The following is a 57,671-nucleotide window of genomic DNA, read 5'->3' on the forward strand; positions in this document are numbered from 1 at the left end:
ATTTTCAGAATCATCATGTCCAAATAATAAAATTGCTTTTTCTGATTTTATATCTTCTAAAGGATCTCTTAAGTCTGGATAATGAAACAATCCACAACCAAAAAGTTCTGGGTCATAATCACTATGAGCAATCATATCTAAATTGATGTTTAAATTAATGTTAGATTTATCGCTATAATTTTTAAGAAAATATTCAGCACCTAAAGAACCAATTTCTTCTGCATCTACAGCAGCAAAAATTAAATTATGTTTTGTAGGTCTTGTTTTAAAATATTCTGCAATGGTAAATAAAGCTGCTGTACCTGAAGCATTATCATCTGCACCATTATAAATTTTGCCATCTCTAATGCCTAAATGATCGTAATGTGCAGTAATTACAATACTTTTTTCAGATTGTCCTTTAAGCATGCCTACTATATTTGCACCAAAAGCAGTTGTATCTGGAACATTAGAATAATCTTGATTAGGTTTTTCTATAGGAAAAACATCTTGTCTGTCCTTACCTTTAAAAGTATGCGAAAATTCTTGAAATAAGTTATTATTGATAACAGGTTGAAGACCAGTCTCTTTAAATCTTTCTAAAATAAGTGTTTGGGCTTTCTTACTTCCTGGTTTTGAAAAAGCTCTCCCTTCATAAGAATCATCAGATAATGTTTTTACAGTTTCTAATAGCCTTTCACTATCAATTTCAATTAGTTTTGGTTTGCTGCAGCTCCCTAAAAGCATAAGGAATACAACAACTGAAAATAATTTTGTTTTCATTGTTGGTTTTGGTTGAAATAAATTAGGGAATAATATACTTGCAAATATAATAAAAGACCATTAATAATAATGGTCTTTTTTTTTAAACAATCAATTAAATTTATATTTTTTAGAAACAATAGCTGTTTTCTGCTTTCATCTTTTCTGCTATTAAATTTCTTAATGCTACTACATTAGGATAATTCGCGTATTTAGTAAATCGTTTTAATCCCATTAATAACATTCTTTGTTCATCACCCTCAGCAAAAGAAATAATACCTTCTTTACCATTTTTTGCAACAATTTCTACAGCATTGTATAAATAAAGTTTAGCCATTGCAATTTGTCCTTCTTGAGCATCCTCTCCAAAACGTTTTGCGTTTTTCTCTGCTCTCAATAGAGTAGATTCTGCCATATATACTTCATTTAAAATATTTGCTGCAGCCATTAATAATTGTTGATGCTCCTCTAGATCTGGACCAAATTTCTGAATTGCAGAACCTGCTACCATCAAAAAGACTTTTTTCATTTTGGCAATCATCTCTTTTTCTTCAGCAAATAATTCTGAATAATCTGGTGTATCAAAAGAAGGAATGCCCATTAATTCATTTCCAACCTCTGTTGCTGGTCCTAATAAATCTACATGACCTTTCATTGCTTTCTTTACTAACATTCCAACAGCTAACATTCTGTTAATTTCGTTGGTTCCTTCGTAAATACGTGCAATTCTTGCATCTCTCCAAGCAGCTTCCATTGGTGTTTCTTCAGAAAAGCCCATTCCTCCAAAAATTTGAATTCCTTCATCTGCACAAGCTTGTACATCTTCAGAAACTGTAACTTTTAAAATAGAACATTCAATAGCATATTCTTCAACTCCTTTTAACTCTGCTTCTTGATGCGTGTTTCCAGCAGCCAATCTCATTTCAATTCTGTCTTCAATATCTTTTGCAGCTCTGTAACTTGCAGATTCTCCAGCATACGTATTGGTTGCCATTTCTGCTAATTTTGCTTTAATAGCACCAAAATCTGCAATAGGCGTTTTAAATTGTTTACGTTCTGTAGCATATTTTAAAGCCGTTGTTAATACTCTTCTTTGCGAATCTAAACAAGCAGCAGCTAATTTAATACGTCCAACATTTAAAGCATTTACAGCAATTTTAAATCCACCACCTCTAGAAGATAACATATTTTCTGCAGGAACAATCGTATCATTATAAAATACTTGTCTTGTAGAGGAAGCTCTAATTCCTAATTTATGTTCTTCTTCTCCTAAGGTAATTCCATTTGGATTTGCAGCATCATACTCAACTATAAAACTAGTAATATTTTTATCATTTTCAATACGAGCAAAAACGATCATAACATTACAGAAGCCTGCATTTGAGATCCACATTTTTTGTCCGTTAATTTTGTATGATTTTCCATCAGCAGAAAGCTCTGCTGTAGTTTTTCCTGAATTGGCATCAGAGCCTGCACCTGGTTCTGTTAAACAATAAGCACCCATCCATTCGCCTGTAGCTAATTTTGGTACGTATTTTTGTTTTTGTTCTTCTGTTCCATATAAAGTTATTGGCATTGTACCAATTCCTGTATGCGCACCAAAAGCAGTACTTAAAGAACCATTTCCACTAGAAATGTACTCACAGGTAATCATAGTTGATACAAAACCCATTCCCATTCCTCCATATTCTTCAGGAACAGCCACTCCTAAAAAGCCCAATTCACCAGCTTTTTTCATTACTTCTTCTGTTAAAGCATAATCTTTTGCTTCAAAACGATCTCTGTGTGCAATAATTTCACGTTCTGTAAATTCCTTTACAGCTTCTTTCATCATTACTTGCTCTTCAGAAAAATCTTCAGGAGTAAATACATCTTCACACTTTGTTTCTTTTACTAGGAATTGTCCTCCTCTTAGTAATTCTTTATTTGTAGTTTCAGCACTCATAACTTTATGTTTTTTTATTGTATTTAATTTTAATTAAGGAATTCAAAAATCCCTGCAGCTCCTTGTCCAGTTCCTACACACATAGTCACCATTCCGTATTTTCCTTGCATGTTACGCTTGCGCATTTCATCAAAAAGTTGAACAGATAATTTTGCTCCAGTACAACCTAAAGGATGTCCTAAGGCAATTGCACCACCATTTACATTGATGATATCTGCATCTAATCCTAACTCACGAATAACAGCTAATGATTGAGAAGCGAAAGCTTCATTCAATTCAATTAAACTAATATCTTCTTGCTTTAAACCTGCTTGTTTTAATGCTTTTGGAATTGCAGCAACTGGTCCTATTCCCATAATTCTTGGAGGAACTCCAGCAGCAGCATAGCTTACCATTCTTGCAATTGGTTTAATGTTTAATTCCTTCACCATATCTTCACTCATCACCATCACAAAAGCAGCACCATCACTTGTTTGCGATGAATTCCCAGCAGTTACAGATCCGTTTGTTGCAAAAACAGGACGTAAACGCTCTAAACCAGCAAGGTTAGATCCTTTTCTAGGTCCTTCATCTTTATTTACGGTATATTTTCTTGTCGCTTTTTTCCCTTTTTCATCAACATACGTTTCTTCAACTTCAATAGGAACTATTTGGTCTTGAAAACGATTTTCTTCTTGCGCTTTTAATGCTTTTAGGTGAGAATTTAATGCAAATTCATCTTGATCTTTTCTAGAAACATTAAATTGATCTGCAACAGCTTCTGCTGTATTTCCCATTCCCCAATAATAATCTGCATGCCCAGCTGCAACTGTATCATAATTCAATTCTGGTTTAAAACCTGTCATTGGCACTGAACTCATGCTTTCTGCTCCACCAGCAATAATACAGTCTGCCATTCCAGATTGTATTTTTGCAACTGCCATACCAATAGTTTCTAATCCTGAAGAACAGAAACGATTTACGGTAACTCCAGGAACTTCTTCAATTTTTAATCCCATTAAAGAAATTAAACGTGCCATGTTTAAGCCTTGAGAACCTTCTGGCATTGCATTTCCTACAATAACATCATCAATTCTTGTTTTATCGAATTCAGGTAAATTTTTCATTAAATGCTGAATCGTTTCAGCAGCCAATTCATCTGCTCTTTTAAACCTAAAAGCGCCTTTTTTTGACTTTGTTACTGCTGTTCTATATCCTTGTACTATATATGCTGTTTTCATAATCCTATCCCTAACCCTTTCCAAAGGAAAGGGAATTTGTTCGGGTTATTTTTTTAAGTTTTAGACTTCATTTTATATTTTTCCATTTTTAAAGTCTTCCCTTTGGGAAGATTTAGATGGGATTTAGTTACGTAATGGTTTTCCTGTTTTTAACATGTGTTGAATACGCTCTAAAGTTTTTCTTTCTGTACATAAACTTAAAAAAGCTTCTCTTTCTAAATCTAAAAGATACTGCTCAGAAACTTGTGTTGGTTCAGATAAATCTCCACCAGCCATTACATAGGCTAATTTGTTTGCAATTTTTTGATCATGTTCAGAAATAAATCGACTTGCTTGCATAGAATCTGTTGCTACCATAAACGCACCTAAAGCTTGTTTTCCTAAAACTAAAACATCATTTCTTGAAGCTGGTTGCGTATAACCTGCTTCTGCCATTAATACAGCATGTTTTTTAGCTTCTGCAATTTGTCTATCTTTATTTACAACTACAACATCTTTTCCTTTTTGAAGTAATCCTAAATCGAATGCTTCATAAGCAGAAGTTGCTACTTTTGCCATACCAATTGTTAAAAAATATTCTTGAAGAACATTCAACTGAACATCTCCTTTTCTAAAAGTATCTTGAGCTCTTAAAGCCATTTCTTTAGAACCACCTCCACCAGGAATTACACCAACTCCAAATTCTACAAGGCCCATATACGTTTCTGCTGCTGCAACTACTTTATCTGCATGTAAAGAAATTTCACAACCACCACCTAAAGCCATTCCATGTGGAGCAGAAATAGTTGGAATTGCAGAATAACGCATACGCATCATTGTGTCTTGAAAATATTTGATAGCCATATTCAACTCATCATATTCTTGCTCTGCAGCCATCATAAAAATCATTCCAATATTAGCACCTACAGAAAAGTTGGCAGCTTGATTACCAACAATTAATCCTTGGTAATTTTTCTCAGCTAAATCTATTGATTTGTTGATGGCTGCTAAAACATCACCACCAATCGTGTTCATCTTAGATTGGAATTCTAAATTTAAGATTCCATCACCTAAATCATGAATTACTGCACCAGAGTTTTTCCAAACTTGGTTAGATTTTCTAATATTGTCTAAAATGATAAATGAATCTTGACCTGGTTTTTTAGTTTGTGTTTTTGTAACGATGTCGTAATAATGAGTAGTTCCTTCTTTTACTGTGTAAAATGAGTCGTTATTATTTAGCAACATTTCTTCTACCCAAGGAGCAATTGTATGTCCTTCAGCTTTCATAATCTCAACTCCTTTGGCAACACCAATTGCATCCCATATTTGGAATGGTCCATGTTCCCAGCCAAAACCTGCTCTTAAACCATCATCAATTCTGTATAATTCGTCAGAAATTTCTGGAATTCTATTTTGTACGTATGCAAACATTGCAGCAAACGATTTTCTATAAAATTCACCAGCTTTATCTTTTCCTGCAACTAAAACTTTGAATCTGTCAGCAACATTATCAATAGTTTTTGTTAATTCTAACGTTGCAAATTTTGCTGATTTCTTTTCTCTATATTCTAAAGTATCTAAATCTAATGTTAAGATATTTCTCTTACCATTCGCATCTTTTGTCATTTTGTAAAAACCTTTGCCAGTTTTACTACCTAACATTTTGTGCTCCATCATATGGTTTACAAAATCAGGAATTACAAATTGCGCTCTCATTTCATCTTCTGGGCAATTGTCTTTTACACCATTTGCTGTGTGTACTAAAGTATCTAAACCAACAACATCAATAGTTCTGAATGTTGCAGATTTTGGACGACCAATAACAGGTCCCGTTAATTTATCTACTTCTTCAACCGTTAATCCCATTTCTTTTACAACGTGGAATAAACTCATAATGCCGAAAATACCAATTCTGTTTCCAATAAATGCAGGAGTATCTTTTGCTAAAACAGAAGTTTTACCTAAAAATTTATCACCATACATCATTAAGAAATCTGTAACTTCTTGTTTACAATTTGGTCCAGGAACAACTTCAAAAAGCTTTAAATATCTTGGTGGATTAAAAAAGTGTGTTACTGCAAAATGTTGCTGAAAATCTTCACTTCTCCCTTCGTTCATAAATTTGATAGGAATTCCAGAAGTATTTGAAGTAATTAGCGTTCCTGGCTTTCTAAATTTCTCAATTTTTTCGAAAACTGACTTTTTAATATCCAAACGTTCTACAACAACTTCCATCACCCAATCTACATCTTTAATTAAATGTAAATCATCATCAATATTACCTATGGTAATTCTTTCTGCAAATTTTGTACTATATATAGGAGAAGGTTTCGATTTTAAAGAAGCTGCTAAAGCATCATTTACTAAACGATTACGAACAACTTTGTCTTCCATTGTAAGTCCCATTGCTTTTTCTTTGTCTGTTAATTCTCTTGGAACAATGTCCAACAAAAGAACTTCTACACCAATATTTGCAAAGTGACATGCAATACCAGATCCCATAATTCCAGAACCTATAATTGCTACTTTTTTAATTCTTCTTGTCATTTTTTTTATTATTTGATTCATGATTTTTAAAAACTTAAAAGCAATCTCTTGAGTAAGTTTTAGGTCATTTTATGATTAGTTTTACTTTTTATTTATCTTGATTAACAGTTTCAAAAATTTTCTTTTCTGCAATTAATTTATTGATTGTCGTCATCACTTTAAAAAAAGAATTCAACTCATCTTCTGAAACATATTCTCTGACAACATTGTTAAATTGATACACATGATTTTTAGAAAATTTTCGCATTTCTAAACCATAGTCTGTTAATTTAATAATAACACTTCTACCATCATCAGGATTTTTTTCTCTAGAAATTGCTCCTTTTTCCTCCATCGATTTTAAAATTCTTGAAAGACTTGTTGGTTCCATTCCCATTAAAGGCCCTAAAGCTGTACTTGGTGTTCCTTTTTCTTTGTCAATAGTTAGCAAAACAAAAGCCATAGACATTGTGCTGTTATGGTTTGCTGCCTGCTCATTATACATCTTTGCAACAGCTTGCCAAGTTGCTCTTAATTGATGATCGATTGAAATATTCTTATCCATTGTGTCAAAGATATAAAAATTTACTATGCACGCATAGTAAATTTAAAAAAAGTTATGCATGCATAGTAAATTTTAACAAATATTTTAAATGTAACAATTTCAGTCTTTTGGTTACTAATTAAAATATGTAAGTTTGTAAGAGTTCTAATTTTATCAATAAAACCAATTTTAACCAATGAGTAATTTACTAGAAATTAATAATATAGTGAAGAATTATGGAGATTTTAGAGCATTAAATGATGTCTCTATCCATATTCCTAAAGGAAGTGTTTATGGTTTGTTAGGGCCAAATGGTGCAGGTAAAACTTCGTTAATCAGAATTATCAACCAAATAACAATGGCAGATACTGGATCTGTTTATTTAGATGGAGAAATTTTATCTCCAAAACACACAGCAGATATTGGTTATTTGCCAGAAGAACGTGGTTTATATAAATCGATGAAAGTGGGTGAGCAAGCCTTGTATTTAGCTCAATTAAAAGGTTTAAGCAAAACTGAAGCTAAAAAACGCTTAAAATATTGGTTTGAGAAATTCGATATTATGGCTTGGTGGAATAAGAAAATAGAAGAACTATCTAAAGGAATGGCGCAAAAAGTACAGTTTATAGTAACTGTAATGCACAATCCTAAATTGTTAATTTTTGATGAGCCTTTTTCTGGTTTCGACCCTATAAATGCACAATTAATTGCCAAAGAAATTTTGCAGTTAAGAGATGAAGGAGCAACCATAATATTCTCAACACACAGAATGGAATCTGTGGAAGAAATGTGTGATGAAATTGCTTTAATTGATAAATCTAATAAAATTTTAGATGGGAAACTGAATGACATCAAAAGAGAATTCAGAACTAATACGTTTCAAGTTGGGTTGCATACTGCAAATCCAAAAGAAGTAGAAACTGCTTTAAAACAACATTTTGATGTTTTACCAGCAGATTTTAAATTGTTAGGCAAAGAGTTAACTTTAAACGTAAAGTTAAAAAGCACAAATACAGCCAACGAATTATTGTCTTTTTTAACCAATAGAGGGGAAGTGCAGCATTTTGTGGAATTGATACCAAGTGCAAACGATATTTTTATTCAAGCAATAAATAAAAACATGTAAGAAAATGAGCAAGTTAAAACTAATTATACACAGAGAGTTTATTGCAAAAGTGCGAAACAAATCATTTATAATGATGACTTTTTTAAGTCCGTTATTAATGGTTGGTGTTGGTTTTTTAGTTTTTTTTCTGATGAAAAAGAACGACGAAAAAGTTAAGAAAATCGTTTATGTAGATAATTCTACTTTGTTTACTAAAGACGATTTTAAAGATACAAAAACCGTGCATTATGAAGATTTTACAAATTTAGGAATCGAGCAAACAAAGCAAAAAGTAGAAGATGGCGATTATTATGGAGCCTTATTTATCCCTAAAAAAGATAGTTTAGAGATTTTAGCAAATTCTATTGAGTTTTATTCTAAAGAATCTCCATCAATGTCCATTATCAATTCTTTAGAAAGTAAAATTGAACGAAAAATAGGAAACGAAAAGCTGAATTATTTTGGCATTGATTTAGAGAAAATAAACGCATCTAAGATTCAATCTGAAATTAAAATGTACAATTTTTCTGGTGAAGAATCATCAAAAATGAAAAATTGGATTAAAATTTTAGTCGGTGCAATTGCAGGTTATTTACTAATGATGTTTGTTATGATTTACGGAACCTCAGTAATGAGAAGCGTTATCGAAGAAAAAACAAGTAGAATTATAGAAATTATTGTATCCTCTGTAAAACCCTTTCAATTAATGTTGGGTAAAATTATTGGAAATGGTTCTGCAGGTTTATTGCAATTTTTAATATGGGGAATTCTGTTATTTTTAATTTCTACAGGTTTAACAGCCTTTTTTGGACTTGATATGACAGAGATGCAAACCGCTAATTTATCTGAAGAGCAATTAGAAGCTGCAAAACAAGCAGCAGATCCAAACAAAATGCAATTGTTAGTGCAAGAGGTTTTAGATTTACCAATCTTAAAAATGTTTGTATTATTTATATTTTACTTTTTAGGAGGTTTTATGTTATATAGTTCTCTTTTTGCTGCTATTGGTGCAGCTGTGGATAATGAAACAGATACACAACAATTTATGTTGCCAATTATGTTGCCATTAATTTTAGCAGTTTATGTTGGTTTTGCAACGGTTACCAACGATCCTCATGGACCAATTGCTGTTGCATTTTCATACATTCCACTTACAAGTCCAATAGTAATGTTAATGAGAGTGCCATTTGGCGTTACTTGGTTAGAATTGGCAATATCTATGCTTTTATTAGTAGTTACTTTCTTATTTATGGTATGGTTAGCAGCAAAAATATACAGAGTTGGTATTTTAATGTATGGCAAAAAACCAACCTATAAAGATTTATACAAATGGTTAAAATATAAAGGATAAATGCAAGAAACTTTAGAGAAAGTAAAAGAGACTATTGTAGAAGAAACAACCTCTATTTTAGATTATAAATTTATTTTTAGCGATCAAATAAGTATTACAGTTAAAGGGTTAATATTTATTGTTGTAGCGCTTGTTATTACTTCTTTTATATTAAAGTTGGTAAGAAGGTTTACCACTAGAAAAATGTCGTTAAATGATAAACAGAAGTTTGTAACCGTTTTTGGTTATATACGCTGGTTTGTGTTTCTCATTATTTTCTTGATAGCTATGCACACTTCTGGTGTGAATGTTACAGCTGTTTTTGCAGCATCAGCAGCCTTGTTAATTGGTGTTGGTTTGGCGTTACAAACACTTTTTCAAGATATAATTTCTGGAATTTTCATTTTGGTAGATCAGTCTGTGCATGCAGGAGATATTATTGAATTGGAAGGGAAAATTGGTAGAGTTTTAGATATTCGTTTGCGAACTACAAGAGCAGTTACTATTGATAATCGAGTTTTGGTAATTCCAAATCATTTATATTTAACCAATATTTTATTTAATTGGACAGAAAATGGTACAGAAACTCGTGAATATGTAGATGTTGGAGTTGCTTATGGAAGTAATGTGGAATTGGTTAGAGAAATTTTAATTGACATTGCAGAGAAACAGGACAAAATTTTAAAAATTCCTGCACCTGGAGTTTTATTTACAGATTTTGCAGATAGTTCTTTAAATTTTAGATTAGCTTTTTCTTTAAATGATAGCTTTGAGGCAAGATTTATAAAAAGCGATTTACGTTTTGCAATTGATAAAGCCTTTAGAGAACATAATGTTACCATACCTTTTCCACAAAGAGATGTGCATGTTTTTACCAATGCAAAACCTGGAATTCAATTCGAAAAGATAGAGCATACAGCTAAGTAATAATTAAATTATTAAAGATGAAAAAGCTTATTTTGTTTGTATTTTTATTGATGAGTTTTTTGTCTAATGCACAATTAACAGATTTGGCAAGATTGGAATATTCGTTTATTCCTAAAAATAAGTCAGATGATCAATATACAAGAATTAGAGCTTTAGTTAATTATCCTGTAGAGGTAAAAGAGGATACTTATTTTCTAATTGGTGCTGAGTATAATAACATTTTTTTAAATTTAAATGATACGTATCCCTTTGATACTAGTTCTTTAGAAAATATAACTGTAATTGATTTAAACTTAGCTTATACGCATAAATTAAATGAAATTTGGCGAGTTGCTTATAAAGTTACTCCAAGACTAGCATCTACTTTAACTGAAAAAATTACTAGCAAAGATTTGTTTTTAAATGGAGGTGTTTTTTTTATAAAAGATAGAACAAAATTAACCACTATTAGAAAACCCTACAGACTTATTTTAGGGTTAACATACAACACAACAGCAGGTATTCCATTTCCTTTACCATTAATTAGCTATTTTAGTCAAATTAACGAAAACTGGTCGTACACAGTAGGTGTTCCAAAAATGAATGTAAAATATAGGTTTGATGAAAAGAAAAATTTACAAGCTTTTGTGGGATTAGATGGTTATTATGCACATCTACAAAGACCCACTTCAATTCAAGGAAATCAAGTAGATAATATTTCTTTATCGGTTGTAGTTGCTGGTTTAGGATACGAGTATTTGTTAACTAAATATCTAGTTTTATACACATATGCTGGGTATACTTTAAGGTTAAACAACGTATTAAGAAATGAAGAAAGAGAAAATGTATTTACATTAGATGATGTAAATTCATTTTATTTAAGAACAGGAATTAAATTCAGATTATAATGTCAAAAATATTAATAATAGAAGACGAAGCAGCAATTAGGAGAGTTTTAAAGAAAATTATTTCAGAAGAAAACGACTCTTATAATGTTGATGAAGCAGAAGATGGTTTACTGGGTATAGAAATGATTAAAGACAACGATTATGATTTAGTTTTATGTGATATTAAAATGCCAAAAATGGATGGTGTTGAGGTGTTAGAAAAAGCTAAAAAGATAAAACCAGAAATACCAATTGTCATGATTTCTGGCCATGGAGATTTAGATACAGCAGTAAATACAATGCGTTTAGGAGCTTTTGATTATATTTCTAAGCCACCAGACTTAAACCGACTTTTAAATACGGTTAGAAATGCTTTGGATAAAAAAGTATTGATTGTAGAAAACAAAAGATTAAAGAAAAAAGTCAGTAAAAATTACGAAATGATTGGTAAGAGTCAGGAAATCAATCATATTAAAGAAATTATAGAAAAAGTTGCAGCTACAGATGCACGAGTATTAATTACAGGTTCTAATGGAACAGGTAAAGAGTTGGTTGCTCATTGGTTGCATGAAAAATCAGACAGGTCTAAAGCATCTATGATTGAAGTGAATTGTGCTGCAATTCCATCAGAATTGATAGAAAGCGAACTTTTTGGTCATGTAAAAGGTTCTTTTACAGGTGCAAATAAAGACAGAGCTGGGAAGTTTGAAGCGGCTAATGGAGGTACTATTTTTTTAGATGAAATTGGTGATATGAGCCTTTCTGCACAAGCAAAAGTTTTACGTGCTTTGCAAGAAAGCAGAATATCTAGAGTTGGTTCTGATAAAGACATAAAGGTAAATGTAAGAGTTGTAGCAGCAACGAATAAAGATTTAAAAACGGAAATTGCTGAAGGACGCTTTAGAGAGGATTTGTACCACAGGTTAGCTGTTATTTTAATTAAAGTACCTGCTTTAAATGACAGAAGAGAAGATATTCCTTTATTGGTAGATTATTTTACTTCTAAAATTTCAGAAGAACAAGGAGTTCCTAAGAAAATGTTTTCTAATGATGCCATCAACTTATTAAAAGAATACGATTGGACTGGGAATATTAGAGAGTTAAGAAACGTTATAGAGCGCTTAATGATTTTAGGAGAAAAAGAAGTGTCTGCAAATGATATTAAATTATTTGCTAGCAAATAATTACAAAGTTTTATAAAACTAAAAAAGGAGATTCTCACGAATCTCCTTTTTTTTATCAATCTAAAAAACGATTTATTTCAAATCAAACCTGTCTAAATTCATTACTTTAGTCCAAGCTTTTATAAAATCGTTTACAAATCTTTCTTCACCATCATTTGCTCCATAAACTTCACAAACTGCTCTTAATTCTGTGTTAGATCCAAAAATTAAATCTGCACGTGTTCCAGCAAATTTCATAGCATTTGTTTTTCTATCTCTACCAATAAATTCTTTTTCATCAGAATTTGTCGCTTTCCAAGTGATTGAAAAATCAAGGATATTTTTAAAGAAATCGTTCGTTAAACTTCCTTTTTTATCTGTAAAAACCCCATGATTTGAATCATCATAATTAACACCAAGAACACGCAAACCGCCAACTAAAACCGTCATTTCTGGTATGGATAAAGTTAATAAATTAGCTCTATCAACTAATAAATGCTCAGCAGATAATTTTAAATCTTTTCTTGAATAATTTCTAAAACCATCAGCCAAAGGCTCTAAATATGTAAAACCTTCTACATCTGTTTGTTCTTGAGATGCATCTCCTCTTCCGTACGTAAAATCGATGTCTATTGAATGGCCAGCTTTTTTAGCAGCTTCCTTAATACCAACATTTCCTGCTAAAACAATCAAATCTGCTATCGAGATTTCTCCTTTAAAATCATGTTGAATTTTTTTAAAAACATTTAAAACTTTCGATAATTCTTTAGGATTGTTAACCTCCCAGTTTTTTTGTGGTTCTAAACGAATTCTTGCGCCATTTGCGCCACCTCTTTTATCTGAACCTCTATAAGTTGATGCAGAAGCCCAAGCAGTAGAAATCATTTGTGAGTTTGTTAAACCAGAATCTAAAATCATTTCTTTTAAAGTATCAATATCAGCATTGCTTAAAGTATAGTTTACTTTAGGCACAGGATCTTGCCATAATAATTCTTCACTAGGTACTTCAGGACCTAAATATCTGTCAATTGGTCCCATATCTCTGTGCGTTAATTTGTACCAAGCTCTAGCAAAAGCATCTTCGAAGGCTTTATGATCTTCATGAAATCTTTTTGATATTTTTAAATAAGCAGGATCTACTTTCAAGGCAATATCTGCAGTGGTCATCATTAATGCTTGTTTACCATTTGGATTGTCTGCAGTTGGTGCCATTTTAGCTTTTGAGGCTGCAGTTGGTGTCCATTGATGTGCACCAGCAGGACTTTTTGTTAATTCCCAATCGTAATTTAAAAGCACATCAAAATAATCAGCATCCCACTTTGTTGGGTTTGGAGTCCAAGCACCTTCAATTCCACTTGTAATTGCATCTTGTAAAACGCCAGACTTATAAGAATTTTTCCAACCAGTACTCATTTCTTCAATCGATGCTCCATGAGGAGATGCACTTACATATTTATTTGGATCTGCAGCTCCATGAGCTTTACCAAAGGTATGTCCTCCAGCAACTAAAGCAACAGTTTCTTCATCATTCATAGCCATTCTTCCAAAAGTTTCTCTTACATTTTTTGCAGAACCCAAAGGATCAGGATTTCCATTTGGTCCTTCAGGATTCACGTAAATCCAACCCATCATAACAGCAGCCAAAGGTTGTTCTAAATCTCCATCTTTATAACGTGCTTCGTTATTTCCCCATTCAGTTTCACTTCCCCAGTAAATATCTTGTTCAGGTTCCCAAGTATCTTCTCGTCCACCTGCAAAACCAAAAGTTGGGAATCCCATAGATTCTAATGCACAGTTTCCAGCCAAAATCATTAAATCTGCCCAAGAAACTTTATGACCATATTTTTGTTTAATTGGCCATAACAACAAACGAGCTTTGTCTAAATTTCCATTATCTGGCCAACTGTTTAAAGGTGCAAAACGTTGATTTCCAGAAGCAGCTCCTCCTCGTCCATCACCAACTCTATACGTTCCTGCACTGTGCCAAGCTAAACGAATCATAAAACCTCCATAATGACCATAATCTGCTGGCCACCAATCTTGTGAATCTGTCATTACATCTAAAACATCTTGTTTAAGTGCCGAAAAATCTACACTATTAAAAGCATCAGCATACTTAAAATCATCACCTAGAGGATTTGATTTTGGTGCATTTTGGCGTAAGATATTTAATCGTAATTCGTTTGGCCACCAATCTCTATTGCTAGTTCCATGACCTGCTGTTGTCTTTTGATTTCCACTTAAAAAAGGGCACTGACTTGCATCAGAATTGTTAATATCAAAAGCTTTTCCGTTATTATTGTCCATAAGTATATCGTTTTTTTGTTTTGGTCATTCAAATTTACAAAAAAATATTGAATTAGTTTTATCTATGTTGTTTATTTTTAAATCAATAAAACTTATGGTAAGTGTTTTTATTTTTTAAAATAATTAAATCTTATTAAGGTATAATTAAAATAACTCAAAGCTATTCTTTTTAGCTTCTTAAGTTAAATACATTTGTACTTGAAAATAATAAATTAACAATAATTAAATATTAAAACATGGCAACAGCAGTTGGTAAAAAATTTCCAGATTTAAACGTAGACGCAATGAATGAAATGGGTGATACATTTAAATTAAATGTATTAGAAGAAGCAGTAAATAACAAAAAGAAAGTTTTGTTGTTCTGGTATCCAAAAGATTTTACATTTGTTTGTCCAACAGAATTACACGCTTTTCAAGCAGCTTTAGGTGAGTTTGAAAAAAGAAATACAGTAGTTATTGGTGCTTCTTGTGATACTCCAGAAGTTCATTTTGCTTGGTTAAGTACTTCTAAAGATAATGGAGGAATTGAAGGTGTTACATACCCAATTTTAGCAGATACAAACAGAAACTTATCATCAATTTTAGGTATCTTAGATATTACAAACGAAACTTTTGATGAAGCTTCTCAAACAATTCAAGTTGAGGGAGATAACGTAACATACAGAGCTACGTATTTAATTGACGAAGAAGGAACTGTTTTTCATGAAGGTGTAAATCATATGCCAGTTGGTAGAAATGTAAATGAATTTTTACGTTTAATTGATGCGTATGCACACGTTCAAAAAAATGGAGAAGTTTGTCCTGCAAACTGGGAAGAAGGTAAAGAGGCAATGCAAGCAAATGCAAAAGGAACTAAAGAATATTTAGCTTCTCACTAAAAATTAATAATTCATTAAAATCCTTCCCTTTGGGAAGGGTTTTTGATGGAAAAAACAAAATTATGGTACAAGAATTAACAGAAGATAATCTACAGATTATTATAGAAGGTAACGAAAAAGTAGTAGTACAATACTCTGCAACTTGGTGTGGAAACTGTAGAATTATGAAGCCAAAGTTTAAAAAATTGGCAACAGAATTAGACGAAATAAAATTTGTAATTGTTGATGCTGAGAAGTTTCCAGAAAGTAGAAAATTAGCAGACGTTAGTAATTTACCAACTTTTGCAACTTTTGTTGGAGGAGAAAAAAAGAATCAAACACAAACCAATAAGTTTGATGTTTTAAAAGATTTAGTGGCAGAAATCCAATAAATATTGTCATTCTGAACTTATTTCAGAATCTCATTAAAAATTTTATTATGAAATTACCAGTTATAAAACATCTTACTACTTTTATCGAAGAAAACGATCAAGATTATATTTTAGAAACTATTGAAACTTTAGAAGCTTTAACAGAAGTTCCGTCTTTAAAAGATGAAGAATTAGATGTTATTGGCGAGTTAATTTCTAATATGTATGGAGCTGTAGAAGTTGATAAAATGATTAAAGATGGCACTCCAAAAAAAGAAGCTTTAAACACATTTATGAAGCGTGTTTTAGGTTCTATTGATCAATAAATTTCAAAGAAAATAGTTTATAGAATCCCGAATTTTCGGGATTTTTTACGTTAATGAATTTTCTGAAATAACGCTTAAAAACCAAGCCGAATCTTTTATAAATTAATAGATTTGTAACAAATCTTAAAGGTAATTAAAATAAAAAATGATTCAAAAAATACAAATTACAATCTTTCTTTTATGTTGTTCATTAGTTTGTGTTGCTCAAAATAATTTTAGTGGCAAAGTAGTAAATATTGATACTGGGTTTGAATTGGAAAATGTTTTAATCATCAATCTAAAAACAAAGGATAGTATTTTTACAAACAGCCAAGGTTTTTTTAATGTTAATGGTTTTGGAGTGTATAAATTCCAAAAAATAGGTTTTGTTGAAAAAGAAATTACTATTTCAGAGAATTCATTTAGGGTGGTTCAGTTGGAAAATAATGGTTTTGTTTTAAATGAAATTATAATTAATAGCAATCATTTGCCTAAAAAATTGCAAAAAGCTACAGCAGCTATTCAAATTATCAATACAAAAGATATTGAGCGCTCTAACAATACAGATTTTGCACCCATTTTAAATAGAGTGCCAGGTGTTTTTATGCAAAGTGGCGCTTTAAACACAAACAGAATAACTATAAGAGGAGTTGGTTCTAGAAACCTTTTTGGAACATCAAAAATTAGAGCTTATTTTAAAGATATTCCTTTAACAAATGGAAGTGGAGAAACCACAATTGAAGATTTTGAACTAGCAAGTATTGCTTCTTTTGAGATTGAAAAAGGAGCAACTTCAAGCAGTTATGGAGCAGGCTTAGGAGGAACTATTCTTTTAAAGCAGCAAAATTCTTATTTTCAAGATTCCAATATTACATCCGAATTTTTAGTAGGCGATTTTGGTTTGCAAAAAGGGATTGTAAACCTGAATCTAGGTTTTAAAAATAACAGTATTAGAGCTGTCTTTAGTGATACAAAAAACGATGGTTTTAGAGATAATAACGAATATGACAGACAAACAATCACTATAAATTCGAATCATTACATCAGTGAAAAAAATGAACTAACAGTTTTGGCGAGTTTTGTTAAATTAAAAGCATTTATACCTAGTTCTTTAAATGAAGACGATTTTAGAAATAATCCATCAAAGGCAGACAATGCTTGGGGACAATCTAAAGGTTTTGAAGACGCAGATCGTGGAATTTTAGGATTGACTTGGAGTTATCAAATCAAAGACAATTTAGAGCAAATTACCAGTGTTTTTACTTCTTTCAGAGATGCTTTAGAACCAAGACCTTTTAATGTTTTGCAAGAAAATAGCTTTGCTATAGGTGCTAGAAGTAGGGTTTTAGGAACTAAAAAGGTGTTCAATAAAAATATGAACTTTACTTTTGGAGGTGAAATTTTTAGAGATAATTACACTTCAAAAACTTTTGAAAATTTATTTAGAGATTTTCCTGATGGTACAGGAAGTGTTTCTGGAGAAAAACTGTCAGATTTTAAAGAAAAACGTTTTTATTACAATCTTTTTTTAGAAACTGATTATGAACTTTCCTCAAAAACTACGTTTTCTGCGGGATTAAATTTCAATCAAACTTCGTATACTTTAGAAGATAATTTTGAGGTTTCACAAAATAATCCAGATCAATCAGGTGATTTTAAATTCAAGGCAATTCTTTCGCCTAAGTTTGGGGTGTCTCATATCATTGATAATAATCTAACTGTTTTTTCAAGCGTTAGTCATGGTTTTTCGCCAATCTCATTAGCAGAAACATTATTACCTGATGGACAAATAAACACAGATTTGAAACCAGAAACTGGCTGGAATTTTGAAATTGGAAGTAGAGGTACTCTTTTTCAAAATAGATTAAATTATGCAATTTCTTTATATCGATTAAACATTAAAAATTTAGTGGTTTCTAGAAGAACTGCGCAAGACGAATTTATTGGCATAAATGCAGGAGCTACAAAATATGATGGTTTGGAAATAAATGTAGACTATAGCATTTTTAAAAACAAAAAGTTATCTATACATCCTTTTTTATCGTACACACTCAATAATTTTAAATTTGAAGAATTTATAGATGGAGAAAACGATTTTTCTGGAAATGAATTAACAGGTGTGCCAAAACAAGTTTTAAATCTTGGTTTCGATTTTAGTTCTAAAATTGGTTTTTATGGAAATATAAATTATCAATTTGTAGATGAAATGCCAATTACAGATAGCAATAATTTGTTCTCTAATGCTTATAACGTAACCAATTTAAAAGTTGGTTTTTCAAAAAATATCAGTTCAAATTTTAATTTAAATCTCTTTTTTGGGTTGAATAATATTTTTAATGAGCAATATGCTTCACAAATCTTAATTAACGCATCTAGTTTTGGTGGTGCAGCTCCTCGTTATTATTATCCTGCAAATCCTGTAAATTATTTTTCTGGAGTTCGCTTCAATTACAATTTATAAACATTTATTATAATTTGTTTTTCAATCGTTCAACAATTTGATTTCCTCTAAAAATAGCACCTTCCATATAACCACCAAAATTTGGTGAAGTTTCTGAACCAGCAATTATAAATTTACCTTTTAAAAATTCTTGCTGATAAATAACATTTCCATTATTAAAATGTGGATTTAAAAACCTGTCATTTTCAAAATTTACAAGTGCTTCTTTATTCCAAACTTTTTCTTCATAAGAAAGATAGTTTTTTCCTTCTTCCCCAAAAAACTTGAACAACTGATTTTGCACTTTTTCCTCTCTAAATGTTTTTGTTTCGTTCGATAAACTTCCATGTAAAAAACCCATCAACGCAAAATGATTATTTTCAAAATCTGAATGATCATAGATTTCTGTAAACGGACCAACATTACTAAAACCAACTCCAGACAAACCTTTTTCTCTCCAAAAAGGAGTTTTATAAACGATTGCAAATTTTATGGAATCTTTCATCCAAGTGTGAGTATTATTTGCAATTTGTGTAATTTTTTCATCTAAAGATGGATGAAAATCTACAGTATTTACAAGTACTTGAGGTGGAATTGTAGCAATAACAACATCCGCAGAAAACTTAGTAGTTTTAGTTGTTACTTCTATTTTGTTTTTAGTTTCCTCAATTTTTATAACTTTTTGATTGATCTCAATTTCATCATCAGTAAATATTTCTGATAATTTTTCTAAAAAAGTAGTTGTTCCACCAACAATTCTATAACTAATTTCTTGGTTTTTTGGAAGCTGAAAACGTTGTGGAGCATTTAGGTTTGATTGCTCATACAAAGCATCACCAGTCATATTTTGCTCAAATAAAGAAATTTTTAATTCTTTACAAAGTTTCAACAATTCAGGGTTATATCTCCAAAGCCAAGTTGCACCCAATTCAATTTTTGTATTGTGAACAGTTTTCGTGTAAATTCTTCCTCCAATTCTGTTATTCGCTTCTAAAATCTTTATGGAGAAACCTTCTTTTTTAAGTCGATTTCCTAAATAGATTCCAGAAATTCCTGCACCAAGAATGATTATTTTTTTAGACATAATACCAAATTAATTCTTTCATTCAGTTAATGAAAATGAGGAGTTGAAATTTTTTAAGTTAGATTCTAATTGCAATTATTTTAACTAATTTCAGTTTGAGATTTGAGAAAAAAAATCACAATCGGAAGTAATGACATAAAATTGAATCAATACTATTTTACCACATAGAAACATAGTAAACATAGGCTATGTGATCTATGTTGCTATGTGTTGAAATTTTAAAAATCAATATGTTATTAAATTTTTCAATGGCAACTTTTCGAAGACTTTTTAGTTAATTAAACTTTCACTTCGACAAGCTCAGTGTGACTTTGTTAATTTACACTGCTTTAACGTCAAACTATATTTAGATTACTATAAAATTTTACAATGACATTTTTTAATGATGAGTCAATTCTTCGATAATTTTTGCATGTTTTGGAAATTTTTTTGATAATTCAGCGCAACTTGGCAACACAAAATCTCTAAAATCGAAACCAGGAGAAACTGTGCAACCTACAAAAGAAAAAGAATCTTTTTCCAAAACTTCTGCTCCAAAATAATGATTTGCAGGCACTGTAAATTGTGGAATTTCGCCATTTGCAAAATCATTTCCAATCAGCACAAAAGAATACATTCCTTCAGGAGAAATTAAATGTAATTTTAAGGTTGTGCCTGTGTAGAAATGCCAAATTTCATCTTGACTAATTTTGTGAAACGCAGAGAATTTATCTGCAGTTAGTAGAAAATAAATGCTTGTGCAATAGTTTCTGTTTCCTTCGAAATCTTCTCCTAAATCTTTGGATAATATTTCACCTTTGCTTCTGTAAGTTTCTTTAAAATAACCACCTTCAGGATGTGCTGCTAAATTAAAATGCTGTATAATGTCTTGTGAATTCATGATGTAAAACTTTTTGTATTCATGATAAAAGTAGCCATATCTTTTCCCCAAATCTGATACGTTAATTTTGAAGGATGTACACCATCACTAAAAAAAGCAGATATATCACCTTCTAAATTGTAGCGTTTTCTCCAAGTTTCTAAGTCTACAATTTCTTTGTTGTAATGAACATTTTCCATGTTTTTCGTTTTCCTATACAATCTTTTTCCTAAAATTTCTACCAAATTTCCAATTACAAACTTAATTGTGCCTGTAAAAGCAGGGAACTCTTTTATAGGAGGCATATTTGTAAAATAAATAGGTGTTTTTGGGAACTTTCTCTTTAAATCTCGAATTAATAGGTTAATTTGAAAAATCCAAACATCAGGAGAATTCAATTTAAAAGCATCATTTCCACCCAAACCAATTACAATAATATCTGCTGTTGAGTCTACAATTTTTGGGAGCAATCTTTTACGCACTAATTTCGCTGTATAACCACTTTTAGCGTACACTTTCCATAAAATAGAATGGTTTGTTTCTGCTGATATTTCTTTAGCAAGTGCTCCAATAAATCCATTTTCATGAAAATCTACACCAATGCCAGCAATGGTACTTTCGCCAATGGCTAGTATTTTTAATGTTTCCTCAGAGTCGGTTTTTATATATCCTTTAGGATTTCTTGCCTCAGGAAGTTTGGGTACGTTTTTACGAATTTTTTTGCCTTGCAAAAACATGATAGGTAACAAAGGTGCAGAAATAATAGCGCCTACATAATATTTTAAACTCATGATTCTTGGTCTTTCTGTTCGTTTGCTTTTAAAATAATAGCCTTCAAACGCTCTTTGGTTTGTTGTTTTTCTAACTTTACTTTATTGATTTTTTGATTCATCAATCTAGTATGTTTTGCTTTGTTAACGGTGTTTTTCGCTTTTCCTTTCTTAGACATGTAATGTATTCTTAAAGTGCTAAAATAAGCAATAGTTTTTTCAAATTCAGTAATTTTAAATTTGGTAATTTTTATATTATCATTAAAAGAAAAACAATTATAGTAAGAGCTAATTGTCGAATTTTTAAAAAGTATCTTTTTTTTATGGTCTTATAACTTTCAATTTTTAAAAGATTTTTTTGTGAAAATATTATCACTTTAATCAATAAAAGCCAAGCCAAAACCAATGTTAAATCCACGATTTTTTCTATCTTTAAACTTTAATAAGATGGATGATGAATTTAGACGACTATAAAGTTTCTGAACAAATAAAATTAGCAGAATTATCAACAAAAGAAGTTGTAGATGATGCCAAAAAGAAACTGAAAAAAATAAGAAGAAAAATAAGTGACATACAAGATACCATGTATGCAGAAGGTAAATATGGTGTGTTAATTTGTTTGCAAGGAATGGATACTTCTGGCAAAGACAGTTTAATTCGTGAAGTTTTTAAAGACGTAAACGCAAGAGGTGTGCAAGTGCATAGTTTTAAAGTACCAACAGAGTTGGAGTTAAAACATGATTTTATGTGGAGGCATTATGTTGCTTTGCCACCAAAAGGGAAAATGGGTGTTTTTAATAGAACTCATTACGAAAATGTGTTGGTTACAAGAGTGCATCCATCATACATTTTTAGTGAAAATATACCTGCTGTGAATTCTTTAGAGGATATTGATGATGCTTTTTTTCATGATAGAATGGAACGAATAAATGATTTTGAAAACCATTTAGCTAAAAACGGAACCATTGTTTTGAAGTTTTATTTAAACTTATCTAAAGACGAACAAAAAAACAGATTGTTAAGAAGGTTAAACATTCAAGAAAAAAATTGGAAGTTTTCGAAAGCCGATTTAAAAGAACGCAAATTGTGGGATACATATCAATTTTGTTATGAAGATTTGCTAAACAGAACCTCTAAAGAAAATGCACCTTGGTTTGTGATTCCTGCAGATGATAAACCCACTGCTCGTTTACTTTTAGCAGAGATATTATTAAAAGAATTACAAAAGTACAATTTTAAAGAACCCAGTTTGCCTGATGATATTCAAGCACAAGTGGAAGAATTTAAAGCACAATTAAATAACGAATAAACTAAATAATGTTCAAAGTTTTGAATTCAAAATTCAAAGTTGAACTTGAGAATTATGAGTAATTAGAGAAAGTAATTCATTATATATTAACAAAATAAATAGAAGTTCAAAAAAGTAATGAGTACTCAAAATTGGACTTTAAACCTTAAATTTTAAAATTTGAATCTTAAACTAACAAAGCCCATCGTATTTTTCGATTTAGAAACAACAGGCGTAAATATTGCGAAAGATAGAATTGTAGAAATCTCTATTTTAAAAGTGTTTCCTAATGGAAATAAAGAAAGTAAAACTTGGTTGGTAAATCCTGAAGTGGAAATACCAGCAGAATCTACAGCAGTGCATGGAATTACCAATGAAAAAGTTGCTGGCGAACCAACTTTTAAAGAATTAGCAAGTAAAATTAACGAGATGATTTCTGGTTGTGATTTGGCTGGTTTTAATTCAAATAGATTCGATATTCCTTTATTGGCAGAAGAATTAATGCGAGTTGGAATCGATTTTGACATGAATGGAAGAAAAGCGATAGATGTGCAAGTAATTTTTCATAAAAAGGAGCAAAGAACTTTAGGAGCTGGCTACCAATTTTATTGTGGCAAAGAATTAGAAGGTGCTCATGGAGCAGAAGCAGATACCAATGCAACCTACGAAATTTTGTTGGCTCAAGTTGATAAATATGGAGATATTGGAAATACAGTTGAAGCTTTAAGCGAATATTCTACTCATGGAGAAAGAGCCGATTTTGCTGGTTTTATTTTAATGAATGATGAAAAGCAAGAAATTTTTTCGTTCGGAAAATATAGAGGTAGAACAGTAGAAGAGGTTTTTATCGAAAATCCTGGGTATAATAATTGGATTCAGAATGCAGATTTTCCTTTGTACACAAAAAAGGTTTTAAAACAAATAAAAGAAAGAATGGATGCACCAAAAGAAACGATGTCTGATGCAGATAAGTTAGCAGCTTTGCAGCAGAAATTTAATCTTAGATAATATGAAATGTCACTTCGAGTGATTTTGATTTTTTTATCGAAATTGTATCGAAAAGTTTTTAAATTTTTAAAATTACAAATGAAAAAGCTACTTTTCTTTTTATTCATCTCTACACAAGTATTTTCTCAAAATATAAATTTTGAAGGAAAATTAGTAGATGTAAAAACACAAGAACCAGTTGTGTATGCAAATATTAGCTTTTTAAAATCGGATAAAGGAATTTCATCAAATGAAGATGGAACTTTCTTAATGAATTTAGATAAAAAATATTTAGAATCTAAAGTGCATATTTCTTGTTTAAATTATAAAGATACTATTGTTGTTGCCAAAGATTTATATCAAAAAACGTTGTTTTTAAATCCTATTTCAGAAGTTTTAAATGAAATAGTATTAATGAAAAAAATCGATAAAAGTGTAACTTTAGATGAAGTAAAAAAGAAAGTTGAGGCAATACATTCATCAGGAATGAGAATGATTGCTAAATATTTTCCGAATTCTAAAAAGAATAGTTGTTGCAATTATATTTCTACTATAGAAATTCACTTTTCGAAAAGACATTCTAAACAATCTAAATTTAGATTTAGAATTTTTGATAAAGACGAAAAAACAGGGAACCCTAAAAACGATTTGTTAAAAATAAATTTACCATTAACCTTAAAACCTGGCGATTTAAAATTGACCGTTAATTTAGAAGATTACAATATAGAAATGCCAGAAAATGGATTATTTATTGCGTTTGAAAAATTATTTATTCCTTTTAACGAGTATGGTCAGAATGAAAATGTAAAAAATAGTAAGTTTTTGTATTCACCAGTTATAGGTTTTACAAAATATCCTAAAAAGAAAGAAAATGATTTGTATTTTTATGTAGAGGGAAAATGGCAAAAATGGGCATTAGCTGAAGTGAAACATTACAGTAAATATGCACCTGCAATTTCTTTAAAATTAACAAATTAAAAGGTGAAGCTTTTACGCAAATCCGCAATTAAACAAATACATACTTAAACAGTTATACAAAATACAATGTTTACAGATTATAAAAAATTACCAGATAATTCGCGAGTTTGGATTTATCAATCTAACAGAGAATTTACCAATAAAGAAATCGATTTTATTTCTACAAAAGCAGAAATGTTTATCAATAGTTGGACAAGGCATGGAGATAATTTAAAAGGCTCTTTTACAATTAAATACAATCAGTTTTTGGTGCTGGCAGTAGATGAGAGTTTTAACAATGTTTCTGGCTGTTCCATAGATAGTTCTGTGCGTTTTGTGCAAGAAATTGAAAAGGAGTTAGGAGTTGATTTAATGGATAAAATGAACATTACTTTTAAAGATAATGAGCATATTAATCTTGTAACGTTAGCTGATTTTCAAAAATTTGCAAAAGAGCAGAAAATAACCTCAGAAACTATTGTTTTTAATAATTTGGTAAATACGAAAGTAGATTTTGAAAACCATTGGGAAGTTCCTGCAAACCAAAGTTGGCACAAACGCTTTTTGGTATAACAATTGATTTAATTAGCAAAAATCTCTATTAATAAGTTATAAAAAAGATTTTTACTTTTTACAATAATTTAGTACAGTTTTGTCATTTCGACTTTTTGGGAGAAATCTCATAAAGAGGTTGAGAAAAAGATGAGCAAGTTTATGAGATTTCTCCTAAAGTCGAAATGACATTCGTTTTTAAAAAAATACAATGAAAAAAGAAATAATATTGCTATTAATTTTAATCGCTTTTGGCTACACTATAAAAGCGCAAACCATAGATCCTTTAGTAACTAAAGATGCTGAAGCTCAAGAAATTTGGGTAGATAGTATTCTAAGTAACATGACTATTGATGAAAAAATCGGTCAGTTATTCATGGTGCAAGCGTATTCTAATTTGGATATAAAACATGAATATTTTATTACTCAAATGATTGAAAAATATCATGTTGGTAATTTAATATTTATGCAAGGAACTCCAGAAAAACAAGCAGCATTAAACAACCATTATCAATCTCTTTCTAAAATTCCTTTAATGATTGGTTTTGATGGGGAATGGGGTTTGGACATGCGTTTGCAAAACACCTACAAATTTCCATGGAACATGACTTTGGGTGCTATTCAAAATGATTCTTTGGTAAAACAGTTTGGAGAACATTTAGGAAAACACTGTAAAAGATTAGGAATCCATATAAATTTTGCACCTGTTGTAGATATTAATACAAACCCAGCAAATCCAATAATTGGGAATCGTTCTTTTGGAGAAAGTAAAGAAAATGTAACGCAAAAAGCAATTGCGTTTACACAAGGAATGCAAAAATATGGAGTAATGGCAAATGCGAAACATTTTCCAGGTCATGGAGATACTGCAACAGATTCTCACCATACGTTACCAGTTTTAAATTTCGATAAAGCAAGATTAGATTCCATTGAGTTGTATCCTTACAGAAGAGTTTTTGATGCAGGAATTGGAAGTGTTATGACAGCACATTTAAACATACCAAGTTTAGAACCAAATACAGATTTGCCAACATCATTATCAAAAAATGTAGTGACCAATTTGTTGCAAAATGAGTTAGGTTTTAATGGTTTAATTATTACTGATGGTTTAAATATGAAAGGCGCAGCCAATTATGCAACTCCAGCAGAAATTGATGTGGCAGCCATAAAAGCTGGTAATGACATGTTGCTAATTCCACAAGATATTCCTGCAAGTGTACGTCTTTTAAAACAAGCAATAACCTTAAAAACATTAAGTGAAGAAAAATTAGATTTTTCTGTAAAAAAGATTCTAAAAGCGAAGTATTGGATGGGTTTAAACAACTACAAACCTGTTGTTTTAGAAAATTTACAAGAAGATTTAAACACAATCGATGATGAACTTTTGCATAGAAAACTTGTTAAAAGTTCGATAACTTTAGTAAAAGATGCAAAGAAAAGTATTCCGTTTGCAAATTTGGAATATAAAAAAGTAGCTTATGTAAAATTAGGTGATGATTCTGGAGAGCATTTTGTAAACATGTTAAAGAATTATACCAAAGTTGATGTGATTGCTGACAACAATCTAGATGGTTTGATGGCAAAACTAAAACCTTATAGTCAAGTAATTATTGGGTTTCATAAATCGAACAACCATCCTTGGAAAAGTTATAAGTTTGAAAATAAAGAATTGGTTTGGTTGCAAGAAATAGCAAGACAAAAAGAAGTTGTTTTAGATGTTTTTACAAGTCCATATAGTTTGTTACAGCTAAAGAGTTTTACAAATATCGAAGCGATTATTGTGTCATATCAAAATAGTAAATTAGCACAAGAACTTTCTGCACAAGCAATTTTTGGAGGATATATTTTACAAGGAAAATTACCAGTTTCTATTGGTAAAGAGTTTAAAGTGGGACATGGAATTGACACCTACAGTTTAAGCAGATTGGAATATACAATACCTGAAGAAGTAGATATGTCATCAAAAAAATTAGCAGCAATTGATTCAATTTCTAAGATAGTTTTAAAGGAAAAAATGACTCCAGGGTTTCAGGTTTTGGTGGCAAGAAAAGGGAAAGTAGTTTACAATAAAAGTTTTGGCTATCACACAGCAGATCAAAAAATTGCTGTAAAAAATTCTGACATCTACGATTTAGCTTCTTTAACTAAAATTTTGGCGTCATTACCTATGATTATGAAAGCCTCCGAAGATCAAAAAATTCCTTTAACTGCAAGTTTAAAAGATATTTTGCCAAGTTTTGCAGAAACTAATAAAGCAACAATTTCTGTAAAAGAAATTTTATCTCATTATGGAAGATTAAAAGCGTGGATTCCTTTTTATATAAAAACACAAGATAGCATTACTCACAAAAACTCTGGCACATATTATAAATCGCAAAGTAGTAGCGATTATAATGTAAAAGTTGCCGAAAATTTATACATTAGAAAATCTTATAAAGACAGTATTTATAAATACATTAAGGAAATTGATCAAAGAGAAAATGAAGGCTATAAATATAGCGATTTAGGTTATTATTTGTTTAAAGAAGCGCTTGAAGAAAAATACGGAAAACCTTTAAATATTTTAGCAGATAAAGAATTTTACAGTTCTTTAGGTGCAGATAGAATGACATATTTACCACTTGATAAATTTAAAAAATCTGAAATAGTTCCATCAGAAAAAGACGATTATTACAGAAACCAATTAGTGCATGGTTATGTGCATGACATGGGTGCAGCAATGCTGGGTGGAGTTGGTGGTCATGCAGGGTTATTTGCAAACGCAAACGATGTTGCAAAAATGATGCAAATGTATTTGCAAAAAGGTTTTTATGGTGGCAGACGTTATTTAAACTCAGAAACGATTGATACTTTTAACGCTCGTTATTATGCAGACAAAAAAAACAGACGAGGTTTAGGTTTCGATAAACCACAACTAGATCCTGATGTTAAAGCTACTTGTGGCTGTGTTTCCGATGAAAGTTTTGGGCATTCTGGTTTTACAGGAACCTATGCCTGGGCAGATCCAAAAACCGAAATTGTGTACGTTTTTCTATCTAACAGAACCTACCCAACTGCAAATAACAGAGGTTTGGTAAAAGAAAATATCAGAACCGAAATTCAGCAAATTATTCAAGATGCAATTATTAATTAGAAGCTATTTCCAGTTTGGAGTTTATCTTGAGCGAAGTCGAAAGGCTATATCTTTTTGCTGAAAAAGCAAAAAGGATGTCGTTTCAATCTGGGCTAAACTTGTTTGCTAATTTTTAGAGTAAGGATATTTTTTTGAATTTTTAGTAGGTGTAATGATGTAGCTATTTTATATCCTATCTGTTAAATTCGGATATTGTTTTTCAGCTAGTAAGATTATAATTATTTACAAGAACAGAAGCAGATATGCTTAAAACTTTTTCTAATTCTCTTATCATTTCCACAGTCAATCTTTTCTTTTTATTTAAGATTTCAGATACTCTACTTTTACCACCAATAACTCCAACTAAATCCTTTTGTTTAAGATTCATTTCTTCCATTCGGATTTTAATTGCCTCAATAGGATCTGGAGACTCAATAGGATAATGTTTGTTTTCAAAGTTTTCAATTAATAATGATAAAATTTCAGCTTCATCTCCTTCTTTTGAATTTGTAGAAGCATCAAAGATTAACTCAAGTCTTTCAAGAGCTTTATCATAATCTTTTTCCGTTTTTATAGGTTTAATTTTCATAAATCATTTTTTTATTAAGTAAAAAATTAAACTAACTCTCAGTATTTGTAACAGTAAGTTTAGTGTACATCAAAACCAATACTAAAGAAGAAATAAAATAAATCAAAGCAATATTCCAGCCAAAGAAAAAGTGAACAACGAATGCTTGAAAACTATAAAAAACAGGAAAACTAATCACGTTTACAGCGTATTTCATAGTATCAATAAATTCAATTTCTTTAATATTTTTCGACATTTTTTTCCAAATTAAAAAAGGGAAAATGCTATTTAAAAGAATTAAGTAAAAAAGTGGTTTTAGAAAATTAGATTGTTTTTTTACAGGATTTGGAAAATTGTTTTCAGTAATCATTTTATTTACTTTTTCAACTTCGGTAAAATCTACATTGGCAGCATTTAATTTAGCTAGAGTAGTGGCATAGTGCTCATCATTAGGTATATGAACTGTTAGTTTTTTTAATTGCTTGCTTACTTCATTTTTTAAAATATTGATTGCTTTTGGTTTTTCGTTTGTATTAAAAATTTCTCTTGAATTTATTTGGTCTCCGAATTTTACACAAACTTTTGAAGGATATTGAGAAGAATTTTGATACGTAATTCCAACAGGAAGAACCGTAATTTCTAAATCTGGATTACCCTCTAAAGCTCCAAAAACAATTCTCGTAAACCCTTTGCTTAAAGGTTGAATCGTTCTATCTCTACAATGGCCTCCTTGTGGAAAAATCATTAAGGTTTCTTTGTTTTTTAGTATGTTGAAACACTTCTCAAAAATTTCTTCGTTGTTAGAAAGTTGTTGTCTGCCATCTCTAATTCTATAAATTGGCATTAAGTTTAAAGAAGCCAATGCTTTTTTTACCAAAGGTTTCGAAAATACGTCTGCTCTTACCAAAAAATGATTTTCTCTAGAACTGTTAGAAGTTACAAACAGAGGATCCATCAACGCATTTGGATGATTGATGGCAAATAGAACTGCTCCTTTTTTGGGAATATTTTCTTTCCCAAATACTTTTATTTTTTTAGCATAAAACTCCAAACTAATCTTTAAGAAAAGCTTTACACTTTCGTACCAAATTTTCTTAATCATAATTTTTTACTTGTAGTTTATTTTTGTATCGTCCCCAAAAAGTAGCTAGAGCCATTCCTGAAAACACATCCCAAATACCCCAAAAAGCTGCCAATAAAGCCATACCACCTAAACCATCAAAAAAGCCAAAAATTAATAAAAGTCCTAAACCACCATTTTGAATTCCTGTTTCCATAGCAATTGTTTTACAATCTTGTTTGTTTAAGCCAAAACTTTTTGCGGTGTAAAAACCTAGTATAAAAGCAACAATATTATGGAAAATAACTAAGGCTAACACATGGTGAATATGATTTACAAAAACATTTAAATTTTGCGAGAAAGCAATAAAAATCAACGCAATAAAAACCAACATAGAAAGCGGTTTTAACACTTTTTCAATTTTGCCAGCCATTTCATCATGATAATGTTTGATTAGCATTCCTAAAACTAAAGGAATTCCCAAAATTAAAGAAACGAGTTTTAGTAAATCTATCCAATTGAGTTCTACTGTTTTTAAAATTTCGTTAGTAGGCTCGTACATACTTCCCCAAAACTGCAAATTAAAAGGCGTCATAAAAATGCAAATTAAGGTTGCAAATGCTGTTAAACTCACAGAAAGTGCTGCATTTCCCCCAGCCATTTTACTAAAAAAGTTTGAGACATTTCCTCCAGGACACGCTGCAATCATCATCATTCCTAATGCAAAACTTGGGTGAGGCTTTATCAAAATTATCGCCAAAAAAGTAACTGCAGGTAGCAATATAAATTGCGATAAAACACCCACAAAAACTATTTTAGGATTTTGAAAAAGACGTTTAAAATCATCGACAGTAATTGCCAAAGCCACACCAAACATAATAATGGCAATGGCTATATTTAAAACCCACAAACCACTAGAATCGAAGTTTATTTTTATGGCATCTATGTCTATTTGGTTTGCTATTAGATTCAAAGTTTTTTGGTTTAAAGTTTCAGATTGAAGATTGTTTTATAACATTAGGAAAAGTCTTCAACAGGCTCAGACTAACATTCGTTGGTTAAATTGCAATTAGTAAATATTAAATTCAATATAAATTTATTTTTTTAATTCGTGTATCCGTGGCAAAAGAAAATTAAATCTTATCTCTTTTATCTAATTTTTTTCTCTCTTTTGCTGTTTCCTGTCTCAAAAACAACTAGTTTCTATTCATCAACATACAGAGTCAATTCGTAAACGCATATTCAATAATATTCGAACCCATTTTTAGGGCTGTTTCTCTAACTTCTTTAGGGTTTTTGTGTATAATTTGATCTTCCCAACCATCACTCAAATCAGTTTCATAATCATAAAAAACGATGAGTCGTCCTTCATAAAATAAACCAAAACCTTGTGCTGGTTTTTTATCATGTTCATGAATTTTAGGAATGCCTTCAGGAAATTTAAATGTCTGGTTATAAATAGGGTGATTGCTTGGAATTTCTTGAAACTCCAAAGTTGGGAATACTTTTTTAAGTTCGGCTCTTATAAATTTATCCAAACCATAATTGTCGGAAATATGTAAAAATCCACCAGAAATTAAATAGTTTTTTAAGTTGGTTGCTTCTTCATCTGTAAAAAACACATTTCCATGTCCTGTCATAAATAATATTGGGAAATTAAAAATATCTTCGCTATTTACAGCTACAGATTGTGGATTTTCAGCAATATTTGTTTTTATATTTTGATTGGTAAATTCAACCAAGTTCGGAATTGCAGTTGGGTTTGCATACCAATCTCCACCACCATTATATTTTAAAATGGCAATATCTTGTGCGTTTGTTTGCAGAAAGATTAATAAAATAAGTATTGAAGTAAATTGCTTCATAAATTTTAAAAAATGAATTTGAAGCAAGATAGTAAATTCAAGTTTGAAGACTTCAAAACTCATTTAAAATTTTACGACTTTAATTTAAAATATTCTGATAAAAAACGGGAAGTTTAGTTTTTAAAAAAAAACACTAACTATGAGATTTCTCAATCGCCTAAAAAGGCTCATTTCGAAATGACATTTGAGAGAGCATAAAAAAGTAATTAAAAATCACTCATTTATAAAAGAAATCAAATTCACAGCAACCAAACCAGCAGTTTCTGTTCTTAATCTGCTTTCGCCTAAAGAAATAGGAGTGTATTTTTTAGTCAATGCTTTTGTAATTTCTTGAGGAGAAAAATCGCCTTCAGGACCAATTAAAATGGTTAATTTTTCTGATGGATTTACAACAGATTTTAATGGGTTTTTTAAATTAGAATCTTCACAATGAGCAATACAAAGTGTGCCTTCATTTTTTTGATTGATAAAATCCCCAAATTTTATAGGTTCATTAATTTTTGGTAGTGTAAATTTTAAAGACTGTTTCATTGCAGCTTGAATGATTTTTTCAAATCGTTCTAATTTTACATTTCTACGTTCGGAATTACTGCAAATTAGTGGCGTAATTTCATCAATCCCAATTTCTGTGGCTTTCTCTAAAAACCATTCAAATCTGTCGTTACTTTTTGTGGGTGCAATTGCAATATGCAGATAATAATCCCAAGGTTTTGGTTTTTGTTGAACTGCAATTATTTCAGCAATGCATTTTTTATCGCTGGCAATCATAATTTTGGCATCAAACAAAAAACCTTTTCCATTGGTGATTTGCAAAATATCATCTTCTTTTTTTCTTAAAACACGAACAATATGTCTGCTTTCAATTTTATCAAAAGTTAGTTGCTTAGTTTCTGTAGAAATATCTGAATTGTAAAATAATTGCATGGTTATCGGTTCAAGGTTTAAGGTTTCAAGTTCAAAGTTCTTACAGTTGTGTTTTAACGGTTCAAGGTTTAAAGTTTAAGATTTAAAGTTCTTATTGTTGTGCTTAAAGGATTCAAGGTTTAAGGTTTCAAGTTCAAAGTTATTACTGTTGTGCTTAGACGATTCAAGATTGAAAGTTTAAAATTCAAAGTTTAAGAGAAATTCCTAAATGTCAGTTCGAGTGAAATTTCTTTTTCAGAAATTTTGTATCGAGAACTCGTTTAAATTTCAAAAGTTTGAACATCCCTGATTAGAGTTGACCGTTTTTAGTTATTTATTTCGTTGTTAAAAATAGTAATATTTGGTTTATTATTATTTGATAAAGTTGCCCAATATTTTTCAAATTCTACAGGATTCATATTAGGTAAATGTTTATGAGTTCTAGTGTTATTGTAATTTTCCACTGCCTTTTTTACATTATTTTTTAATTGATTAAATGTTTTAGGGTTCCAGTAGCTTAAATATTCTTCTTTTATAGTTCTATTGATTCTTTCTGCATACGCATTATCTAAGCCACTATAACACATACTTATCTTGGTTTGATTCAATTTTAAAAGGTCTAAATATTTGCCATAAGTATATTGACTTCCTCTATCTGAATGATGGATTATAGGAGCCTGATTATCTTTCAAAGCCATTTTTAAAGCAGTTAAATTAGCTTCTGCTCTCATATTATCTGACACTTTATAACCTACAATTTTTTTTGTGTAAACATCTATTATAAATACTGCATAATAATGTTTACCATTTAAAGGTAAGTAAGTAATATCTGATTGCCATACATTACTAGGTTTGTCAATTTTTAATCCTTTTATTAAATTTGGATAAAACTTTTTACCAGCAATAGTGGTTCTTTTATAATTCTTAACCTTTTTAATTCTGTAACCTAAACTCATCATAGTATTTACAAATCGATCACGTCCTATAAATTCAGGATTTAATATAGTGTACATTTTTTCTACTCCACAACCAGGATGATCTAAACGCAAATCATCAGCTTCTAAAATCAATTGAGATAATTGATGATCAAATATAGCTTGTCTTTTTTCATATTGATAAACAGCTTGTTTGCTAATATCAATAACTTTATAAAGTTGATTCATGCTATAATTTATTTTTGATTTGTTTTTGCGAAACCAGCAGATTGTAGAGTATTGGAATTTTTTTTAATATCCACATTTAATTCATCACTTGCAATTTCTATAGTCTTCTCTAAATAATCTATAGCAATTTGTTTACGCCCCACAATTCCTTCAAGTTCTTTAACACGAGCTTCTAGTTTTTTCAATTTTTCAGAACTACTATCTTTCTTCTCAACCACTCTTGATCCTTTTTCGTTAAAGGTAGAGAATTTATGAATCCATTTGTAAATAGTTACATCAGAAATACTATGTAATTTTTTCAATTGTAAAACACTAAACCTTCCAGATTCAAAATCTTTTACAATTTCTCGCTTAAATTCTTCTGAATAAATTCTACTTTTCTTTAATTGTTTTAAATTTGCTTTCATTAGTTTGCACTTTGGTTAAAGTGGTCAACCTATATCAGGGACATACAGTTTTATTTTCACTAACCACTAACCACTAACCACTAACCACTAACCACTAACCACTAACCACTAACCACTAACCACTAACCAACAACATTCTTCCTATAAGTTCTTCTTCTTTTATGCGTAATAGGATTAAAATTTTCCCATAGTTTTTTTATGGCTTCATTATCTTCTAGTTCAGGAGTTCTAATACAGTTTTCGATGCCTAAAGGTGTAAATGTCTTTGTATACTGATCAAAAATAATAGCGTGAACACCTTTGTTTTGATAATCAGGATGTACACCAATTAAATAAAATGTTACATCTTTTGCGTGTTTTCTTGCTTTTAATAAATGAAAAATTCCAAAAGGAAATAACTTCCCTTTCGATTTTTGTAAAGCTTCTGAAAAAGAAGGCATTACAATTGCAAAAGCAACGAGTTTATTGTTTTCATCAACAACAAATTTTATATATTCAGGATTGATAAAACTGATGTATTTCTTTTTAAAAAATGCTATTTGAGCATCAGAAATTGGCACAAAACTAGATAGTTTTGCATACGATGCACTAAAAACGTCAAACATTTCATCAACATAAGGCATAATGTCTTTTGTCTTGGTAAAATCTAATGCTTTTAGTTTAAAACGTCTTTTTATGATGTTGCTAATTCTATCGAAATAAACAGCATCAACATCTTTAAATTTAAATTTATTTTCTAAATATTCTTTCTCTTTAACAAACCCTAATTGCTCAAAATGATCTTTATAATAAGGATGATTGTACCAAGTAATCATGGTGCCTATATGATCAAAACCATCTACTAAAACACCAGTTTTATCTAGATTATTAAAACCAATTGGACCTTCTATATATTCTAAATTATTTTTTTTGGCGATTTCGTTTACTTTGTCTAATAACACTTTAGAAACCTCAAGATCATCAATTACATCAAACCAACCAAAACGCATTTTTTTTACTTTTTGCTGGTTTACTTCGTGCCAATTTATAATGGCAATAACTCTACCAACAATTGTATTGTTTTTATACGCTAAAAAGAATTGAGCCTCTGCATTTTCGAAAACAGGATTTTTTTTAGGATCAAAATTGGCAATTTCATCCTTAATAATAGGAGGAACCCAATATTTGTGATTTTTATATAAAGAGAAAGGAAATAACACAAATTGTTTTATTTCGCTTTTAGTTTTGGCTTCTTTTAAAGTGATCATAAATTTTTTAACAATACTTATTTAGTTCCTTTTTCGTTTCTTTCTGGTTGAATTTTTTCCTTCTTTTTTCTTGAATACACTAAAAAGTCGACTAAAGAAACTACCTTGTTTTTTATTGTATTCAGAAACTGGACTATTTATTTCTCTACCATTTTCATCTATTTCTTTATAGGAATCTTTGTGTTTGTCAATTCTGTAAGAAACTCCAAAACCTCCATAAAAACCTTGCGTATTTCCTTCCATAAGAAGTCTTCCAGAAGCATTTATTTGAAGATTTTTGCTGTATAAATACGCTAAACCAGCACCAATATTTATGTTATTTTGATTTTCTAAAAAAACGGTTTGGTTTTCCACAAAGCCAGACCAATAATCGTTAAAATTAAAGGTTCCTGTAATGATGTATGAAATTTCAGAAAAATCAGTTCCTATTTTATCATAAAAAACATTGGTAACAATATTAAAATCAGAACTTAAATTATTTTGTAATAAAAGGCCAAATTTAGGAGACATGCTACCTGTTTTGTAAATGTCATTTACCATATCTGTATTTAAACCAGCGTAAATTGCCACAGAAGGTATTAATCTTTTATAATCAAAAGCCATTTTTCTTTTCCAACTTCTAATTTCTTTGCTTTTATCATCATATTCTTGTTGATACACTAAATATTTGGCACCCACTGTAAATCGTCCAAATCCATTTACAGCATAATCTGAAGTAAAAATATTCTTAAAAGCAATTTTATCTTTTTGATAACTAGTTTGTAGGTTTAATTCTAACCTTTCTAAGAAAAAACTAGTTCTAAAAAGCATATCAAAACCTAAAGATTGAGGTCTAGAAAAAGTGGGTTTTACAGTCATATTTCTAAAGAACAAACTGCTTTCAAATTGATAAACTCCAGTACCAACACTATAAGGACTTTCTGAAAAACCTGGTTTGTTAGAGTTTATAACTTCTGTATATTGGCCGTAAACAGCAGAAAAACCAAAGAATAAGCATACAATAAAGAGTTGTAAAGAGTGGTTTTTCATTACTAAAAGAATGATTTTAATTTAAAAATTTAATTACAAAACAAACATAGCACAAAAATGCTGTTATTAAAAGCATTGCTCCCTTTTTTACCTTTATAAAAGTTTTGTAGTTTGTTAACGTTAGATTTGTTCGCAAATTGTTATTTTTGAAGTATTTTTTAACACTATTTATTACATGGGTTTATTAAAGTTTATATTCTTTGCGTTATTATTTTATTACGGATTTAAGTTTTTAGCAAGATTATTTGCACCTTTTTTAATTAAAAAAGTAGCAGATACCATGCAAAAAAAAGCTGAAGAACAATTTGGAGGACAGCAAGCAAAAAATAGTGTAAAAGAAGGAGAAACCATAATTGATAAAGCTCCAAGAAATAGCACACAAAGCAAAAACTCTGTGGGAGAATATGTAGATTTCGAAGAAATAGATTAAGTAACTTCTATTTATTTTGAGGCACTTTTATCAACCAAAAAAGTTCAATTTTTTAAATTAAGCATTTGAAACTTAAAAAAATATTTCCATATCTTGTAGCAATTCTAATCTTTATAATTGCCTCTTTATTATATTTTCATCCTGTTTTAAAAGGACAAAAAATAGCACAGTCAGATATTACCCAATTTCAGGGAATGGCTAAAGAAATTACCGATTTTAGAGTCGATAAAAACACAGAACCTTATTGGACAGGCGCTTCTTTTAGTGGAATGCCAGCCTATCAAATAAGTGCGTATTATCCATTCGATTTTGTAAGAACTTTAGACAGAACATTACGTTTTTTACCAAGACCTGCAGATTATACTTTTCTGTATTTTTTAAGTTTTTTTGTGTTGATGATGGCACTAAAAGTAGAATGGCGTTTGGCAGTTTTAGGCGCACTTTCCTTTGGGTTTTCCACCTATTTAATTATCATTTTTATTCCTGGGCATAATTCTAAAGCACACGCAATTGCATATATGCCTTTGGTTTTAGCTGGATTTTTGTGGGTTTTTCAACGAAAATATGTGTTAGGTTTTATTGTTACAGGTTTGGCAATGGCTTTAGAAATTTATACAAACCACATTCAAATGACCTATTATTTAGGTTTTTGTTTGCTGATTTTAGGTATTGTAGAGTTGATAAACGCCATCAAAGAAAATGTTTTACCAGTATTTATAAAACAAGCGGCTGTAATTTTAGCGGCTGTAATTTTAGGAATTGGCGCAAATGCACCCAGATTAATGGCAATGCAAGAATATTCGGAATTTAGTACAAGAGGAAAATCTGAATTAACCATAAATGCTGATGGTAGTAAAAAAGAAGCAACGAAAGGTTTAGACAAAGCCTACATTACACAATATAGTTATGCAAAATTAGAAACTTTTAATTTGTTTATTCCACGTTTTATGGGTGGAGGAACTGTGGAAGAATTGGATGATAATTCTAATTTTTACAATTATTTTGAAGAATTACATGGGAGAAAAGCAGCAGATGATTACTCTAAACAAGTACTAACTTATTGGGGAGATCAACCCATTATTGAAGCACCTGCGTATATTGGTGCAGTTATTTTCTTCTTATTTTTTCTTGGGATATTTTTGGTAAAAGGACGCCTAAAACAATGGTTAGTTGCTGCAACTATATTTTCAATTTTGTTAAGTTGGGGTAGAAATTTAGAGTTTTTAACCAACTTTTTTATCGATTATATTCCATTATATAATAAGTTTAGAGCAGTTTCTTCCATACAAGTTATTGCAGAATTATGTGTGCCAATTTTAGGAGTTTTGGCGTTAAAAGAATTTTTCTCTGCTAAAATTTCATCCGAAGAAAAAATAGAAAGTTTAAAAAAAGCAGTTTATGTTTTTGGAAGTTTAATTATTGTTGGATTTTTTTTAGCACATTTTTCGTCTTCTTTTGAAGGTTTAAGAGATGGTAATTATAGTGAATTACCTGGTTTAATTGATGCAGTTATTGCAGATAGAAAATCGATGTTATTAATGGACACTATACGTTCTTTAATTTTGATGATATTAGCTGCTGGCGTTTTATGGTTTTTCTTAAAAGGCAAACTAAAACAACATATTGCAGTAATTGGTTTGGTACTTTTTATATTGTTCGATTTAATTTCGGTCAACAAAAATTACGTAAACGAATCTGATTTTAAACCTTCAAGAAGAGTCGATAAACCTTTTACAGCAAGCAATGCCGATAAATTAATTTTAGAGGATAAAACACATTATAGAGTTGCCAATTTTGCAAAAGACCCAATGCAAGATGGTTCAACCTCTTATTTTCATCAATCAATTGGTGGGTATCATGCTGCAAAAATGGGACGTTATCAGGAATTATTTGAGTATCAAATTGCAAAAAATAATATGGATGTGTTGAATATGTTGAACACAAAATATTTTATTGTTCCTGATAAAGAAGGCAAAGAACAAGTGCAATTAAATGAGGACGCCAATGGAAATGCTTGGTTTGTGGAAAATGTAAAAGTGGTAAATTCTGCAAACGAAGAAATGAAAGCTTTAGATTCTTTAGATACAAAAGAAGAAACTGTAATTAGGCTTTCAGAAATTGAAGAGTTTAAAAAGTGGCATCATACTGCACCAATAAGATTATTAACAAACTTTTCTTTTGAAAAAGACTCAACTGCAACTATCAATTTAACAAATTATGATGTTACAGAATTAACATATCAATCTAGTTCTACAAAAGAGCAATTTGTTGTTTTTTCTGAAATTTATTATAAAGATGGTTGGAATGCGTACATTAATGGTGAATTAACACCACATTTTAGAGTAAATTATGTTTTAAGAGGAATGCAAATTCCTGCTGGAGAAAACGAAATTGTGTTTAAATTCGAACCAAAAGTAATTCAAAAGGGAGGTATTATTTCTTTAGTTTCCTATGGTTTATTAATACTTGTTACAGTTGGTTGGTTATTTTATGATGATAAGAAAAAGAAAAAATCAGCCTTAAATGTACACTAAAATTCCACATAAAAGATATGCACATACTTTAGCATTTCTTCAAAGAGTAATGCCAGCACCTGCAACAATTTTAGATTTAGGGATTAGAAATCCATTTTCTGAAATCATGGAACAACATGGTTATACAGTTATCAATACTGAAGGAGAAGATTTAGATCTTTTACCTGAAATTGTAAAAAATCATAAAGTTGATGCTGTTACAGCCTTCGAAATTTTCGAACATTTATTAGCACCTTTTAATGTTTTACGAGCCATTGAAGCTACTAAATTAATAGCGACAATACCATTAGATTTATGGTTTGCAAAAGCCTACAGAAGCAAAACTGATAAATGGGATAGACATTATCACGAATTTGAAGATTGGCAATTTGATTGGTTGTTAGAAAAATCAGGTTGGGAAATTCAAACGAAAGAAAAATGGACAAGCCCAATTGATAAAATTGGTTTCAGACCTATTTTAAGAAAATTTACGCCAAGATATTATGCAGTATTTGCAACAAAATAATATATAATGAAGAAGAAAATTTTAATTGTAGTTGGTACAAGACCTAATTTTGTAAAAATAACTCAATTTAAAAAAGTTGCTGAGAAATACGAAAATTTAGAACTTAAAATAGTACATACAGGTCAGCATCATGATGATAAAATGTCTACTATTTTTTTAGAACAATTTGGTATTGAAGTCGATTATTTTTTAGGAATAAAAAGCACTTCCCCAAATAGTTTAATTGGCGAAATTATTATAAAGTTAGAAAGCGTAATCAATGACTATAAACCAGATTTATTACTTTGTGTTGGCGATGTAAATTCAACATTAGGAGCTGCAATTTGTGCGAATAAGTTAGGATTAAAATTAGGTCATGTAGAAAGTGGTTTAAGAAGTTTAGATCGAAAAATGCCAGAGGAAATAAACAGGATTTTAACCGATGAAATTTCTGATATTTGCTTTGTGACCGAAAAAAGTGGTATCCAAAATTTAAAAAATATTGGTAAAGAAGATGCTCAAATTGCATTTGTTGGCAATACAATGATAGATACTTTGGTTCATTTTAAAATTGAGATTGAAGCTTCTACCATTTTAAAAGATATTCAACAAGAAAAGCATCAATATATTTTAGCCACTTTACATAGACCCAGAAATGTAGATACTAAAGAAGCCCTTTTAAAAATTCTTGATTTATTTAAACAACTTACAGAGAACAATAAAGTAGTTTTCCCAATTCATCCAAGAACAAAAAGTAATTTTATAAAGTTTAATTTGTATGATTCTTTAACAGCGCTAAAAAATTTAATCATTATTGGGCCACAAAATTATTTCTCTTTTCAAAAATTGATAAAATATTCTTTTTGCGTTATTACAGATAGTGGAGGCATTCAAGAAGAAACTACTTTCTTACAGATTCCTTGCATCACTTTAAGAGAAAATACAGAAAGACCTTCAACCATAGAAGAAGGTACCAATGAATTAATGACTTTTGATACACAAAAAATTGTTCAAAAGATTCAACATATTTCTGAAGGAAACAATGGGAATAGTACAATTCCAGAATTTTGGGATGGAAATGCCACAGAAAGAATTATCCAAAAATCTTTAGAGTTTTTAGCATGAGTTACATCTGTATGATTGTTGATGGAGCATATCCTAATGATATTCGTGTTCGAAAAGAAGCAGAAGCTTTAGCTGAAAATGGTAAAAAAGTTTTAGTAGTTTGTCCAAGAAAAAAAAACGATTTAGAAACTGAAATTGTAAACAATGTAACAGTTTTTAGAATCGGAAAAAACTATAAAACAGCCAAAAAAGGGATTTACGATATCCTAGAAAGTGTTTCAAATATCAATCCTCTTTTTTACTTCGGAATTAAAAAAGCGTTTAAAAAATATAAAATTGATTATTTACATGTGCATGACTTGCCTTTGGCTGGAACAGGATTTAAATTTAAAAATAACGTAAAAAAGATCTATTTAGATTTACATGAAAACTATCCTGAAGCTTTAAGAACTTGGTTTTTGTGGAAACAAAATAGCGTTATTAAAGTAAAGAATTCTCTTTTTTTTAATTCAGAAAATTGGTCTAAAAAAGAAGAAAAATACTGTCAAAAATATGACAAAGTAATTTGCGTTGTTGAAGAAATGAAAGCAAAATTAATTGCTAAATTCAATATTGAAAAGGATAAATTAATTGTGGTTTCTAATCACGAGAAAAAGAGTTTTGCAGATAATTTTAACGAAGAAGTTGCTCAAAATATCATCAGTAAAAACGATTTTTCAATAACATATGTTGGTGGTTTTGGTCCTCATAGAGGTTTGCAAACAGCAATTGAAGCAATGCCAAAGATTGTACAAAAAGTACCAAATGCAAAATTATTTTTAATTGGGAAAGGAAGTGCAGATGTAGAAACTAAATTAAGAGATATTGTAAAAGAATTTAATGTAGAAAATTCAGTGGTTTTTGTTGGGTATAGACCCTTTAAAGAGGTCTCTACAATTATGCAAAAAACCAATGTAAACATCATTCCTCATTTGTCTAATGATCATACAGATAATACAATTCCTCATAAATTATTTCAAATAATGATGAGTAAAAGTTTGCTTTTAGTGAGTTCTTGCAAACCTTTAAAAAGAATTGTTACGAAGTATAATGCAGGTATTGTTTTTAATGCTGATGATGCCAATGATTTTGCAGAAAAAGTAATTTCAATTCATCAAAATTATGATGAATATCAAATAAAAACCCAAAATGCTTTTGATGCTGTTATGAATAAAGGAGAAAATTGGGAGAAAGAAAGTTTAAAACTATTCAATTTATACACTAACTAAAACTATTGAAAGCGCTCATCATCACATATTATTGGCCTCCAGCTGGTGGTTCTGGCGTTCAACGTTGGTTAAAATTTGCAAAATATTTGCAAGATTTTGGTATAGAACCTATAATTTATACTGTTGATAATGCCAACTATCCAAAAGAAGATATTAGTTTGGTTGATGAAATTCCGAAAGGAATTATGGTTCTAAAACAACCTATTTGGGAACCCACAGATGTATTGTTTTGGAAGAAAAAAAATCAACAGAAAAAAGATATATCAAATAGTACAAATAGTGGTTTTTTATCTTTTATAAGAGGTAATTTCTTTGTGCCTGATCCAAAAATATTTTGGGTAAAACCTTCTATTAAATATTTAGAAAAGTATTTAAAAGATCATAAAGTTGATGTAATAATTTCTACAGGTCCTCCTCATAGTATGCATTTAATTGCTGATAAATTGCATCAAAAAACAGGTATTAAATGGTTAGCAGATTTTAGAGATCCTTGGTCTAATTTGTATTATAATAAAGATTTTAAGCAATTAAATTTTGCCATCAATCAAAATAAAAAATTAGAAACCAAAATATTAAAAAATGCAAATTGTATCTTAACTGTCAGCAATTCTTTAAAAGAGGAGTTTGCAAAACAAGCAAAAAGAGTTGAAGTAATTACCAATGGTTTTGATAGTGAAGTGTTGTTGTCTGATTCCAATGAATTAGATAAGAAATTTACAATTTCGTACATTGGTTTATTACCAAAACAAAGCAATCCTACATTGTTTTTTAAAGTTTTAAATGAAATTTGTCATCAAAATAAAGCGTTTAAAAACGATTTAAAACTAAATTTTATTGGTGATATTTCTGATGAAGTAAGAGATGAAATTCAAAACAATAATTTAGTAGGTAACTCAAATTTTCTTGGCTATGTTTCTCATCAAGAAGCGATTGGTTTTCAGAAAAAATCGCAGGTTTTGTTATTGTTAATTCCTAATATTGAGAATGCTCAAGGTATTTTAACAGGCAAATTGTTTGAGTATTTAACAGCAAATCGACCAATTTTGGCAATTAGTCCACCAAACAAAGATTTACAAGAAATTATAGAAAACACAAATGCAGGAACTGTTGTAAATTATAATGATGAACAAAAGATAAAAGAAACGATTGAAGGTTTTTACAATCAATATAAAAAAGGTTCTTTACAAGTAGCTGCAAAAAATATTGAACAATATCATAGAAAACAATTAACGAAAAAGTTAGCATTTATTATTAAAAGTCTAAATTCGTAAAATGGGAATTGTATTAAAACAATCTTTTAAAAACACGTTATTTATTTACCTTGGCTTCGTCTTTGGAGGAATCAATACACTAGTTTTATATACGCGTTTTTTAGAAGATGAATACTATGGTTTGGTTACCTACTTGTTGGCAACTTCCAATATTCTAATGCCTTTAATTGCTTTAGGAATTCATCATACCATTGTAAAGTTTTTCTCAAGTTATTTTACAAAATCCGATAAAGATAAATTTTTATCATCCGTCTTATTTTTACCATTATTGGTAGCAATTCCTATGGGTTTTTTAGGGAATTTGTTTTACGAGCAAATTGGTAATTATTTATCAGAAGAAAACCCAATCATTAAAGAATATACCTTCGTTATTTATTTAGTGGCTTTTACATGTGCATATTTTGAAGTTTTTCATGCTTGGGCAAAAGTGCATTTTCAAACAGTTTTTGGGAATGTTTTAAAAGAATTATACAACAGAGTTGCAGTAATGGTTTTGTTGTTTGCTGTTTATTTTGAGTGGATTACAAAAGCTGAATTTATTTATTATTTAACAGGTGCGTATTTTATAAGAATGCTTTTAATGATGTTTTACGCATTTAAATTATACTTTCCGAAATTCACATTTTCAAGACCCGATAACTTTAATGAAGTATTGCGTTTTTCTCTCTATATAATTTTAGCAGGAAGTGCAGGTGCTATTATTTTAGATATCGATAAATTCATGATTCCAGGAAAAGAATCTCTAGAAAAAGCTGCTTATTATGCTGTTGCAGTTTTTATTGGTTCGTTTATTGAGGCACCAAGTAGAGCTATGTTAAATATTTTACAACCTTTAACATCTAAAACTCTGAATGAAGAAAATCATAAAGAAGTAGCATCACTTTATAAAAAAAGTTCTATAAATTTATTGTTGATAAGTGGGTTGTTTTTTGTGTTGATAAATGCCAATATCAATCAGTTATTCAATTTGTTACCAAAAGAATATGCAGGTGGAGCTTTGGTTGTTTTTATGATTTCGTTACTAAAAATGTACAATGGCTTTTTAGGGAATAATGGCGCCATTATCAACAATTCAAAATATTACAAAGTTACTTTACCTTTTAGTTTAATCATGGCTTTTTCGGTCTATTTTTTGAATAAACTCTTTTACTATGAATTAAATATGGGAACTGATGGATTGGCTTTAGCAACGTTAATTGTAATTTTTTGTGCAAATACAGGTAAAATATTTTTTGTAAAAAGAAAATTTTCGATGTTACCTTTTACTGATAAATCATTTTTAATGATTTTTATTATCACAGCACTTTATTTGGTTTTTAATTTTTGGGATTTTCCAATTGAAAACATTTATCTATTTAAATTTCCAATTCATCCTATTATCAACATCATCTTAAAAAGTATATTAATTGCTTTTATTTATATATTTTTAGTGATAAAACTGAATATTTCTACAGAAATAACCAACATTGTAAAGCGTTTTTACAAGTAACAATCTAGCCAATCTGTTGCAATGTGAAAGAGCAATGCAAAGGCTAAAATTCTTATTTTCTTAAAAAATAACCCAACTATATAAACTCCAATAGCAATATAAGAGTGTAAAGGATGAAAGTTGATACTACATCTATTTTCTTCAAAAATTGGGTTTGCTAAAAGGTGATCTAAATCAATAAGCATCGAAGCTAAAAAGATAAGATACACAGTTTTCCATCGATCTTTAAAAAAGAAATACGCTATAAAAAACGGAACTATAAAATGGAACGAGTAGTGAATTATAAACTTAATCATAAAATAAAAAGGCTTACTACAAAATAAGCCTTTTTAATTTGAATATAAATAGTTGGGGGAAATTAAATTCTATAATTCAAATTTAGTATATTAAAACGCTTTATCTGTTTACATATGTTAAGAAAGTTACTTTGAGTAAATTTCTTTTCTAATTCTACTTAATTGAACAGGAGAAATATTTAAATAAGAAGCTATATGGTACTGAGTTATTAATTCTTCTATATTAGAAATTTCTTTTTTTAACTTCAAATATCGTTCTGTTGCATCCAAAACTGATAAATCATGAATCCTAGATTCCATAATTAAAAAAATAGATTCAAGCATTCTGTTATATAATATGGCAATATGATGATCTTTTTTTACTTGTTTTTTAAATTCCTTAAAATTAATTTCATAAAGTAAACAATCTGTTAAACATTGATAGTTAAGTTTGCAAGTTTCTTCAGTAATTAATGAACTTAAACAGCCTGTTGCTCTATTATCTGTAAAAATAGTTCTAATGTACTGTTTCCCTTTTTCATCTTGATAATAAGATCTTACAACACCCGTTTTTATGATATAGAAGCTGTTGGAAATTTGTCCAATTTTGCTTATAATTTCACCTTTTTTAAGGGAAACTTCTTTAGCTAAATCTACTAATTGTTGCACACTCGTTTTTGGAATTTCTCCAAAACTTTCGGTAAAATTTTTTAAAAATTCCATATTTTCCTGCTTTTTGAATAAAGATAGGAAAAATTATATGCTATTCAAAAAATTATAAATAACTAATTGCATTGGGTCCTTCCATAAAAAGTAAATCTAAAATAGAAAGATTTGGTAAAAATCCATGTTTATCATCAAACATTTGAATGTATGTATCTACCACTTTTTGAGGCTGTTGCTTTCTGTTTGCTAAAAATCTGAAATCTTTTTCAGTAGTTTCAACCTCATAATTTTCTGTAGTTGTAAAGTTAGAATCCAGTTGTAGTGCATCAGTTATAAATAAAAAAGTATCAATATTTAAATCCTGCAAATATTTATATTTTTTATGAAAAATAGGTGCAATATCCTCTTCTAAAAAATCAAAAAAAGGCGATGTTCTATAAGCAATTTGTAACGATTTAAAATGTTGGTCTTGCCAAGGAAAATCGTTTTCAACTAAAGTATCTTTTGTTTTTTTTCTGCTATCTTTAGTTTGATGTTTTACAGGAATACTCAACAACTGTTTGCCATTAGAATTATAGATATAACAACGATTTCTATAGCTTTGTTTCTGGAAATTATCCTCCAATTCAAAAACAATTTCATCGGCTTTTACAATCTCTGAATATTGAGAAATAGGAGAGAAGTATGTTGGTATAAATATTGACATTGGCCCCTTTTAATTCCCCAAAGGGGAAATTTTAGCAAGTTTGTGAAAAGTTTGTAATAAATTTTCATCAAAAGAAATAAATTTATTTTGATTAAAACTCTTTTCGTACTTTGCGTTAAACCCTTGCATCTTTGCGTTTATTTTACTGCTTATTGCCAAATGAAAACTTACTTCTTAGCTTTCTTTTTCCCTTTATAAAAACTCCAACCAATATACAATCCAATTAATGCAAAAACAACATATCTGTAAGAAACAGGTTCTCCATCTCCATGAACAGTAGTAAACATCCTATTCCAACGAATTGATTTTAATTTTTCGCCAAAACTTGCAGCATCAGCATCCCAACTAAACCAAATCATTACAGGTTTTCCTAAAACGTGATCAAAAGGAACATAACCCCAATAACGTCCATCTAAAGAATTGTGTCTGTTATCTCCTACTAAATAAAAGTAATCTTGATTAAAAGTATAAGAATCTGCTTTTTCTCCATTGATAAAAATATCATCTCCATTTACAACCAAATCATTATTTTCATAATTTTTGATGATTTGCTCATAATAAGGCAGTGAGTTTTTATCTAATTTTACAGTAGTTCCAGCTTTAGGAATGTATAGTGGTCCAAAATTATCTTGACTCCATTGATTACTTTCTATATGTGGAAAAATTGCATTATCAGGACCATGATTTACTTTTTTAACAGAAACAGCCAAAGAGTAATTTTTAAGCTTTTCAGCTTCTTCTTCTGTCATGTTAATATTGATTTTATTCTCAACATTTAACATTTTAAATTTTTGAGCAAACTCAGGATTTATACCTCCAGCAACTTCTGTATATAAAGAATCTTCGCCAATTTTAGACAAGCTTCCATTTAGTTTTATAGCTTCTTGAACACGATTGTCATTCCAATATTCAGTTAAAATTTTATAAACACCAGTTCTGCCTTTGTCAATTAAAAACTTAGGATATGTATTTGCAGAAATAGGTTGCTTGCTTTCATACGTATAATAAAACTGCAATTTAGCTCTGTAAGGTAAATCGTTCTTTTTTCCATTGATGTAAAAATAACCATCTCTCATTTCAATAGAATCGCCAGCAATTCCAACAGCACGTTTTACGTAATTTGTTTTCTTATCAACAGGTTTGTAAGTGAATTTTCCAGAAACATCACCCCACATTGTAGCCAAAGAATCTGCAGGCCAATTGAAACAAACAATATCATTATTTTTTATTTCTTGAAAACCTGGCAATCTTGTATAAGGTAATTGTGGTCTTTTTAAATAGGATGCAGTTCCTGTAAAAGGCAAAGAATCATGCACCATTGGTGCAGCAATTACTGTTGATGGAACTCTTGCTCCATAATGAAACTTGCTTACAAATAAATAATCTCCAATCAACAGAGACTTCTCTAAAGAAGAAGATGGAATTGTAAATGGCTGCATAAAATACGTATGCACTAAAGTTGCAGCAATAATTGCAAAAGTTATGGAACTAATCCATTCTCCTAATTCAGAACGTGGCTTTAAGCTTCTATCTGCATTGAATTCTGAGTCTGTTGCATAATTGATATAAAAAATATACAAACCTAAAGTTATAATAACTAAAAAGGAATCTAATTTTTTATAAAAACCGAAAGTTCTAATGGTTTCTATCCAAATAACTGGGAACATCAACAAATTTACAACAGGAATAAACAATAAAATAATCCACCATTTTGGACGATTTATGATTTGCATTAAAATAATTCCGTTATAAATTGGTACAGCAGCTTCCCAAGCTTTTCTGCCTGCTTTAACATACAATTTCCAAGTTCCTAAAAAATGGATAACTTGAATTACAAGAAAGAAGATTAGCCATTGTGTATACGTCATAATATATTTTTTATGTCTGTTCGAGCGCAGTCGAGAACTTTTAATTTGTGGTTAAAAATAAACCTCTCGACTGCGCTCGAGGAGACAAATTATAATTCAATTAGTATTTTTTTAAATATATTGTTACAGTTTTTAACCGATGTTTAACACATCTTTCATGGTAAAAACACCTGTTTTATCTAAAATCCATTCTGCAGCAATTACAGCACCTAAAGCAAAACCTTTTCTGTTATGGGCTGTGTGTTTTATCTCTATAGTATCCACTTCAGAATTGTACCAAACAGAATGCGTTCCAGGAACATCAGGAATTCTTTTGGCAACAATTGGTATGTTTTCTTCGGATGAAATTGCACCTAATTCCCATGCCGTTTTTGATGAGTTTTCAATAACACCTTCAGCTAATGTAATTGCTGTGCCACTTGGAGCATCTAGCTTTTTTGTATGATGAATTTCTTCCATAGAAATATTATAATCCTCTAAAGTAGCCATCATTTTCGCTAATTGTTTGTTTAGTTCAAAAAAGATATTTACACCAACACTATAGTTAGATGCATAAATAAAAGCCCCTTTTTTTTCTTCGCAAAGTGCAACTGCATCTTTGTAATTATCTAACCAACCAGTGGTTCCAGAAATTACAGGAACATTATGGTTAATACAATTAGAAATGTTTTTAAAAGCAGCATCAGGAATGCTAAAATCGATAGCGACATCTGCTATAGAAATATCAATAGTGTCATCAACATCTTTTCTAATTACTATTTCATGACCTCTAGAAATGGCAATTTTTTCAATTTCTTTGCCCATTCTTCCATAGCCTAATAATGCAATTTTCATTTAAAAAGTATATTTTAAGGTTAATCCAACTTTTGGCGCTTCAAATAGAATAGGATCTGCAATAAAAGTAGGTTTTAAAGATAAATTATCATCTGTATTAAATTGTAATAAATGTGCATTTACACTTGCTTCAACAATCTGTAAAACGTAAATTATAATTCCGGATAATAAGGACATATCTCTGTTTTCTCTTAATTGCTCTTGGGCAGTTTCTAAAGTAGTCGTAGAAACATTAGAAACACCGTTTATTGTAAACTCATCTTCTAACCCAGCTTTTCTTAATCTGTAGGCTGTTCTGTACCTTTTGTATTCTGAATTATTTGTTTGATAATAATATACAGGTACTGCTAAAGCTCCCCAAACTATGGGAGCTTTCCAATATTTTTTATTGTAAATCTGTCCCATTCCTGGGAAAATTGCAGAATAAAAAGCTGCTTTTGAAGGTGCCAAAGCATCATAAACTCCTTGTGGGTTTTTTATGTTGTCATCAATTTTTAAATCTTCAACTTTTACAAATTTTGGAATAGAATCTTGTTGCGCTAAAAAATTTGCAGAAAAAAATCCGATATAAAAAACAAGTATGACTTTTTTAAACAACACTTATTTTAGTAAGTTTTTAATACGATTAAAATCTTCTTCTGAATGAAAAGGAATTGAAATTTTTCCTTTCCCATTTTTAGCAATACTAATATCAATTTTATGACCAAAAAATTCGCCAATTTCTTTTTGACTTTCTTTTATAAAAGCAGGAATTGCTTTCTTTTTTGGTTTTGCAATAGCACCCGATTTTAAGTTTTTAACCAAATCTTCTGTTTGTCTAACAGATAATTTATCACGTAAAATTTTCTCGTAAATGGCTAGTTGATCTTCCGTATTTTCAACATTGATCATAGCACGTCCATGCCCCATTGAAATAAAACCATCTCTCATGCCTGTTTGTAAAATTGGATCTAATTTTAGCAATCGTAAATAATTGGTTACTGTTGATCGTTTTTTACCAACTCTGGTACTCAATTCTTCTTGAGTTAACTGAATTTCATCAATTAAACGCTGGTACGAAAGTGCCACTTCAATTGGGTCTAAGTTTTTACGTTGTATGTTTTCAACCAAGGCCATTTCTAGCATTTCTTGGTCGTTTGCTAATCTTATATACGCAGGTACAGTTTTGTTTCCTATTAATTTTGATGCTCTAAAACGTCGTTCACCAGAAACTAATTGAAATTTGTTGCCTTCTAATTTTCTTACAGTTATTGGCTGAATTACCCCTAATTCTCTAATAGAACTTGCCAATTCACGCAAAGCTTCTTCATCAAAATAAGTTCTTGGTTGATATGGATTTACATCAATTAAATCTAATTCCAACTCAATTATATTACCTACAACTTTGTCTGCATTTTTGTCTTGTGCAGAGTTTATGTTAGGTGTATCTTGTTGTAACAAAGCAGATAATCCTCTTCCTAAAGCTTGTTTCTTGGTTGCTTTTGCCATTTTTATGAATTCTTTTTTAATAATTCTTGGGCCAAATTTAAGTAATTTACAGCACCTTTACTTGTAGCATCATAAGCAATAATACTTTCTCCATAACTTGGTGCTTCTCCCAAACGCGTATTTCTTCTAATAATTGTATCAAAAACCATACTAGAAAAATGTTTTCTAACTTCATCTACAACTTGGTTCGATAAGCGTAAACGAGAATCGAACATGGTTAACAATAAACCTTCGATATTTAATTCTGAATTATGAATGTTTTGAATACTTTTAATCGTATTTAATAATTTCCCTAAACCTTCTAATGCAAAATATTCACATTGAATTGGAATAATTACAGAGTCTGCAGCCACTAAAGAATTTAAGGTGATTAAACCTAAAGAAGGTGCACAATCAATTAAAATATAATCGTATTCATCTTTAATTTTGTCTAACGCTTTTTTGAGCATGTACTCTCGGTTCTCTTTGTCTACCAATTCAATTTCTATGGCAACCAAATCAATATGAGCAGGAATCATATCTACGTTTGGTGAAGTCGTTTTTACAATTGCTTTTTTAGCAGAAACAGAATGTTCCAAAACTTGATACGTTCCATATTCAAGAGCATCTACATCAACTCCTAAACCAGAGGATGCATTTGCTTGTGGATCTGCATCTATCAACAAAACTTTTTTCTCTAAAACACCCAAAGAAGCAGCTAAACTTATACTTGTAGTTGTTTTACCAACACCTCCTTTTTGATTTGCTATTGCAATTATTTTTCCCATTAAAACTTTCTGTTTTCAAAGAGTAAAATTACGATTTATTCTCTTTTATTAAAGTGAAAGATGTTAACAAAAATACAAACTTTTAAATTACTCTATATCAGTTGTATATGTTTTAATAATGAAAGTTTTTAAACAATTACAGTATTTTTTAATTAAAACACCTTTTACCAGTTTTTAAGTGGTGAATTTTATGCTTTTTGTGGAATATTCTTTAAAACTTCTACTAATAATTTCCAAAATTTTTGGGTTGATGATATTTGCGCACGTTCATCAGGAGAATGTGCACCTCTAATATTTGGACCAAAAGAAATCATATCCATATCAGGATAATTTTTTCCTAAAATTCCACATTCTAATCCTGCATGACAAGCTGCCACATTTGGATTTTCGTTAAATAATTCTTTATATAAACCTTCTAAAACAACTAAAATTTCTGAATTCAAGTTTGGTAACCAACCAGGATATTCTCCTGAAAAATCAACATCTAAACCTGCTAATTCAAAACATGAGCGTAAAGAATTTGCCAAATCCCATTTATTAGTTTCAGAAGATGAACGTGTTAAACAACCCACTTTAATACTACCATCTTTAACAATAATTCTAGCAATATTGTTAGAAGTTTCTACCAAACCAACTACATCAGGACTCATTCTATAAACGCCATTATGAGCTGCATAAATTGCTTTGATAAAAGATTCTTGAACTCCTAATTCCATAATAGTTTTAGGAGATTCAATTTCTTTAATTTCAATATTTAAGTTGCTTTCTAATGTTGAAAACTCATTTTTTATATTGTTGATAAGTGTATTAGTTTCTGATAAAAAATTTTCTTTAGAAACAGTGTCAATTACTACAGATGAAAAACTTTCTCTAGGAATTGCATTTCTCAAACTACCTCCATTTATTTCAGCAATTCGCAAACCATATTTTTCAAAACCATCAAACAAAATACGATTCATTATTTTGTTTGCATTTCCTAAACCTTTAATGATATCCATTCCAGAATGCCCACCATTTAAGCCTTTTACAGTAATTGAAAATGCAGTTGTATTTGTTGGAGTATTTTCTTCTTTATAGTTTTTTGTTGCAGTTACATCAACTCCACCTGCACAACCAATACCAATTTCGTCATCTTCTTCAGTGTCTAAATTTAGTAGAATTTCGCCTTTTAAAACGCCACCTTCTAAACCCATTGCTCCAGTCATTCCTGTTTCTTCATCAATAGTAAATAAAGCTTCAATTGCTGGATGCGCAATTTCTTTGGATGATAAAACAGCCATAATTGCTGCAACTCCCAAGCCATTATCTGCGCCTAAAGTTGTACCTGCTGCTTTTAACCAATCACCATCTACAAACATTTTAATCCCTTCTTTATCAAAATCGAAATCAGTGTCTGCATTTTTTTGATGCACCATGTCTAAATGACCTTGCATTACAATGGTTTTTCTGTTTTCCATGCCAGAACTTGCTGGTTTTTTTATGATAACATTCCCAACCTTATCCACAAAAGTTTCAAGGTTTAGTTTGTTGCCAAAATCAACCATAAATTGAATAACTCTTTCTTCTTTTTTTGAGGGTCTTGGAACTGCATTTAAATCTGCAAAGTGATTCCAAACTGCTTTTGGTTCTTTATTTCTGATGTCTTGGCTCATGTATTTTGATTTTTAATGCCACGAATTCACGAATTTTTTTAATTCTGATAAATCTATAATTTCATAAAATGAAATTATAGATTTATCATCTGTGAAATACTTTTTAATATAAAATTCTAATTCGTGAATTTGTGGCTAATATTTTTAATTTGTGATTAAAATTGAGGTATCGTAAGTGATGTCTAATTAAACTCAATCACAACATCCTCTAAATTCTTTCTTACTTTTTTTAAATCCTTCATGTAATCATCTTCAGCTCTAAAACCAACAGGTAACACTAAAGTTGCTGTAAGATTGTGTTCTTCTAAACCTAAAATTTCATCGTATTTAGCAGGTACAAAACCTTCCATTGGACAAGCATCAATTTGCTCTACAGCACAAACCGTTAGTAAATTTCCTAAAGCTATATAGGCTTGATTTCTATTCCAAACTAATAATTCTTCTTGTGTTTTTTTGCTGATATCCGCAGTTAAAAATGTTTTAAAAGGATCCATTACTGAATCTGGTGTTGCTCTGATTTTTTTTACCAAATCAAAATATTTTTTAACTTCTGTGATTGCATATTCTTTAGGAATGCAAATTACTAAAAGATGAGAAGCTTCCAAAACTTGTGGTTGATTAAATGAGGCAGGAACCAATTTTTTCTGGATATCTTTATTATTGATAACAACCAGTTTTAAAGGTTGTAAACCATAAGAAGTGGCAGTTAAATTAAATGCCTCTTTTAAAGTTTTTATTTGTGATGTTGATAAGGTTTTATTAATGTCGAATTTTTTAACAGCATATCGCCATTGTAAACTTTCTATAGTGTTCATTTTGTTTTTTTTGAGATGCAAAAATAAACTATAATAAGGTTTAATTTTTCTGTTTCTATTGGTAAAATTGATACATAAATAAATTATTTGTACCTTGAAAGAAAAAAAGTATGAATGAGGAATTTTTGTATTATGTATGGAAGTACAAAATATTTACGAATATAAATCTACAGACTTCAGATGCTAAAGAAGTCGCTATTTTAAAAACGGGAATTCATAATAAAAATTCAGGGCCAGATTTTTTGAACTCACAAGTAAAAATTGATCATCAGCTTTGGGTTGGAAATGTTGAAATGCACGTAAAATCGTCTGATTGGTATTTGCATAAACATGAAGAAGATTCAAATTACGATGCTGTAATTTTGCACGTAGTTTGGGAACATGATGTAGACATTTTTATGAAAAACAACAAACCTCTGCCAACTTTAGCGTTGAAAAACTTTGTATCAAAAAATCTTTTAGACAACTATAGTAGTTTAGTATATCATCAGCAAAAATTTATTCCTTGCGAAAATCAATTGGCAACTATTGATGAATTTCTCATGAATAATTGGTTGGAGCGTTTGTATTTTGAACGTTTGGAACATAAATCGACCTTTATAAAAGAGTTGTTGTTAGCTACAAATGCCGATTTTGAAGCTGTTTTGTTTCAATTATTAGCTAAAAACTTTGGCTTAAAAGTAAATGGAGACGCTTTTTTACAATTAGCTACTTCTATAGATTTTTCAGTCATTAGAAAAGAACGTTTTGATTTAGAACAATTAACAGCCTTGTTTTTTGGACAAGCAGGTTTTTTAGAAGAAGACGTAGCAGCACATTATCATCAACAATTAAAAGAAAAATACAGGTATTTAAAACATAAACACAAGTTGAATTCAATTTCTAAAAATACATTTGAATTCTTTAGAATGCGACCTCAAAATTTTCCAACTATCAGAATTACACAATTGGCATCTTTATATTTTACACATCAAAATTTATTTTCAAAGTTGATGAGCATCCATAAAAAAGAAGATTTTTACGCATTATTTTCTTTTGAAGTTGATGCGTTTTGGAAAACACATTATACGTTTGAATCAGCATCAAAAAAATCATCAAAAAAATTGACAAAATCTTTTATAGATTTACTGATTATCAACACTATAATCCCTTTAAAGTTTGTGTATTTGCAGAGTAGAGGAGCAGTAGATAATAATGAAATCATGCAATTGATAAAACAGGTTTCATCAGAAAAAAATAGCATAATTTCTAATTTTTCAGCTTTAGAAATTAAGGCAAAAAATGCGATGGAAAGTCAGGCTTTGCTGGAGCTTAAAAACAACTATTGCACAAAGAAACGATGTTTACAATGTGCAATAGGGAATAGTTTGCTAAGAAAATAAAATTTATTTTGGGTCTAATATTTCTTTAATATTTGCCAAACAATCTCTGTAATGGTATTTTGTAATTCTATTAACACCTCTATTTTTTGCAATGGTTAATTGAAAATTTAACGCTTGTAATTCACCTCTAATTATTGAGCTGATATCAGAATTTTGAGTGTCTTTTGAATTTAAAAGCATTCCCATTCTGTTAATCATCGATTTTTGTAAATTACGTCTAAAAACATCTACATTTTTGTTGTAATTTGTTTCAGAAAAAATGCCAGTTCTTAAATCACGAATCATATCTAAAGCGCTGTAGGTATTAGCATCAATAACTTCTGCATCAATCATCATTTCTAATTTATTTGGATTTAGCAGTGTATACAATTGTCTGTTTTGTAAACTTAAAATTCTATCTGTATATCCATTTTCGTTGATGTTTGCTAAGATTTCTGGATTTATCAACCAATCTTGCGTTTCAAAAGCATTTTTTTGCAACCAAACCATGGCTTCTTTTTGTTTCTTTTTAGATACAGCTTCGTACACCATTCCATTTTGAACAGGTTTTTTGTTGAATTCATAAACGCCACCAATATTACCTGAAACATGCCCAACATATCTGCTCCAAACTCCTAAAAGTTCTCCATATAATTCAGATAAATCTTCATAATTATTGGTTTGATCAGAAGTCCAACTTGGTAAATTTTCAGCAACAATTTTCAAGTTTTTCATTCCATAAGTTGATGCTTTTACTTGGTCGTTTCCAATTCCTTCAGTTTGTGCAGAAGGATCAAAACGTGCTCCACCAAATCTATAAATAGGATCATCAGCTTTTTCCTCAATCCATTTATCTAAAGTTTTAACTTCTTGTTCAGGCGTTTTTGCTGATGGAATTTTTCTGTAACCCCAGTTAATTGCATAATGATCATAAGGCCCTAATTGACGAATAAATCTTACATTTTCATCTCCTGGTTGTGCAATATAATTGTAACGTGCATAGTCCATAATAGTTGCTGCAATTCCCATTTTTTGAGTAAATTTTCCAGAGCGTAAAGAATCTACAGGATACGCATAACTTGCAGCCATATTATGAGGCAAGCCAAGTGCATGACCAACTTCGTGCGAAATTACCATACGCATCATTTCACCAATTTCTTCAGCTGGTGTGTTTAAAGTTCTTGCAGACGGATTTGCTGCTCCAGTTTCTAATAAATATCTGTTTCTGTAAGAACGTAAATGATTGTGATACCAAATAATATCGCTCTCTAAAATTTCTCCAGTTCTTGGATCAGAAACACTAGGTCCAGTTGCATTTCTTGTGGTACTTGCAACATATCTAATTGAAGAATAACGCACATCTTCCATACTAAATTCTGGATCTTCTTCTTCAGTTGGTGGATATTTTGCCATAATTGCATTCTTAAAACCAGCAGTTTCAAAAACTTTTGCCCAATCATCAACACCTTGTTTAATGTATTTTTTCAATTTATCTGGAGTTCCAGGATCTAAATAATATACAATTGGCTTTATAGGTTCTACCAATTCTCCACGATTATAAGCGTTGATATCTTTAGGTTCTAATCTCCAACGTCTAATATATCTTTTGTCATCTGCTTTTAACGCTTCAGAACTATAATCTACATTTCCAATCGAAAAATACCCCACTCTTTTATCATACACTCTTGGCATCATTTTATCTTCTGGCAATACAATCATAGATTGATTTACACGAATTGTAATGGTATTTGTTGATGAGTTGCTTGGTGGTTCAGCAGCATCAAATGTAAAATCTTGCACGACTTCTATATTTTCTGGATAACTTTTTATAGAGTTGATAAAACTTCTTGACGCATCTAATCTCCTAACTTTATACCTTTTTCTATACGAATCTGGTAAAGGAGAAATCGCTTGAATATCCGAAGTAAAAAACTTGGTAACATCCACCAAAACTGCTGTAGAATCTTGATTTTGAGTGGCAATATCAAACGCAAATAAAATAGGTTCTAAATTGTTTGCTTTTACAGATTTGTAAATTGGTAAAGAGTCGTTTGCAACAGCATCATACGATTTTACTTTCAATAAAATTTTATCTTGAAACTCTTCCCAAACAACAACTTGTGTGTTTATTTTTGAGCCAGCATTTACATAACCACCACCTAAACCAGCAGGAATGTCTTTAATTCTGGTAACCAGTAACATTTCTTTTCCAAAATGG

At 30.1% G+C, this 57,671-nt stretch carries 52 protein-coding genes (2 of these 52 cut by a window edge); 22 read left to right on the forward strand and 30 right to left on the reverse strand.

Annotated elements, in window-relative coordinates; translation table 11 throughout:
• The 5 genes from P161_RS0111670 to P161_RS0111690 all read right to left on the reverse strand — a co-directional run.
• Window positions 1-762, reverse strand: the 5' portion of a protein-coding gene (locus tag P161_RS0111670; RefSeq protein WP_026777164.1) for a M20/M25/M40 family metallo-hydrolase. 207 nt of this gene lie to the left of the window's left edge; only the first 762 of its 969 coding nucleotides appear in the window; its start codon is at window positions 760-762; its stop codon lies beyond the left edge, outside the window.
• 109 nt (window positions 763-871) lie between these two features.
• A complete protein-coding gene (locus P161_RS0111675) occupies window positions 872-2,686 on the reverse strand; it encodes an acyl-CoA dehydrogenase family protein (protein WP_026777165.1) in 1,815 nt (604 codons plus the stop codon).
• A gap of 29 nt (window positions 2,687-2,715) precedes the next feature.
• Window positions 2,716-3,906 carry an acetyl-CoA C-acyltransferase gene (locus P161_RS0111680; protein ID WP_026777166.1) on the reverse strand — a complete coding sequence of 397 codons (1,191 nt, stop codon included), beginning with the start codon at window positions 3,904-3,906 and terminating at the stop codon, window positions 2,716-2,718.
• Window positions 3,907-4,029: 123 nt separating this feature from the next.
• On the reverse strand, window positions 4,030-6,435 hold the full coding sequence (locus P161_RS0111685; protein ID WP_026777167.1) for a 3-hydroxyacyl-CoA dehydrogenase/enoyl-CoA hydratase family protein: 2,406 nt from the start codon (window positions 6,433-6,435) through the stop codon (window positions 4,030-4,032).
• 88 nt (window positions 6,436-6,523) lie between these two features.
• On the reverse strand, window positions 6,524-6,979 hold the full coding sequence (locus P161_RS0111690) for a MarR family winged helix-turn-helix transcriptional regulator (protein WP_026777168.1): 456 nt from the start codon (window positions 6,977-6,979) through the stop codon (window positions 6,524-6,526).
• Window positions 6,980-7,154: 175 nt separating this feature from the next.
• On the opposite strand from P161_RS0111690, the gene P161_RS0111695 reads away from it, so the two are divergent.
• Genes P161_RS0111695 through P161_RS0111715 form a run of 5 tightly spaced genes read left to right on the forward strand, consistent with a single transcriptional unit; the run spans window position 7,155 to window position 12,370 of the window.
• Entirely contained in the window at window positions 7,155-8,084 is a 930-nt protein-coding gene (locus P161_RS0111695; RefSeq protein ID WP_026777169.1) for an ABC transporter ATP-binding protein, read from the forward strand.
• A 4-nt stretch (window positions 8,085-8,088) separates the two neighbouring features.
• Entirely contained in the window at window positions 8,089-9,414 is a 1,326-nt protein-coding gene (locus P161_RS0111700; RefSeq protein ID WP_026777170.1) for an ABC transporter permease, read from the forward strand.
• A complete protein-coding gene (locus tag P161_RS18450) occupies window positions 9,415-10,320 on the forward strand; it encodes a mechanosensitive ion channel family protein (protein ID WP_051605731.1) in 906 nt (301 codons plus the stop codon).
• Between the two features lie 17 nt (window positions 10,321-10,337).
• A complete protein-coding gene (locus P161_RS0111710; RefSeq protein ID WP_026777171.1) occupies window positions 10,338-11,207 on the forward strand; it encodes a DUF6268 family outer membrane beta-barrel protein in 870 nt (289 codons plus the stop codon).
• Window positions 11,207-12,370, forward strand: coding sequence for a sigma-54 dependent transcriptional regulator (locus P161_RS0111715; RefSeq protein ID WP_026777172.1), 1,164 nt, complete (start codon window positions 11,207-11,209; stop codon window positions 12,368-12,370). The genes P161_RS0111710 and P161_RS0111715 overlap by 1 nt, the downstream gene beginning before the upstream one ends.
• A 72-nt stretch (window positions 12,371-12,442) precedes the next feature.
• On the opposite strand, the gene katG is transcribed toward P161_RS0111715, so the two are convergent.
• Window positions 12,443-14,656: a catalase/peroxidase HPI gene (gene katG / locus P161_RS0111720; RefSeq protein WP_026777173.1), complete on the reverse strand. Its 2,214-nt coding sequence runs from the start codon at window positions 14,654-14,656 to the stop codon at window positions 12,443-12,445.
• Between the two features lie 236 nt (window positions 14,657-14,892).
• On the opposite strand from katG, the gene P161_RS0111725 reads away from it, so the two are divergent.
• From P161_RS0111725 to P161_RS0111740, 4 genes are all read left to right on the forward strand, one after another.
• Entirely contained in the window at window positions 14,893-15,534 is a 642-nt protein-coding gene (locus tag P161_RS0111725; RefSeq protein WP_026777174.1) for a peroxiredoxin, read from the forward strand.
• Window positions 15,535-15,596: 62 nt separating this feature from the next.
• Window positions 15,597-15,905, forward strand: coding sequence for a co-chaperone YbbN (locus P161_RS0111730; protein WP_026777175.1), 309 nt, complete (start codon window positions 15,597-15,599; stop codon window positions 15,903-15,905).
• Between the two features lie 47 nt (window positions 15,906-15,952).
• Window positions 15,953-16,210 (forward strand): hypothetical protein, encoded by a 258-nt coding sequence (locus tag P161_RS0111735; protein WP_026777176.1) that lies wholly within the window; start codon window positions 15,953-15,955, stop codon window positions 16,208-16,210.
• A 145-nt stretch (window positions 16,211-16,355) separates the two neighbouring features.
• Window positions 16,356-18,650, forward strand: a complete 2,295-nt coding sequence (locus P161_RS0111740; RefSeq protein WP_026777177.1) for a TonB-dependent receptor — start codon at window positions 16,356-16,358, stop codon at window positions 18,648-18,650.
• Between the two features lie 7 nt (window positions 18,651-18,657).
• Here the strand turns inward: P161_RS0111740 and P161_RS0111745 are convergent, their stop codons facing one another.
• From P161_RS0111745 to P161_RS19750, 4 genes are all read right to left on the reverse strand, one after another.
• A complete protein-coding gene (locus tag P161_RS0111745) occupies window positions 18,658-19,713 on the reverse strand; it encodes an FAD-dependent oxidoreductase (RefSeq protein ID WP_026777178.1) in 1,056 nt (351 codons plus the stop codon).
• A gap of 379 nt (window positions 19,714-20,092) precedes the next feature.
• The gene (locus P161_RS0111750) at window positions 20,093-20,593 is read right to left on the reverse strand and encodes a cupin domain-containing protein (RefSeq protein WP_036841435.1); all 501 of its coding nucleotides are present in this window, start codon (window positions 20,591-20,593) and stop codon (window positions 20,093-20,095) included.
• Window positions 20,590-21,363, reverse strand: a complete 774-nt coding sequence (locus P161_RS0111755) for an SGNH/GDSL hydrolase family protein (protein ID WP_026777180.1) — start codon at window positions 21,361-21,363, stop codon at window positions 20,590-20,592. The genes P161_RS0111750 and P161_RS0111755 overlap by 4 nt, the downstream gene beginning before the upstream one ends.
• Window positions 21,360-21,521, reverse strand: a complete 162-nt coding sequence (locus P161_RS19750) for a hypothetical protein (protein ID WP_197026344.1) — start codon at window positions 21,519-21,521, stop codon at window positions 21,360-21,362. The genes P161_RS0111755 and P161_RS19750 overlap by 4 nt, the downstream gene beginning before the upstream one ends.
• A gap of 272 nt (window positions 21,522-21,793) precedes the next feature.
• Here P161_RS19750 and P161_RS0111765 point away from each other — a divergent pair, with 272 nt between their 5' ends.
• The 5 genes from P161_RS0111765 (at window position 21,794) to P161_RS0111785 (ending at window position 28,259) form a co-directional block, all read left to right on the forward strand.
• A complete protein-coding gene (locus P161_RS0111765) occupies window positions 21,794-22,651 on the forward strand; it encodes a phosphate--nucleotide phosphotransferase (protein WP_026777181.1) in 858 nt (285 codons plus the stop codon).
• Window positions 22,652-22,810: 159 nt separating this feature from the next.
• On the forward strand, window positions 22,811-23,638 hold the full coding sequence (locus P161_RS0111770; protein ID WP_026777182.1) for a 3'-5' exonuclease: 828 nt from the start codon (window positions 22,811-22,813) through the stop codon (window positions 23,636-23,638).
• Window positions 23,639-23,716: 78 nt separating this feature from the next.
• A complete protein-coding gene (locus P161_RS19120; RefSeq protein ID WP_197026345.1) occupies window positions 23,717-24,595 on the forward strand; it encodes a carboxypeptidase-like regulatory domain-containing protein in 879 nt (292 codons plus the stop codon).
• 66 nt (window positions 24,596-24,661) lie between these two features.
• Window positions 24,662-25,147, forward strand: coding sequence for a hypothetical protein (locus tag P161_RS0111780; protein WP_026777184.1), 486 nt, complete (start codon window positions 24,662-24,664; stop codon window positions 25,145-25,147).
• 190 nt (window positions 25,148-25,337) lie between these two features.
• Window positions 25,338-28,259: a glycoside hydrolase family 3 N-terminal domain-containing protein gene (locus tag P161_RS0111785; protein WP_026777185.1), complete on the forward strand. Its 2,922-nt coding sequence runs from the start codon at window positions 25,338-25,340 to the stop codon at window positions 28,257-28,259.
• A gap of 199 nt (window positions 28,260-28,458) precedes the next feature.
• Here the strand turns inward: P161_RS0111785 and P161_RS0111790 are convergent, their stop codons facing one another.
• From P161_RS0111790 to P161_RS0111830, 9 genes are all read right to left on the reverse strand, one after another.
• A complete protein-coding gene (locus P161_RS0111790; protein ID WP_026777186.1) occupies window positions 28,459-28,827 on the reverse strand; it encodes a type II toxin-antitoxin system HigA family antitoxin in 369 nt (122 codons plus the stop codon).
• Window positions 28,828-28,858: 31 nt separating this feature from the next.
• Window positions 28,859-29,908 carry a lysophospholipid acyltransferase family protein gene (locus P161_RS0111795; protein WP_036841438.1) on the reverse strand — a complete coding sequence of 350 codons (1,050 nt, stop codon included), beginning with the start codon at window positions 29,906-29,908 and terminating at the stop codon, window positions 28,859-28,861.
• Complete coding sequence (locus P161_RS0111800; protein ID WP_036841903.1) at window positions 29,901-30,830, reverse strand: bile acid:sodium symporter family protein; 930 nt, start codon at window positions 30,828-30,830, stop codon at window positions 29,901-29,903. The genes P161_RS0111795 and P161_RS0111800 overlap by 8 nt, the downstream gene beginning before the upstream one ends.
• Window positions 30,831-31,089: 259 nt before the next feature.
• Window positions 31,090-31,731, reverse strand: coding sequence for a DUF4159 domain-containing protein (locus P161_RS0111805; RefSeq protein WP_026777189.1), 642 nt, complete (start codon window positions 31,729-31,731; stop codon window positions 31,090-31,092).
• A gap of 213 nt (window positions 31,732-31,944) precedes the next feature.
• A complete protein-coding gene (locus P161_RS0111810) occupies window positions 31,945-32,655 on the reverse strand; it encodes a 16S rRNA (uracil(1498)-N(3))-methyltransferase (protein ID WP_026777190.1) in 711 nt (236 codons plus the stop codon).
• A gap of 305 nt (window positions 32,656-32,960) precedes the next feature.
• Window positions 32,961-33,797, reverse strand: coding sequence for an IS3 family transposase (locus tag P161_RS0111815; protein WP_026776847.1), 837 nt, complete (start codon window positions 33,795-33,797; stop codon window positions 32,961-32,963).
• 8 nt (window positions 33,798-33,805) lie between these two features.
• Window positions 33,806-34,204 (reverse strand): transposase, encoded by a 399-nt coding sequence (locus P161_RS0111820; protein WP_026776846.1) that lies wholly within the window; start codon window positions 34,202-34,204, stop codon window positions 33,806-33,808.
• A 122-nt stretch (window positions 34,205-34,326) separates the two neighbouring features.
• Window positions 34,327-35,451 (reverse strand): hypothetical protein, encoded by a 1,125-nt coding sequence (locus P161_RS0111825; RefSeq protein ID WP_026777191.1) that lies wholly within the window; start codon window positions 35,449-35,451, stop codon window positions 34,327-34,329.
• 21 nt (window positions 35,452-35,472) lie between these two features.
• On the reverse strand, window positions 35,473-36,480 hold the full coding sequence (locus P161_RS0111830; RefSeq protein ID WP_026777192.1) for a transporter: 1,008 nt from the start codon (window positions 36,478-36,480) through the stop codon (window positions 35,473-35,475).
• A 175-nt stretch (window positions 36,481-36,655) separates the two neighbouring features.
• Here P161_RS0111830 and P161_RS0111835 point away from each other — a divergent pair, with 175 nt between their 5' ends.
• From P161_RS0111835 to P161_RS0111865, 7 genes are read left to right on the forward strand one after another with little or no spacing between them, the layout of a single operon-like run.
• A complete protein-coding gene (locus P161_RS0111835) occupies window positions 36,656-36,910 on the forward strand; it encodes a DUF4834 family protein (RefSeq protein WP_026777193.1) in 255 nt (84 codons plus the stop codon).
• 56 nt (window positions 36,911-36,966) lie between these two features.
• Entirely contained in the window at window positions 36,967-39,444 is a 2,478-nt protein-coding gene (locus P161_RS0111840; RefSeq protein ID WP_036841441.1) for a YfhO family protein, read from the forward strand.
• Complete coding sequence (locus P161_RS0111845; RefSeq protein WP_026777195.1) at window positions 39,434-39,949, forward strand: methyltransferase; 516 nt, start codon at window positions 39,434-39,436, stop codon at window positions 39,947-39,949. The genes P161_RS0111840 and P161_RS0111845 overlap by 11 nt, the downstream gene beginning before the upstream one ends.
• A gap of 6 nt (window positions 39,950-39,955) precedes the next feature.
• Entirely contained in the window at window positions 39,956-41,053 is a 1,098-nt protein-coding gene (gene wecB / locus P161_RS0111850; protein ID WP_026777196.1) for a non-hydrolyzing UDP-N-acetylglucosamine 2-epimerase, read from the forward strand.
• The gene (locus P161_RS0111855) at window positions 41,050-42,261 is read left to right on the forward strand and encodes a glycosyltransferase family 4 protein (protein WP_081817025.1); all 1,212 of its coding nucleotides are present in this window, start codon (window positions 41,050-41,052) and stop codon (window positions 42,259-42,261) included. The genes wecB and P161_RS0111855 overlap by 4 nt, the downstream gene beginning before the upstream one ends.
• A gap of 5 nt (window positions 42,262-42,266) precedes the next feature.
• Window positions 42,267-43,532 carry a glycosyltransferase family 4 protein gene (locus P161_RS0111860; protein ID WP_026777198.1) on the forward strand — a complete coding sequence of 422 codons (1,266 nt, stop codon included), beginning with the start codon at window positions 42,267-42,269 and terminating at the stop codon, window positions 43,530-43,532.
• Between the two features lies 1 nt (window position 43,533).
• The gene (locus P161_RS0111865) at window positions 43,534-45,021 is read left to right on the forward strand and encodes a lipopolysaccharide biosynthesis protein (protein ID WP_026777199.1); all 1,488 of its coding nucleotides are present in this window, start codon (window positions 43,534-43,536) and stop codon (window positions 45,019-45,021) included.
• Here P161_RS0111865 and P161_RS19925 read toward each other — a convergent pair.
• The 10 genes from P161_RS19925 to P161_RS0111920 all read right to left on the reverse strand — a co-directional run bounded on the left by P161_RS19925 (window position 45,012) and on the right by P161_RS0111920 (window position 54,092).
• On the reverse strand, window positions 45,012-45,317 hold the full coding sequence (locus P161_RS19925; protein WP_026777200.1) for a DUF6122 family protein: 306 nt from the start codon (window positions 45,315-45,317) through the stop codon (window positions 45,012-45,014). The two genes, P161_RS0111865 and P161_RS19925, sit on opposite strands and share 10 nt — an antisense overlap.
• Before the next feature lie 126 nt (window positions 45,318-45,443).
• The gene (locus tag P161_RS0111875) at window positions 45,444-46,019 is read right to left on the reverse strand and encodes a Crp/Fnr family transcriptional regulator (protein ID WP_026777201.1); all 576 of its coding nucleotides are present in this window, start codon (window positions 46,017-46,019) and stop codon (window positions 45,444-45,446) included.
• A gap of 52 nt (window positions 46,020-46,071) precedes the next feature.
• Complete coding sequence (locus P161_RS0111880) at window positions 46,072-46,668, reverse strand: WbqC family protein (RefSeq protein ID WP_026777202.1); 597 nt, start codon at window positions 46,666-46,668, stop codon at window positions 46,072-46,074.
• Window positions 46,669-46,835: 167 nt separating this feature from the next.
• Window positions 46,836-48,536: a signal peptidase I gene (gene lepB, locus P161_RS0111890; RefSeq protein ID WP_026777203.1), complete on the reverse strand. Its 1,701-nt coding sequence runs from the start codon at window positions 48,534-48,536 to the stop codon at window positions 46,836-46,838.
• 132 nt (window positions 48,537-48,668) lie between these two features.
• On the reverse strand, window positions 48,669-49,370 hold the full coding sequence (gene dapB / locus P161_RS0111895) for a 4-hydroxy-tetrahydrodipicolinate reductase (protein WP_026777204.1): 702 nt from the start codon (window positions 49,368-49,370) through the stop codon (window positions 48,669-48,671).
• A complete protein-coding gene (locus P161_RS0111900; RefSeq protein ID WP_026777205.1) occupies window positions 49,371-49,970 on the reverse strand; it encodes a DUF5683 domain-containing protein in 600 nt (199 codons plus the stop codon).
• Window positions 49,971-50,858: a ParB/RepB/Spo0J family partition protein gene (locus P161_RS0111905; RefSeq protein WP_026777206.1), complete on the reverse strand. Its 888-nt coding sequence runs from the start codon at window positions 50,856-50,858 to the stop codon at window positions 49,971-49,973.
• 2 nt (window positions 50,859-50,860) lie between these two features.
• Entirely contained in the window at window positions 50,861-51,625 is a 765-nt protein-coding gene (locus tag P161_RS0111910; protein WP_026777207.1) for a ParA family protein, read from the reverse strand.
• Window positions 51,626-51,813: 188 nt separating this feature from the next.
• On the reverse strand, window positions 51,814-53,277 hold the full coding sequence (locus P161_RS0111915; protein ID WP_026777208.1) for an aminoacyl-histidine dipeptidase: 1,464 nt from the start codon (window positions 53,275-53,277) through the stop codon (window positions 51,814-51,816).
• A gap of 182 nt (window positions 53,278-53,459) precedes the next feature.
• Window positions 53,460-54,092, reverse strand: a complete 633-nt coding sequence (locus tag P161_RS0111920) for an NAD(P)H-dependent oxidoreductase (protein ID WP_026777209.1) — start codon at window positions 54,090-54,092, stop codon at window positions 53,460-53,462.
• Window positions 54,093-54,202: 110 nt separating this feature from the next.
• Between P161_RS0111920 and P161_RS0111925 the strand changes: the two genes are divergently transcribed.
• Complete coding sequence (locus tag P161_RS0111925; RefSeq protein WP_026777210.1) at window positions 54,203-55,474, forward strand: DUF2851 family protein; 1,272 nt, start codon at window positions 54,203-54,205, stop codon at window positions 55,472-55,474.
• 3 nt (window positions 55,475-55,477) lie between these two features.
• On the opposite strand, the gene P161_RS0111930 is transcribed toward P161_RS0111925, so the two are convergent.
• A protein-coding gene (locus P161_RS0111930; protein ID WP_026777211.1) for a zinc-dependent metalloprotease crosses the window boundary here: on the reverse strand, window positions 55,478-57,671 show its 3' portion. It continues 230 nt past the right edge of the window; 2,194 of the gene's 2,424 nt are visible here — the last part of the coding sequence; the start codon falls outside the window, past its right edge — the gene reads right to left on this strand; the stop codon is at window positions 55,478-55,480.

Source organism: Polaribacter sp. Hel_I_88, assembly GCF_000687935.1.
Lineage (GTDB): Bacteria > Bacteroidota > Bacteroidia > Flavobacteriales > Flavobacteriaceae > Polaribacter.

Bases quoted from the DNA above. Each gene is read 5' to 3' on its own strand.
- P161_RS0111675 (WP_026777165.1), bottom strand. From the start codon at position 2,686: ATGAGTGCTGAAACTACAAATAAAGAATTACTAAGAGGAGGACAATTC.
- P161_RS0111680 (WP_026777166.1), bottom strand. From the start codon at position 3,906: ATGAAAACAGCATATATAGTACAAGGATATAGAACAGCAGTAACAAAG.
- P161_RS0111685 (WP_026777167.1), bottom strand. From the start codon at position 6,435: ATGACAAGAAGAATTAAAAAAGTAGCAATTATAGGTTCTGGAATTATG.
- P161_RS0111690 (WP_026777168.1), bottom strand. From the start codon at position 6,979: ATGGATAAGAATATTTCAATCGATCATCAATTAAGAGCAACTTGGCAA.
- P161_RS0111695 (WP_026777169.1), top strand. From the start codon at position 7,155: ATGAGTAATTTACTAGAAATTAATAATATAGTGAAGAATTATGGAGAT.
- P161_RS0111700 (WP_026777170.1), top strand. From the start codon at position 8,089: ATGAGCAAGTTAAAACTAATTATACACAGAGAGTTTATTGCAAAAGTG.
- P161_RS18450 (WP_051605731.1), top strand. From the start codon at position 9,415: ATGCAAGAAACTTTAGAGAAAGTAAAAGAGACTATTGTAGAAGAAACA.
- P161_RS0111710 (WP_026777171.1), top strand. From the start codon at position 10,338: ATGAAAAAGCTTATTTTGTTTGTATTTTTATTGATGAGTTTTTTGTCT.
- P161_RS0111715 (WP_026777172.1), top strand. From the start codon at position 11,207: ATGTCAAAAATATTAATAATAGAAGACGAAGCAGCAATTAGGAGAGTT.
- katG (WP_026777173.1), bottom strand. From the start codon at position 14,656: ATGGACAATAATAACGGAAAAGCTTTTGATATTAACAATTCTGATGCA.
- P161_RS0111725 (WP_026777174.1), top strand. From the start codon at position 14,893: ATGGCAACAGCAGTTGGTAAAAAATTTCCAGATTTAAACGTAGACGCA.
- P161_RS0111730 (WP_026777175.1), top strand. From the start codon at position 15,597: ATGGTACAAGAATTAACAGAAGATAATCTACAGATTATTATAGAAGGT.
- P161_RS0111735 (WP_026777176.1), top strand. From the start codon at position 15,953: ATGAAATTACCAGTTATAAAACATCTTACTACTTTTATCGAAGAAAAC.
- P161_RS0111740 (WP_026777177.1), top strand. From the start codon at position 16,356: ATGATTCAAAAAATACAAATTACAATCTTTCTTTTATGTTGTTCATTA.
- P161_RS0111745 (WP_026777178.1), bottom strand. From the start codon at position 19,713: ATGTCTAAAAAAATAATCATTCTTGGTGCAGGAATTTCTGGAATCTAT.
- P161_RS0111750 (WP_036841435.1), bottom strand. From the start codon at position 20,593: ATGAATTCACAAGACATTATACAGCATTTTAATTTAGCAGCACATCCT.
- P161_RS0111755 (WP_026777180.1), bottom strand. From the start codon at position 21,363: ATGAGTTTAAAATATTATGTAGGCGCTATTATTTCTGCACCTTTGTTA.
- P161_RS19750 (WP_197026344.1), bottom strand. From the start codon at position 21,521: ATGTCTAAGAAAGGAAAAGCGAAAAACACCGTTAACAAAGCAAAACAT.
- P161_RS0111765 (WP_026777181.1), top strand. From the start codon at position 21,794: ATGATGAATTTAGACGACTATAAAGTTTCTGAACAAATAAAATTAGCA.
- P161_RS19120 (WP_197026345.1), top strand. From the start codon at position 23,717: ATGAAAAAGCTACTTTTCTTTTTATTCATCTCTACACAAGTATTTTCT.
- P161_RS0111780 (WP_026777184.1), top strand. From the start codon at position 24,662: ATGTTTACAGATTATAAAAAATTACCAGATAATTCGCGAGTTTGGATT.
- P161_RS0111785 (WP_026777185.1), top strand. From the start codon at position 25,338: ATGAAAAAAGAAATAATATTGCTATTAATTTTAATCGCTTTTGGCTAC.
- P161_RS0111790 (WP_026777186.1), bottom strand. From the start codon at position 28,827: ATGAAAATTAAACCTATAAAAACGGAAAAAGATTATGATAAAGCTCTT.
- P161_RS0111795 (WP_036841438.1), bottom strand. From the start codon at position 29,908: ATGATTAAGAAAATTTGGTACGAAAGTGTAAAGCTTTTCTTAAAGATT.
- P161_RS0111805 (WP_026777189.1), bottom strand. From the start codon at position 31,731: ATGAAGCAATTTACTTCAATACTTATTTTATTAATCTTTCTGCAAACA.
- P161_RS0111810 (WP_026777190.1), bottom strand. From the start codon at position 32,655: ATGCAATTATTTTACAATTCAGATATTTCTACAGAAACTAAGCAACTA.
- P161_RS0111815 (WP_026776847.1), bottom strand. From the start codon at position 33,797: ATGAATCAACTTTATAAAGTTATTGATATTAGCAAACAAGCTGTTTAT.
- P161_RS0111820 (WP_026776846.1), bottom strand. From the start codon at position 34,204: ATGAAAGCAAATTTAAAACAATTAAAGAAAAGTAGAATTTATTCAGAA.
- P161_RS0111825 (WP_026777191.1), bottom strand. From the start codon at position 35,451: ATGATCACTTTAAAAGAAGCCAAAACTAAAAGCGAAATAAAACAATTT.
- P161_RS0111830 (WP_026777192.1), bottom strand. From the start codon at position 36,480: ATGAAAAACCACTCTTTACAACTCTTTATTGTATGCTTATTCTTTGGT.
- P161_RS0111835 (WP_026777193.1), top strand. From the start codon at position 36,656: ATGGGTTTATTAAAGTTTATATTCTTTGCGTTATTATTTTATTACGGA.
- P161_RS0111845 (WP_026777195.1), top strand. From the start codon at position 39,434: ATGTACACTAAAATTCCACATAAAAGATATGCACATACTTTAGCATTT.
- wecB (WP_026777196.1), top strand. From the start codon at position 39,956: ATGAAGAAGAAAATTTTAATTGTAGTTGGTACAAGACCTAATTTTGTA.
- P161_RS0111855 (WP_081817025.1), top strand. From the start codon at position 41,050: ATGAGTTACATCTGTATGATTGTTGATGGAGCATATCCTAATGATATT.
- P161_RS0111865 (WP_026777199.1), top strand. From the start codon at position 43,534: ATGGGAATTGTATTAAAACAATCTTTTAAAAACACGTTATTTATTTAC.
- P161_RS19925 (WP_026777200.1), bottom strand. From the start codon at position 45,317: ATGATTAAGTTTATAATTCACTACTCGTTCCATTTTATAGTTCCGTTT.
- P161_RS0111875 (WP_026777201.1), bottom strand. From the start codon at position 46,019: ATGGAATTTTTAAAAAATTTTACCGAAAGTTTTGGAGAAATTCCAAAA.
- P161_RS0111880 (WP_026777202.1), bottom strand. From the start codon at position 46,668: ATGTCAATATTTATACCAACATACTTCTCTCCTATTTCTCAATATTCA.
- lepB (WP_026777203.1), bottom strand. From the start codon at position 48,536: ATGACGTATACACAATGGCTAATCTTCTTTCTTGTAATTCAAGTTATC.
- dapB (WP_026777204.1), bottom strand. From the start codon at position 49,370: ATGAAAATTGCATTATTAGGCTATGGAAGAATGGGCAAAGAAATTGAA.
- P161_RS0111905 (WP_026777206.1), bottom strand. From the start codon at position 50,858: ATGGCAAAAGCAACCAAGAAACAAGCTTTAGGAAGAGGATTATCTGCT.
- P161_RS0111910 (WP_026777207.1), bottom strand. From the start codon at position 51,625: ATGGGAAAAATAATTGCAATAGCAAATCAAAAAGGAGGTGTTGGTAAA.
- P161_RS0111915 (WP_026777208.1), bottom strand. From the start codon at position 53,277: ATGAGCCAAGACATCAGAAATAAAGAACCAAAAGCAGTTTGGAATCAC.
- P161_RS0111920 (WP_026777209.1), bottom strand. From the start codon at position 54,092: ATGAACACTATAGAAAGTTTACAATGGCGATATGCTGTTAAAAAATTC.
- P161_RS0111925 (WP_026777210.1), top strand. From the start codon at position 54,203: ATGAATGAGGAATTTTTGTATTATGTATGGAAGTACAAAATATTTACG.